The organism is Arenibacter troitsensis, assembly GCF_900177645.1.
GTDB lineage: Bacteria > Bacteroidota > Bacteroidia > Flavobacteriales > Flavobacteriaceae > Arenibacter > Arenibacter troitsensis.
In genome coordinates this window covers 433,560-491,230 of sequence record NZ_FXAO01000005.1, presented here as the reverse complement: position 1 = coordinate 491,230, position 57,671 = coordinate 433,560, and the positions used below count along the sequence as shown (strand labels likewise).

Genomic DNA, 57,671 nt, shown 5'->3' with positions numbered 1-57,671 from the left:
ATAATTTTCTTGTCACCCTAAAAACCTATAATACCAACTTATTAAAAAGAACCACAAATATACCTTATGCAAAAGTTGAAATCTGCTTTGATGAAAATTGAACAATCCGGTCAAATAGGATTGGATGCTCTGCAGGATCTTTCCCAGGATGAAAAGGAGATTGTCAACACACTTTTTAATGAGAATTTGGTGTCTGAGGCTTTGGTGTTTCTCGAAGAAATGGACACTGATTTGGAATGGCATGAATTTATGGAGAAGGTTAATGCATCTAAGAATCAAAAGATTATCTTTTGGCGGCCATTGCTAAAATATGCTGCAATTTTTGTTGGAATTATTTCCGTAGGATATATGGTGTTCAGGCAACATCATATTACACCTCCAAACCCCATTTCAGAAACTTCCATAAAGCTCAAAATCGGTGAAGATAATGTGAAGGTAATTCAGGAGGGGAGTAGTCAGCAGATTGTTTCTACTTCAGGTGAAATATTAGGGGTACAAAATGGCAATAGGATAACCTATAAGGTCGATTCTAAAATAGGGCAACTAGTTTATAATGAATTGGAGATTCCGTTTGGAAAAATTTTCGAAGTGGAACTATCGGATGGCACTTTGGTACATTTAAATTCTGGAACAAAAATAAAATATCCTGTCAGGTTCCTAAAAACCGGGAAGAGGGAAATATTTATAAAGGGTGAGGCATACTTCAAGGTGGCCAAGGATAATGAACACCCATTTGTTGTTCATTCAGACGAAGTGTCCGTGCAAGTGTTGGGAACGGAATTTAATTTTTCCTCCTACGATGAGGATGATGAAATTAAGACTGTATTGGTTGAGGGATCCGTTAGAATGACAAATGTATTGAGACCCGAAGATCATTTGGTGTTAGTTCCGGGAAGAAAGGGGACTTGGAACAGAATATCCCATGATACACATGAAGAGAAAGTAGATGTTGGCCTGTACACAGGATGGATCAAAGGAGAACTGGTTTTTAGAAATGTCAGCTTTTCGGATATGTCAAAAAAGCTGGAACGCAGTTATAATGTGATTATTGAAAATAATAATGAACCTCTAAGTGCAAAAATTTTAAACGCCAGGTTTAATGTCGACATTGAAAGTATAGAGGACGTAATGAAATCTATAGGGGAGGTGCATGCCTTTAAATATACTATTAAAGATAGAAGAATAACTATAAACTAATATGAACCTAATAAACAATTGATTATGCCATAACTTTTTGAATGCAGTACAGAAAGTTCAAAAAAAAATCGGAAAATGCTTGAGACCATTTCCCGATTTAAGAACTAATTATTAAACGACCTTTTCAAAATCATTTAATCAAACCAAAATTATGAAAAATAAATTTATGGGGATCTTGCTTTATGGCCTTTTCCCTAAATTAGACTTGAAGATGAAACTTACCACCTTTTTGCTTATAGTTTCGTTGTTTGAGATTCAGGCAAATACCTATGCCCAGGGCACGAAATTAACCTTAGAATTCGATAATGTTCCAGTGGAACAGGTTTTTAGTGAAATAGAAGCGATTTCGGAGTTTCGGTTTTTATATGAGAGTGCGCAGATAGATCTTGATCGAAGAGTAACGATTCATATCAAAAAAAGAAAAATTTCGGAAGTGTTGGCCCTGCTTTTTGCCAATACCGATACCACTTACAAAACTGTCGACCGACAAGTTATACTTACCAAAAAAATAAGTACATCAATATCGCCCATGCTAGGGGGTGTTGATCCGATAAAGGAAGTTGGATCGGTACAGTTCCAGGTGTCAGGTGTAATTACAGATGCGGATAATGTCCCCTTGCCTGGGGCCAATATTGTAGAAAAAGGGACTTCTAATGGTGTTACTGCCGATTTTGATGGTAATTTTTCTATTGAAGTAGCCAATGAAAACACGACCCTTGTTGTTTCTTACATTGGATATGCAACCAAGGAGATCCTAATCAATGGACAATCGAATATTTCTGTTATTCTTGAGGAAGATGCTGCAGGTTTGGACGAAGTTGTGGTGGTGGGATATGGAACTGTTAGAAAGAAAGATTTAACAGGGTCGGTTTCTTCTGTTAAGGGTGTGGATTTAGAGAAAACTCCATCTAATACTTTTGTTCAGGCTTTACAAGGTAAGGCTTCTGGAGTGGATATTAGGGCTGCTTCAAATGCTCCAGGAGGGGGAATTCGAATCAGGGTAAGGGGCACAAATTCAATCAATGCCTCTAGTCAGCCGCTGTATGTAGTTGATGGTTTTCCAATAGATAATGAAAATACGACGCCGGAGGCTGGTGGTAATAGAGCTGCCGCAAGTGACCCATTAACAAGTATTAGTCCTGGTGAAATTGCCTCGATAGAAGTGCTTAAAGATGCTTCGGCTACCGCCATATATGGTGCAAGAGGAGCAAATGGTGTAGTTATAGTTACAACCAAAAGGGGAAGCGTTGGTAAAGCTAAAATAGATTTTGAATATTCTACAGGTATAAGTACGGTAAGAAAAAAATTAGATTTAGCGAACGCGGAGGAGCTGGCCATATTGACTAATGAATGGGCTATTAACAACAATCAACCACTTATTTATGATGGTGTAAATAAGCCATTACCCGAGGAACTTGGTGAAGGTACTGATTGGCAAGATCAGATATTTAGAACGGCAATCACAAATAATTACAATCTTACCGTATCTGGAGGTCGGGAGGGTACTCGCTATTTGGTTTCGGGAAATTATATGGATCAAGATGGTATAATTATCGAATCCAATTTTAAAAGGGCCGGATTAAAATTTAATCTAGATCAAGATTTAGGAGAAAGATTAAAATTTGGTATGAACACCAATATTACAAGAACCATTAATGATGCTGTAGATTCAGACGGTGGGGGTTATCAAAATGATACACCACTTTGGAATGCTTTGGCCACTACTCCGGTAATTCCTGTTACGGACAGTGAGGGGAATTATATTCATAATCACGATGAAACGGTAAAGGTATTGGAAAATCCTGTTTCAATAGCCAAAACACGGACAGACATTACATATAATACTCGTATACTGAGCAATGCTTTTATGCAATACGAACTTTTCAATGGATTTTCTTTTAAAGCCAATTTTGGGGCTGATCTTATTAATTCCAAAAGGAATGCCTATACTCCAACGACGGCAGAAACCCAGGCATTACCCAATAACGGCATAGCTTCTATAGGGAATGTGCAGAGAACCAATTTGTTGGCGGAATATACTTTTAATTACAACAAGAGCTTTGGAGATTTGCATCGCTTGGATGCAGTTATAGGATATACTTTTCAAAACAACAAGTTGGAAAGTGTATTTTCCCGGACGGACGATTTTTTTACGGACTTAGTGGAGTTTAATAACCTTGAGCTTGGTTCCGATCCACGCCCGTCAAAAAGTGGGGCAACTGAAACGGCTTTGCTGTCATACTTAGGACGGGTCAATTATGTCTTCAATAATAAGTATATAGCAACGGCTTCAATTCGTAGGGATGGATCTTCAAAATTTGGAAACGGTAGAAAATGGGGTGTTTTCCCATCAGGAGCGTTGGCTTGGCGATTGATAGAAGAAGATTTTATCAAAGATCTAAATGTGTTCAGCAAGTTAAAGCTAAGAGGTAGTTATGGTTTAACCGGAAACGAGTCCATCGGAGCTTATAATTCATTGGCATTGTACGCGGCAACTGCACAACCTATTATTGGTGGTGTTCCTGTTGTTGGTCTTGCTCCCAATCGTATTAATAACCCCGATCTAAAATGGGAGCGTACAAAACAAACCGATTTGGGCTTGGAAATGGGTTTGCTTGATGGTAGTTTGAATTTGGAAGCAGGGTATTATGTTAAAACTACAGAAGACCTTTTATTAAGTGTGGCCATACCTACACAGTCAGGTTATTCCACAAGCGTACAAAATATTGGAAAAGTGGAAAACAGGGGATTCGAGTTTGATCTTGGGTACACCCATAATTTTGGAAAACTATCGTGGAGTTCCAATTTCAATATTTCCTTTAATAGAAATAAATTATTGGAACTACCTGAAGGTACGGAAGAGCTTATCAATGGAATAGGTAGGGGCGAGACTGCCTATGGATATTCAATAGCAAGGGAAGGGGAACCATTAGGCCAGTTTTTTGGTTATCGTTTTTTGGGAATCTGGGAATCGGAAGAAGAAATTATATCTGCAGGCAATACTGTTGGTGGGGTTAATAGGGTGGGACTGCCCAAATATAAAGATTTGAATGGCGATGGATTTAAGACTAACTTGGATGATAGGGAAGTTGTTGGTGATCCCAATCCCGATTTTATATACGGATTTACCAATACTTTTTCATATAAAAATATTAACCTATCCATCTTTATTAACGGGAGTCAAGGGAACGACTTGGCCAACATGAATACTATAGGGTTATACGCCCAACCCCAAAAACACAATGTACTACAAAAGGCCTTTGATGAACGTTGGACTGGGCCAGGATCAAGCACTACTATTGAGGCACCACTTACCAATGCTGGGGAGTGGAAGAATTTTAGCGATAGAAATGTGGAGGATGGTTCCTATTTGAGATTTAAAACAATCAATCTTTCCTATGATTTGCCAATAGATGAATTAGGCTTGGACTGGTGTAGAAGTGCACAGCTTTTTGTTGCTGCCGATAACCTTATCACCATTACCAATTATTCTGGTTTTGATCCGGAAGTGGATTTGTACGCCACTAACAATGTTAGTTTCGGTGTTGATAATGGAGCCTATCCGTCATCAAGAACTATTAGGCTGGGAGTGAAATTGGGATTTTAATTTAAAGGGAAAAATATCATGAAAAATATAAAATATTTTATAAGTGCTTTGATGTCTATCTTGCTATTCATGACGTCTTGCGAAAGTTATCTTGAAGAGAATCCTGCGGGAAACATAAGTATAGCAAATTTTTATTCCTCGGAGGATGATGCCATCGCTGGACTGTACGGGGTATATAATTCTGTATATGGTTTATATGGCAACACGGCTATTAATTATGGAGAGGTAAATGCCGATAATGCCACTATCTCCCCAAATGTATCGGATTTGTTCGAGTGGGACGAATTTACCTACAATAATGGTACTACTGAAGGGTTTTGGAGAACTGCATATGATGGCATCAATTTGGCCAACGAGGTTGCACTTTATACGTCAGAAATTGATTTTGATGTTGAGAAGAGAGCTGATATTGTTTCAGAGGCAAAAGCGCTTAGAGCTTTGTTTTATTGGCATTTGGTCCGTGCCATGGGCGGAGTGCCCATTTATGAGACTCCAACAGTAGGTTTTGATGAGGTGAATTCACCGAGGGCTACCTCGGACGAGGTCTATAGTCTAATTCTGAGGGATTTGAAAGAAGCAGCATTGGAATTGCCTTCTACAAGTGCAGCCGGTAGGTTGAATGCCCATATAGCGGATGCTTTGCTGGCACGCATTTATCTTTATATAGGCGATTACCCGAATGCATATGCCCATGCCAAAAATGTAATCGATTCTAATCAATATGATCTCTTTCCCGACTACGCAAATGCTTTTAAAACGGAGCACAACAATGGTGTGGAACATGTGTATCAAATCCAATATCTAAGTGGTGAAAGGAATAACTCAATTCCCGGATCTTTTGGCCCTAGAGCCTTACCAGGACCATACGGAAACTCTTTTTGGGCCAATACAGTGGTTGGTGGTTCAATTGCTCCAAGTGCAGAATTTAATGCTAACAATCCAATATCATATCGCCGATCTGTAACTATTGCGGATAGCTATGAACATATTGATGGTGTAAGCGGTACAATTACCATGGAGGAGGCTTATGGTCCAGGAGTCTTTCCTTACTATGTAAGTAAATTTGATGATCGAGCCAATGAGTTGCAATCTGGGGTTAATTTTAATGTTATCAGGTATGCGGATATTTTGTTGATTGCGGCTGAGGCTCTTAATGAGGTGGATCCCGGTGATAACCAAAAATATATCTGGATCAACAAGGTGCGCGAAAGAGCCAGAAATGGTGTAGTGTCCGACCTTCCTGATTTGGAGGGCTTATCCCAAGATGATTTTAGAACTGCCGTTCTGGAGGAAAGGAGATACGAGTTGGCATTTGAAGGGCAAAGAGCATGGGATTTGAAAAGAAGGGGACAATTTCTGACGGTAATGAGAGCACAGGGAAAAAATGTTGAAGACCATATGCTACTGTTTCCAATTCCAGATAATCAGATTAGATTGAATCCCAACTTAACTCAGAATCCAGGTTGGTAGAAGCGCTGTTTGTATTATTCGAGTATAATATGGTTTGAGTAATATATGCTTTATCAGGAAGTTTAGGTTGGGGAGTGTACATTTCCCCAACCTAATATTTTTATGGGTTGAAAGGTAAAGAACAGGAGTTTTTTTTTGATCCTAGTCGTAATTTTAGAACTTCATAAATGTATTGTATAAATAATTTATAGGTTCCTTAGGTACTTTTATTTGGAATTTTCTTGCTTTAAAGACAAGTGTTGTGTTATGAAATTAGTTAAAATTTGGGTTGTAGGAATATTATTTTTAGTAGGTTGTTCGGAGGGTCCAAAAAAAAAGGAAATCAGTCCAACAGAAAACCCAACCCCTAACATCATACTGCTGATGGCCGATGACCAGGGTTGGGGAGATATGGCGTATAACGGCCATCCTCATCTTAAAACTCCTAATTTGGATGCCATGGCTGCCAATGGAGCTGTTTTTGAACGTTTCTATTCGGCGTCTGCTGTATGTTCCCCAACACGTGGAAGTGTAATGACGGGAAGACATCCGCTTCGCTATGGAATTTGCCATGCCAATTGTGGTCATATAAAAGCCGAGGAAATTACTTTGGGGGAAATGGTCAAAGATATGGGCTATACTACAGGGCATTTTGGTAAATGGCATTTGGGAACCCTGACACGCGATATTGTAGAGGCCAATAGGGGAGGAAGGGAAAAATTCGACGGGGATTATGCCCCTCCCTGGGATCATGGTTTTGATGTGAGTTTTGTAACGGAATCCAAGGTGCCTACCTGGGATCCCATGATCACCCCATCACAATCCTCTGGAGACGTCAATGGGGCTTTAAAAGAAGGGGAACCTTTCAATACCTCTTACTGGACCGGTCCGGGCCAAATTGCCAAAGAAAATTTGGAAGGGGACGACTCCAGGGTAATTATGGACAGGGCCATACCCTTTATTGAAAATGCAGTAAAAAGCAATAAACCATTTTTGAGTATTATTTGGTTTCATACCCCCCATTTGCCCGTATTGGCAGGGGATGAAGACAGAGCTTCCTATGCCCACCTTTCCGAGGACCAGCAACATTATTATGGTGTGTTAACCGCTTTGGACAAACAAGTGGGGAGACTACGGGATAAACTAAAGGAATTGGGCATTGAAGAAAATACCGTCCTTTTCTATACCAGTGACAATGGTCCCGAGGGAAAATCGGTGTCCGGACGCACCCAAGGCCTTACCAAAGGGCTCAAAGGGAGGAAAAGAAGTTTGAATGAAGGAGGAATCCGTGTACCTGGTATTATGGAGTGGCCAGGAATGATAAAACCGGGGACAACAGTGGAGGTTCCTTGTTTTACATCCGACTATTATCCCACAATAGCCAATATTTTGGGAGTAGACCTTAGTAAAAATAAAAGGCCTTATGATGGTGTGGATATGTGGCCCATAGTAAAAGGTGAATTAAAGCGCAGGACGGAACCCTTGGCCTTTCATTTTCAGGGACAGGCAGCCTTAATAGACAATGAGTACAAGATTTATAGCGATGATAACGGAGAGCATTTTGCACTTTATAATATAGAGAGTGATGTGGGAGAAAATAAAAATCTGGCAAATGAACAGCCTACAAAATTGAACGAAATGGTTGCTTATTGGAATCAATGGAAGGATTCTCAGGAGATGAGTGCTTCGGGCCGGGATTATTGATTATTTTAGCGACTGCGCCATTAAAAAAAAACTGAAATTTAATTTTTCATACCAAAAATAAACAAATATGAGATTACTTTTTTGCCTGCCCCTTCTTAGTATTTTACTACTTGGATCCTGTAAACCATCCGGATCTGAAAAGGTCTCCAAGGTTGGAGATAAGCCCAATATCGTTTTTCTATTTGCCGATGACCAGACCTTTGAAAGTATTAGGGCTCTGGGTTTTGATGAGGTACATACCCCAAATTTGGATCGTTTGGTAAATGGGGGTACTTCCTTTACCCATGCATACAATATGGGGGGCTGGAACGGTGCCATTTGTGTGGCATCACGGGCAATGATCATTTCCGGATCTTATATTTGGAACGCCAAAGAAAAAAGTGAACTGTGGTCCAAGGGAGACACTACGGCGCTGAACCAGACATGGAGCCGCTTGATGCAAAATCAAGGTTATGATACTTATATGACAGGGAAATGGCATGTACAGGCACCTGCAGGTACTATATTTAACGATGCCAGACATATACGTCCCGGTATGCCGAAAGATCATGCCAATAAATTGGGCACATCCATAAAAAAGTGGAAAGAGGAGTCCGGGGACATGAAGGATTGGAACGACTATATGCCGCTGGGCTATGGACGGCCAACGGGTCCGGACGATACGGAATGGCAACCTACAGACACCCTTCAGGGAGGTTTTTGGGAAGGTGGTAAACATTGGAGCGAAGTGGTCCGTGATGATGCTCTTGCATTTTTAGATTTGGCCACCAAGAAAGATGATCCCTTTTTTATGTACCTAGCTTTTAACGCAACCCATGATCCAAGACAGGCACCCCAACGCTTTTTGGATATGTACCCCTTGGAAAATATTAAGGTACCTGAAAACTTTTTACCGGAATATCCATATAAGGATGATATGGGCAATCAACCCGGTTTAAGGGATGAAGCCTTGGCCCCATTTCCAAGAACGGAATATGCGGTGAAAGTACACAGGCAGGAATATTATGCGCTATTGAGCCATATGGACGAGCAGATAGGGATTATTTTGGATTCCTTGGAGGCTTCTGGAAAAATGGATAATACCTATATCTTTTTCGGTGCGGACCATGGTCTGTCTGTAGGACATCATGGCCTGATCGGAAAGCAGAGTATGTTCGACCATAGTGTGCGTATTCCAATGATGGTAGTCGGTCCTGGCATTCCGAAGGGCAAAACTTTGGACCAGGATGTTTATCTACAGGACATCATGGCAACTTCCCTGGAATTGGCTGGTGTGGATAAACCGGACTATGTAGAGTTCAACAGCTTCATGGATATTATTAAGGGGGAAAGACAGGAAAGCCATTACAATGGAATTTACGGGGCCTATATAGATGTACAACGTATGTTACGAAAGGATGGGTTTAAACTTTTGATCTACCCAAAAATAGACAAGGTGCTTTTGTTCGACTTGAAAAATGATCCTAACGAAATGAACGACTTGGCCGAAAGTCCAGAGTACAAGGAGAAGGTCAAAACCCTTTTTAAAGACCTGTTGGAGCTTCAAAAAACAATGGATGATAAATTGGACCTTAGTGAACTTTATAATAAAATTTACAATTAAAGGAAATATATATTCATGTTGATACGAAGAATATTTTGTGCCAGTATACTTGTGTTTTTATTTGGTTGCGGCGATGCAGCTAAAACTAAGCCATCCGCGGACCAGCAGCCACCTAATATATTATTTATTTTGGTCGATGATCTTGGAAAGGAATGGATCAGCAGTTATGGTGCGGAGGATATAGAGACCCCAAATATAGATGCATTGGCCAAGTCTGGCATTAAATTCAACAATGTATATTCCATGCCCCAATGTACTCCTTCAAGGGTCACTTTGCTTACTGGTCAATATCCGTTTAGACATGGATGGGTAAACCATTGGGACGTTCCACGTTGGGGCGGGGGAGCCCATTTTGACGAGATAGAGAACCCTGCTTTGGTCAATGAATTGAGAAGGGCAGGTTACAAAACGTGTATAGCCGGTAAATGGCAGATCGACGATTTTCGGGTAGAACCGGATGCGTTGGAGAAAGTTGGATTTGATGAATATTGTATGTGGACGGGTTACGAGGCAGGTATCGAAGCCAGCGCTGAAAGATATTGGGACCCTTATGTTTATACCAAAGAAGGCTGTAAGACTTATCCTGGGGCGTTTGGTCCTGATATTTTCCGTGATTTTATCATAGACTTTTTGAAAGAAAATAAGGAAGATCCCATGTTTGTCTATTACCCTATGGTATTGACCCATACCCCCTTGGTGAATACCCCGGACGAATCTGCAAACGATAATTTGGGCAAACACAAGGCCATGGTTCGTTACACCGATAAGATTGTTGGGCAATTGGTAGCTGCTTTAAAACAAAATGGCCTGTTGGAAAATACGTTGATCGTCTTTACAACGGACAATGGCACCACTCAGTCCATTACCGGCACTTATAAAGGTGAACAAGTAAAGGGGGGTAAATCCACTACTTTGGAAGCGGGTATCTGTGAACCATTTTTGGTCAGTTGGCCAGGACAAATAAAGCCGGATCAGGAATCGAATGCGCTTATCGATTTTACGGATGTCCTTCCAACCTTTTTGGACTTGGCAGGGGTTGGCTCAAAGGATAAATGGAAAGATGTCAATGCCTCGCATATAATAGATGGCAAGTCTTTTGCGAAGGTTTTGTTGGAGGGTGACAAGGCCTCCCAGCGCAATTGGATTTTAGGCATGGGTGGTGGAAACTTCGCACGTCTCACGGAAGGTGGTGTGGAAAATCAATATAAATTTAGGGATCGGGTTCTTCGCGATCAAAAATTTAAATTATATATTGATTCCAAGGGTGAGCCGGAAAAGTTCTTTGATGTGGTCAACGATCCCTTTGAGCGTCATGACCTAAAGGACAGTCTTAATACTCCCGAAAGGAAAAATGGTTTTAACAATCTTTTGGAAGTGGTCCATTCTTTTCCAAAGGAGGATAGTGATCCAAAATACAAGAACAACCCACCGCAGGATTGGGATGTAAAGGTTACTGCAGAGAGTGGTATTTGGAAAAAGTAATTTAATGCCTATTGAGTAATATTGAAGTTGCTGTAATCTTGATGACCTCAATAAAAAAGGGCAATTAAACCTAGTTAGGACCTTGTTCATATAAGTGTATGTAATTGAGGTTGTGCTATCCGATGGTAAAATAAAAAAAATCCAACCCATTTAACGGGTTGGATTTTTTTATCTATGCTGGTCTACAGAAAATATGTTAAACCCTTGGCAGGTCTCCCTCTCCTTTTAATGGTAGGTATGAAGTTCCCATAAGATAGGTGTCTATATGGTGTGCTGCTTGTCTACCTTCAGAAATGGCCCAAACTATTAAGGATTGTCCTCTTCTTTGATCACCGGCTACAAATACCCCAGGAACGTTGGTCTTATAATCCGCCTCACTGGCTTTAATGTTTGTACGGGCATCGGCCTTGAGGCCCAACTGTTCGGCAATAGTCATTTCGGAACCTGTAAAACCCATGGCCAATAGAGCCAATTCGCACTTCCATTCTTTTTCGGTACCCGGAACCTCCTTAAGTATTGGTCGTTGGCCTGGTTGTGTAATCCACTCTACTTCAGAAGTAATAAGTCCTTTTAAATTACCATCTTTATCTCCAATGAATTTTTTAGTGGAAATACTAAAAAACCGCTCAACTCCTTCCTTATGGGATGAACTCGTTCTTAAACGCATGGGCCAAAATGGCCATGGTTGATCCTCTGGACGTCCTACGGGGGGTTTTCCCAATATTTCAAAGTTGGATACAGAAGTAGCTCCATGTCTAATGGAGGTTCCTATACAGTCAGATCCCGTATCTCCCCCGCCTATTACCACAACATTCTTACCTGTAGCTTTTATTTCCTCGCCGAGGTCTGTAATACCGTCTACTCGTTTATTGTTCTGTTTTAGGAAGTCCATGGCCTGAACAACTCCTTTAAGGTCGGCACCTTCAATTGGCAATCCCCTTCTAACGGTAGCACCACCGGAAAGTAATACGGCATCGAATTGGTTTTTGATTTCAGTGGCCAAAATATCAACCCCCACATGAACCCCGGTCTTAAATATGATACCTTCTTCCTCTAGAATTTTAACCCTTCTATCAATGATATTTTTTTCCATCTTGAAGTCAGGAATGCCATATCGTAAAAGACCCCCAACTTTTTCATCCCTTTCAAAAAGAGTTACCAGATGTCCAGCTCTGTTCAACTGTTGGGCCGCTGCAAGTCCGGCAGGCCCCGATCCAATAACGGCAACTGTTTTTCCGGTTCTCTTTGCAGGTGGTTCAGCTACTACCCAACCTTTTTTGAACGCTGTTTCAACAATGTTTTTCTCAATGTTCTCTATAGTTACCGGATCTTCATTTATTCCTAGTACACAGGCTTCCTCGCAAGGAGCGGGACAAAGCCTTCCGGTAAATTCAGGGAAATTGTTGGTGGAATGCAATATTTCTGCTGCCTTTTCCCATTTTCCAAGGTAAACTGCGTCGTTGAAATCGGGTATTAAATTCCCTAAAGGGCAACCACTATGACAAAATGGTATACCGCAGTCCATACATCTGGCACCTTGATCCTTTAGCTCCTTTTCTTTCATAGGGAGCGTAAACTCCTTATAGTTTTTTACCCTATCCTCTACCGGAGCGTATTCTTCTACTTTCCTATCGAATTCCAAAAATCCTGTTATCTTTCCCATATTTCGATTATATCGTTTCTAATTTTTCTTTTTCTAATCGTATCAATGCCTGTTTGTATTCTTCGGGGAAAACCCTAACAAATTTTGGAAGGCATTCTTCCCAATTTTCCAGGATTCTTTGGGCTATTGGGCTAAGTGTAGCATTATAGTGATTTTCTATAAGACCTTTCAATTCAGCAATATCATTATCGTCCTCTACTTTTAAAAGGTTTAAAGACTCGGTATTGCAATTTTTTCTAAAGGTATTTTTCTCATCAAAGATGTAGGCAATACCTCCACTCATTCCAGCACCAAAATTTCTTCCTACCTCGCCAAGGATAACCGCCGTGCCACCGGTCATATACTCACAACCGTGGTCTCCAATACCTTCTACTACAGCCTGTGCTCCCGAATTTCTAACGCAGAATCGTTCGCCCGCTTTACCGTTTATATAGGCTTCACCCGAGGTTGCACCATAAAGTGTAACGTTTCCGGTAATTACGTTTTCCTCTGGTTTTAAAGTGGACTTATAAGGTACTTTTATGATTAACTTGGCTCCAGAAAGCCCTTTTCCTAAATAATCGTTGGTGTTTCCATTAACGATCATGGTGAGGCCTTTGGTTGCAAATGCACCAAAACTTTGTCCTGCCGAACCGGTAAAATTAAGTTTCAAGGTATTTTCCGGTAAACCATCTACACCATAGATCTTTGAAATTTCATTACTGGTAATCGCTCCAACGGCCCTATCGGTATTGTGGATAGGGAAATCCAAAGAGATTTTTTCTTTTCTGAACAATGCAGGATGCGCTTTTTCCAAAATTTCAAACTCAATAGACTTGTCAATATCGTGTTGCTGCTTTTGGGTATTATAGAATTTGGTTCCCTTTGGCACATCAACCTGATATAAGATTGGCGTAAGATCTATACCTGCCGCCTTGTAATGTTCCAAAGCTTTTTTACGATCCAGTTTTTGTACTTGTCCAACCATTTCATTAATGGTCCTAAACCCTAATTGGGCCATTATTTCTCTAAGTTCTTGGGCTACAAAGTACATATAGTTTACAACGTGCTCCGGCTTGCCTTCAAATTTCTTGCGCAGTTCAGGATTTTGTGTCGCAATACCTACTGGGCAAGTGTTTAAATGACATACCCGCATCATGATACAGCCTGAGGCTACCAATGGTGCTGTGGCAAATCCAAACTCCTCTGCTCCCAACAAACACGCTATTGCTACATCCCTTCCTGTTTTTAACTGGCCGTCACATTCCAGGACTATCCTGTTCCTTAGGTCGTTAAGTACCAAGGTTTGTTGTGCCTCTGCAATTCCCAGTTCCCATGGAAGTCCCGCATGTTTTAAGGAAGTTAGTGGGGAAGCCCCGGTACCACCATCATGGCCAGAGATAAGGACAACGTCAGCCTTTGCCTTGGAAACACCTGCTGCTACTGTACCCACTCCTACTTCGGAAACTAATTTAACGTTGATCCTTGCCTCGCGATTTGCGGACTTTAAATCGAAAATCAATTGGGATAAATCCTCTATTGAATATATATCATGATGTGGGGGTGGAGAAATCAATCCCACATATGGGGTGGAATTTCTGGTTTTGGCAATGGACGGATTTACTTTTGGTCCCGGCAATTGTCCACCTTCACCTGGTTTGGCCCCTTGAGCCATTTTAATCTGTATTTCTTGAGCGTTGGTCAAATAATTGGAGGTAACCCCAAATCTACCGGAAGCAACTTGTTTGATGGCACTGTTTTTCCAATCCCCAGTTTGGTTCTTGTAAAAACGCTCTGCATCTTCCCCGCCTTCTCCAGAATTACTCTTTCCACCGATCCTGTTCATGGCGATAGCCAAATTTTCATGGGCTTCCTTGCTGATGGATCCATAAGACATGGCGCCTGTTTTAAAGCGTTTTACTATTTCTGTCCATGGTTCCACTTCATCCAAAGGAATAGGGTCGTAATTGGAGAATTCAAAAAGACCCCGTATGGTCATCAAGTCTTTGGATTGCTCGTTCACCATTTGGGCAAATTCCTTATAGGATTCCGGTTCGTTATTTCTAACCGATTTTTGTAGCATGGCAATACTTAAAGGATTGAAAAGGTGTTTTTCACCATCCCTTCTCCAGCGATATTGTCCGCCGATTTCCAAGTCTAAATTTGCTGCTATTTCCTTATCAAGGTAAGCTCTGTGATGACGCTTGGCAATTTCCTTCTCTATCTCATATAGTCCAATACCCTGTATTCTAGTTGGGGTATTAGGGAAGTATTTATCTACGGTGGAGGTGTTTATTCCAATACATTCGAACAATTGGGACCCACGATATGAATTTAGAGTGGAGATTCCAATTTTGTTCATCACCTTAAGAATACCCTTGCCAACAGCTTTGTTGTAGTTGTTAATGGCTTCTTCAAAAGTATATTCCGTGATATCGTGCTCTTCAATTTGTTCCGCAATAATTTCGTTTACCAGATAAGGGTTGATGGCACTTGCCCCAAATCCAAATAATAAGGCAAAATGATGTACTTCCCTAGGTTCGGCAGATTCGATAATTACACTTAATTTGGAACGTTTTCCCAATCTTTGAAGTCCGCTGTTTACATATGAACATGCCAACAGGGCCGGAATGGGAGCTTTTTCCTTACTAACGTTTCTGTCCGATAAAATAATGATATTGGCACCTTCATCAATAGCCTGTTCTGCCTGAAATAAAAGCGACTCCAAAGCATCTTCAAGTCCATTGTGCCCCTTTTCAATATCATAAAGCATCGCAATGGAAACCACCTTGTAATCCGGACTTGCGTCATAATTCTTAATTTTATCCAGATCTTCCTTGGAAATGACCGGATTTTTAATTTTTAATTTTCGGCAATGAAGCTCCGAAAATTCAAAAATATTATGATCACTTCCCAGGGTTAGACTAATATCTGTAATTAGTTCCTCGCGAATACCGTCCAAGGGTGGGTTGGTAACCTGGGCGAACAATTGCTTAAAGTAATTGTAAATTAATTGTGGACGATCGGATAAAATAGCGATTGGGGTGTCCGACCCCATGGATCCCAAAGGCTCTTTGGCCGTTTTTCCCATGGGAAGTATAATGGTATTTATATCTTCCAAGGTATATCCAAATACCGCTTTTCTCTTTTGCACGGATGCCTCGTTTAGGAAAAGTGGACAGTCGTTGTACGGAATATCTTTAAGGTGAACTAAATTCTTGTTCAGCCATTCCTTGTAAGGATACCTTAATGCAATTTCTTCCTTAATTTCTTCGTCATTGACAATGCGCCCTTCTTCCATGTTTACCAAGAACATTTTACCTGGCTCCAGTCTTCCGTGCAGTTCAATGTTTTCGGGCTCAATTTCTACGACACCAACCTCAGACGACATAATAACATAGCCATCCTTGGTCACTGAATATCGCGATGGACGCAATCCATTTCTGTCCAATACGGCCCCAATATAGTTTCCGTCTGTAAAAGGAATGGATGCAGGTCCGTCCCAAGGTTCCATTAAACAGGAATGGTACTCATAAAATGCCTTTTTTGCTTCGGACATTTCATTGTTCTTTTCCCAGGCTTCAGGTACCAAGATCATCATAACTTCAGGGAGCGATCTTCCTGTCATTAACAATAGTTCAACAACCATGTCCATGGTGGCGGAGTCCGACTTTCCTGGGAGTATTATAGGGATGATGTTTTTTATTTCGTCCCCGAACCAATCACTTTTCATTAATTCTTCCCTGGAGCGCATTCTAGTAACATTGCCTCGAAGGGTGTTTATTTCCCCATTATGACACATATAGCGGAAAGGCTGGGCCAAATCCCAAGTTGGGAAGGTGTTGGTGGAAAAACGTTGATGAACAAGGGCCAATCGGGTAACCACTCTTGGGTCCATAAGGTCCTTATAATATAAGCTAATATCTTCTGGCATCAAAAGCCCTTTGAAGATGATAATTTTGGTAGAAAGACTTGGTACATAGAAAAACTTGCTTTCAGACAATTTGGAAGCGTTGACGGTATGTTCGGTAACCTTTCTGGCTATAAATAACTTTAAGTTAAAATGGAAGAAATCTTGTTCATCATTCTCTCGGGCAACAAATACTTGCTTTACGAAAGGCTCCGTTTCTGCAGCGATTCTTCCTGGTATGGATTTGTTTACAGGAACTTCTCTCCATCCCAATAATTTTAATCCTTGTTTTTTGATGTTGTTCTCAAAAACCTTGATACAGTAGTCGCGTTGGTTTTCTTTTTGGGGTAAAAAGACATTGCCCACAGCATAACTACCTGGCTCAGGAAGCTCAAAGCTGCAGACGTCCTGAAAAAAATCATGTGGAATATCTATTAGGATTCCTGCGCCATCTCCAGTTTTTCCATCCGAACTTACAGCTCCCCTGTGCTCCAGCCTCTCCAATATTTCCAAAGCCTTATGAATAATATCATTCGACTTTTTTCCTTTTAGACTACAAATAAATCCTGCGCCACAGTTATCATGTTCAAATTCCGGTAGGTACAATCCTTGTTTTCTCAGCTTCATAAAATTATCATATTTATTCAAAAATATCAAAATATTTACATTTAATGCAGTGCAATATTAAATAGTGCGAAAGAAATTCAACGTTTATAATTCAACGTTAAAAAAAATGCATATTATGATATTTGAGCCCATTAAATTGGGATATCCTCAATATTAAGGTTTATATATTGATTGTTTTCCTAATTATAGGGGGTTAATAATGTGTAATTGGTTGTTTTTGGTTAATTGCCCCCATCGAGATTGGGGGGTTGTTATTTATATTTTAAGTTTATTTGGTATCTACCCTATAAAAATAAGGGGTAATTTGGTGTAATCAGTACTATTCTCTTAAAATACTTCGTGAAATTACAATTTTCTGAATTTCGGAAGTGCCTTCATAGATCTGGGTTATCTTGGCGTCCCGCATCATTCTTTCCACATGATAGTCCTTTACAAAACCATTACCGCCATGAATTTGCACTGCTTCAATAGTAGTGTCCATGGCTACTTGGGAAGCGTAAAGTTTTGCCATGGCACTTGAAAGGTCATAGCTGTTTCCTTGGTCCTTGTCCCATGCTGCTTTATAGACCAAATGTCTTGCTGCTTCAATCTGGGTGTGCATATCTGCAAGTTTAAAGGCTATGGCCTGATGGTTGCTGATTTCCGTGCCAAAGGCCTTTCTTTCCTTAGAATATTTTTTGGCCAGTTCGTAAGCCCCGGCAGCAATTCCCAATGCCTGAGCCGCTATTCCTATTCGTCCTCCGGCTAGTGTCTTCATGGCAAATTTAAAACCAAATCCATCTTCGCCAATTCTGTTTTCCTTGGGAACTTTTACATCATTAAAGATTAGTGAATGTGTATCACTTCCCCTTATGCCCAATTTATTTTCCTTGGGGCCTATTTCGAAACCTGGCATGCCTTTTTCTACAATTAGGGCATTTATTCCTTTATGTCCTTTTTCAATATCGGTCTGGGCAATTACCAAATATATTTCAGCTGAATTTCCGTTGGTGATCCAGTTTTTGGTACCATTTAATATATAGTGGTCACCATGGTCAACAGCAGTGGTTTTTTGGGATGTGGCGTCACTGCCAGCTTCAGGTTCTGAAAGGCAGAATGCCCCAATACATTGTCCTGTGGACAAGCGGGTTAAATATTTTTCTTTCTGTGCTTCACTTCCAAAAGTTTCCAGTCCCCAGCAAACCAAAGAATTGTTGACCGATACAATTACCGAAGCCGAGGCGTCAACCTTGGAAAGTTCTTCCATGACCAAGGCGTAAGATATGGTATCCAGGCCACTTCCTCCGTACTTGGGGTCTACCATCATTCCCATAAAGCCCAGTTCACTCATTTTCTTTACCTGCTCTGCAGGGAATTTCTGGGCGTCATCCCTTTCTATGACTCCGGGTAGCAATTCGTTCTGGGCAAAATCCCTTGCTGCCTTCTGTATCATCAACTGTTCTTCCGAAAGTGTAAAATCCATTTGTGTAGAAAAAAATATGAGAATGATACAAATATACGAGTATAGAATGGAATAATAATGGGGATTAAAAACATTAAAACCTAATCTATATTTTTATATTTGTTCGGTTGTATACTTTTTGCTGAAAAAGAACTTAACAATTATGAGACAACATTAGCTAGTCTGGGAAATTAAACCAAAGCATGGGAAATGTTCCCTTGTTAGCGAATGAAATCAATGAATTAATTGTAAAGTGCAATGAAAGAGTTATTAAAAATATACGAAAATAAGTCGCCTGAAATTGTTTTTAACTGGAAAGATCCGGAAACGGAAGCAGAAGGGTGGACGGTGATAAATTCCCTTCGTGGAGGGGCCGCTGGTGGCGGTACCAGAATGAGGGACGGATTGGATATGAACGAGGTATTGTCCTTGGCTAAAACGATGGAGGTGAAATTTACGGTTTCAGGGCCTCCGATTGGAGGAGCAAAATCCGGAATTAATTTTGATCCAAACGATCCTAGAAAATCCGGGGTACTTAAAAGGTGGTACCATGCCGTTGCGCCATTGTTGAAAAGTTATTATGGTACGGGAGGGGATTTAAATGTTGATGAGATTCATGAGGTTATCCCTATTACGGAAGACGCTGGGGTTTGGCACCCGCAAGAGGGTGTATTTAATGGTCATTTTAAGCCAACCGAAGCGGACAAAATTAATAGGATTGGTCAATTAAGATTGGGAGTTGTTAAGGTTTTGGAAGGGGAAGACTACTCGCCGTCGGTGGCCCGAAAATTTACGGTTGCGGATATGATAACCGGTTTTGGAGTAGCGGAAGCGGTTAAGCATTATTATGATATACACGGTGGTTCGGTTAAGGACAAAAGGGCCATTGTGCAGGGTTTTGGAAATGTAGGTTCGGCAGCTGCCTTTTATTTGGCCAAAATGGGCGCTAAAGTGGTGGGGATAATAGATAGGGCCGGAGGGGTAATTAATGAGGACGGCTATTCTTTGGAAGAGATTAGAACATTCTTTCTGAATAAAAAGGGAAATGAGCTTTTTGCGGATAATATTATTCCATTTGCTGAAATGAACGATAGAATATGGAACCTGTCCGCCGAAATTTTTGTTCCCTGTGCGGCATCCAGATTGGTGACCAAGGAGCAGATATCCAAAATGATCCATGCCGGGTTGCAAGTGATTAGCTGTGGAGCCAATGTGCCTTTTGCCGATAAGGAAATATTTTTTGGCCCAATAATGGAATATACGGACGAACGTATAAGTCTAATTCCCGATTTTATATCCAATTGTGGAATGGCGCGGGTCTTTGCCTATTTTATGGAGGGCAGGGTGGCAATGGATGACGAACTTATTTTTAATGACACATCTAATACCATTAGAAACGCAATTTTAAATATATTTGACCAAAATAAATCGAAAGTCAATCTCAGTAAAACCGGATTTGAGATTGCGTTAAAACAATTAATCTAAACCAATAATAGCATGGAGACCATTATTATTATTTTATTCGTTGCCGGTTACTTGGCAATAACATTGGAGCATAACCTAAAAATAGACAAATTAATCCCCGCTTTGGCTATGATGGCGCTGTTGTGGGCGGTTATTGCTTTGGCGCATATGCCGGTTTTTGAGGTGAATGCCGAGCTCCGGGAGTTGGAGGCAACCCATATAGATGAGATTTTGCTACACCATCTAGGAAAAACGGCAGAAATATTGGTCTTCCTCTTGGGTGCAATGACCATTGTGGAAATAATAGATTATTTCGATGGCTTTGCAACTATAAAAGGTTTTATTAAAACCAGGAGTAAAAGGAAATTATTATGGTTGTTTTCCATTTTGGCCTTTATACTTTCGGCCATTATTGACAACCTAACCGCTACCATTGTTTTGATTACCATTCTACAGAAGGTGATCAATGATAGGGAAACAAGGCTGTGGTTTGCCGGTATGATAATTATTGCGGCCAATGCTGGTGGTGCCTGGTCTCCAATTGGGGATGTTACTACTACCATGTTATGGATTGCCAATAAGGTATCCGCGGCCCAATTGATAGAACACGTTCTTTTGCCTTCTATAATTTGTATGGTAGTTCCAACTTTTATTGCTAGTAGATACAAGGCGTTCTCTGGGAATATTGATACTGATATGGATGATGGGGAGCCAACGAAGTCCAAATACGGGGCAACCATGCTTTATTTAGGATTAGGGGCTATTATATTTGTTCCTTTTTTCAAAACCATAACCCATTTGCCACCTTATGTGGGTATGATGCTTTCGTTGGCTTTGGTAGCTACATTTGCAGAAGTATATAGTAGTTCCAAATTTAGTATTTCCAACATAGATGGCGAGAGTGAAGCGGAATCGCATCATAGCCCTGTACATAAATCGCTTTCCAAAATTGAATTGCCAAGTATCCTTTTCTTTTTGGGTATTTTAATGGCTGTGGCAGCTTTGGAATCTTTAGGGATGTTGTTTCATTTTGCTGGGACTCTGGATGAGGTGATGCCGATGTTGGGAACAGAATCTAGTGGTGAATTGGTGTCGGATTTGGTGGTGCTTTTCCTAGGTATTGGGTCGGCGGTCATTGATAATGTGCCGCTTGTGGCAGCCAGTATTGGAATGTTCTCCGTAGGAATGGATGATCCCGTTTGGCATTTTATTGCATACTCTGCGGGAACAGGTGGTAGTATGTTGATTATTGGTTCTGCAGCAGGTGTTGTGGCCATGGGAATGGAAAAAATAGACTTCTTCTGGTATTTGAAGAAAATAGCATGGTTGGCATTCTTGGGTTTTGCTGCCGGTGCCATAGGATTTATTTTAATTAGAAATTTAGTGTTGAACGGATAATTTAATCGATAAAAGACCGTTATTAAGGCAACTTAAATAAAGAAAATATATGTTATTGATACAAGACCTGGCTCAAGAGGCGGGATTAGAGGGAGTTGTGTCCGAGGAAAAGACACTTTCTGTTATAGATTTAATAGTAAATGGAGGAACGGGAAGTATCTTGATCATAAGTGTTTTGTTTGTAATGCTCTTTGTGGCATTGTATATTTATTTTGAACGGATTTTTGCAATAAAGGCTGCTTCAAAAATAGACAGCAATTTTATGAACCAGATACGGGACCATGTTACCAATGGCAAATTGGATGCGGCCAAAATATTGTGTGCACAGACAGATTCGCCTGTAGCTAGGTTAACTGAAAAGGGAATATCCAGAATTGGAAAGCCATTGGACGATATCAATACGGCTATAGAAAATGCCGGTACCCTGGAGGTGTATAAATTGGAAAAAAATGTAAGTGTATTGGCCACCGTTGCAGGGGCAGCACCCATGATAGGGTTTTTAGGAACCGTAATTGGTATGATTTTGGCATTCCATCAAATGGCAACCAGTGGCGGACAGGCAGAAATGGGGTCCTTGGCCTCTGGTATTTATACGGCAATGACCACTACTGTGGCCGGACTTATTGTGGGTATTATAGCATATATAGGATATAACCATTTGGTAAACAGGACCGATAAGGTAGTGCATAAAATGGAAGCCAATGCGGTGGAATTTTTGGATTTATTGAACGAACCTCTTTAGAACATAACCAATGAAACTAAAAGGTAGAAATAAGGTTAGTCCAGATTTTAGCATGTCCTCTATGACGGACATAGTGTTCCTATTGCTTATATTCTTTATGCTAACTGCAAATTCACCCAATGCATTGGATCTGTTATTGCCCAAAGCAAAGGGGAAATCTACAAATACCCAAAATGTATCGGTAAGCATTAATAAGAATTTGGAATATTTTGTAAACAACGAGAAGATTAACGGACAGTATATAGAAATTGAATTAAAAAAGGCACTAAAAGGGCAGGAGAAACCTACAATTATTCTTAGGGCAGAAGAGAGCGTTGCCATCAAAGAGGCGGTGAACGTAATGGATATTGCCAATAGAAATAATTACAAGGTTATTTTGGCAGTGCGACCAAATTAATGTCATTACTTAACACGAGACACGAGAAAAAATCATTTACACTTACCACAATTCTGTTGAGTGTACTATTGTTATTGCTTTTTTATATTGGACTCACTTATATGGATCCTCCAATAGAAAACGGTATATCGGTAAACTTCGGAACAACCGATTTTGGTAGCGGCAGGGTACAGCCAAAAGAAAAGATTAAATCCGAACCGCTCAATACTCCCATTAAAGAACCCAAGGTTGTTGAGGAAAAGGTAGAGGAAGTGGTGGAACAGGTTCCCGAGGAAAAGGTGGCCAAGGAAAAACCGGCAGAAAAATTACTTACCCAGGAAAGCGAAGAATCCATAAAAATAAAACAACAGCAAGAAGCCAAACGCAAGGCAGACGAAGCGGCCAAAAAGGCACAGGCCGAGGCGGAGCGTATTGCTCGGGAAAAGAAAGAGGCCGAAGAAAAGGTTAGGAGGGAGCAACAGGCCAAAAAGAATAAATTGGATGAGCTGATCGGAGGCATCAATAAGTCTGAAGGAACCGCTTCCGGGGGCGAAGGCGATGATAATAAGGCCGGCGATAAAGGTCAGCCATACGGTGATCCGTATGCAACTAGTTATTACGGAAGTCCAGGGTCGGGCAGTGGCACTGGCGGTTATGGTCTCAATGGAAGGTCTTTGGTAAACAAGGGTAAGGTACAACAGGAATGCAATGAAGAAGGAAGGGTCGTAGTGAAAATTGTCGTAGACCGTAATGGCAAAGTGATTAGTGCCACGCCCGGAGTAAGAGGGACTACCAATACCCATCCCTGCTTGCTGGAACCTGCTAAAAAAACAGCCTTCATGCATCAATGGAACCTGGATTCCAATGCTCCTAGCCAACAAGTTGGTTTTGTGGTGGTGAATTTTAAATTGGGGGAGTAAAGTTTTCCTTCATTGCCCAAATGCAATTTCCCTGCAGTAATTTTACATTTTCATTTTCTTTTTTAAGTAGATTATTTGAAGGAATGGCAAGGCATTATGTTCTAACTTCAATAGACGATTATATATGACCTATCCGGAAACTTTGGAATGGATGTTTGCACAGCTTCCCATGTACCAGCAAAAGGGGGTTTCTGCTTTTAAGGGTAAATTGGATAATATACTGGCACTCTCGGCATATTTAGGCCATCCCGAACGTAAATTTAAAAGCATTCATGTGGCGGGGACCAACGGAAAAGGGTCCAGTAGTCATATGTTGGCCTCTATTTTGCAAGAGGCCGGTTATAAAGTGGGTTTGTACACTTCACCCCATTTAAAGGATTTTCGGGAGCGGATCAGGATAAATGGAAAACCGGTCGGTAAAAAATTCGTGGTCGATTTTATAAAGAATAATAAATTATTTTTTGAGGCACACGACCTTTCGTTTTTCGAAATGACAGTGGGAATGGCCTTTCAGTACTTTGAAGAGGAAAAAATTGATATAGCCATTGTGGAGGTAGGACTGGGAGGCCGATTGGATTCTACCAATATAATTATCCCCGAGGTGTCATTGATCACCAATATTGGCTATGACCATGTGGAGATGTTAGGCGATACCATTGCCAAAATAGCGTTTGAGAAGGCAGGTATCATTAAGCCGGGAGTGCCAGTAGTCATAAGTGAGCTTCAGGAAGAGACCGCAACGGTTTTTAACAATATAGCAAGGGAAAGAGGCTCTAAGATAATCTTTGCAGGGGAGGTAATCCCTGGAATATATAGCACCTCCTTGTTAGGGAGTTATCAGGCCTTAAACGTTAAGGGGGTTGTTGCTGCCATTAAGGAATTAAAGGGGTTTAACATAGGGGAGAAGCATATTTTGGATGGCTTAATGAATGTTACTGATAATACGGGATTACTGGGTAGGTGGCAAACTATTGGAGAAAATCCGACAGTTGTTTGTGATACGGCCCATAATACTGAAGGATTATCCATTGTTTTAAATCAATTAAAGCAACAAGAGTACACCACTCTTCATTTGGTCATTGGATTTGTAAAAGACAAGAATTTGGAACAGATTTTACCTCTTTTTCCAAAAAACGCCCATTATTATTTTTGTAGGCCTAACATTCAGAGAGGTTTGGATGAGGTGGTCCTTAAAACTCGGGCAATGGAATTTGGTTTGGAGGGGGAGTCTTATCCATCTGTAAATGAAGCGCTTAAAACTGCAATAAGGGTTGCAAAAAAATCTGATTTGGTGTTTGTGGGAGGGAGTACTTTCGTTGTGGCGGAAATTGTATAAATTTTTCTATTTTTTCCTTTGGGGAAATTAAAAACTATTCTATATTTGCACCCGCCTACCGTTAGGCGGGCTAGCTTCGGGAGAAATCGAGAAGCAAATTACATACTGATTAATTAGGGCTCTTAGCTCAGCTGGTTCAGAGCACCTGCCTTACAAGCAGGGGGTCACTGGTTCGAACCCAGTAGGGCCCACAGTAACAAAAACAAGGCTTCCAAGAAATTGGGGGCCTTTTTGTTTTTTTTCAATGATATTTTTACGTCCAAATAACGGATCAAGAATAAACTTCGGATTATCTTTTTTGTGCCCCCAACGTATTTCTTAGGTATGAAGACCTAGCCATTTTAGCTGCATAAATTTAAAATTGACTTTTTGGGCCATCGCTAATATTTCTTTTTTCCAAATTGTGAATGGAATCCATATCCAGTGCGCGGGTTTTTTTTGAAATATACATTCCATGAAGGATTACCAAAATGGTGCCCCCTGCAAAACAGAGGTTTAAGACGAGTATAATGCTTATGATTTGTGACATGATATAGATTTTTTGGGTGTTATGCAAATGTCGAAAATAGGGGAAGCAATATGTTATAAAATTATTTCAATAGGTTATATAATTATTCTAAAAAAAATTGGTCTAAGTTCTGAATCGGTAATCCGGTTTGGTTCAAAAATTATATGAATATAAAGCTTTGACTATTGTATCAATTTAATTTTCAGTAAAGATAGGGAGTATAAACTCTGGTAGAAACTGGAAATGTATAAATGGTAGGATTTTCTGCACAATCGGTTTTATGGAAATAGCCTTTTCCAAAGTTTTACCATCAGTCCTGTGGTAGTCCAATTTAATAATATACAATGGACGAATCTATTCGCTTAACAACCAAGTATTGGAAGAATTGTGCTTTCCTTCTATGACAATTTTATAATAATCGGAAGGATATTTGCTTACATCGATTTTGGTACTATGACTGTTTCCCTTCACTTTTTTAACCAATATATAGTGGTCGTATATTCCATTTTTAAAACCATTCTCCGTACTTAGGTAAATTTTAAGCCTTTTGTCCTGATTGTAGGTCTTCCAGTTAAGATATAAATTTTTGCCTTGAATCTTTGCTTTTAAACTGCTCACTGAAAGTGGCCCTGTAATAGGAGCCCCGTCAATTTCAAACCTCCTATTACGCTCTGGGGAAATTTCCAGACTTCTAAGCATTGTTGGTAAGATATCGATTATGCCCGGGGTTTCGATCTTAAAATAGTCATTTAAATCATTGGCATCGGTTACGATCCAAGTCAGGCGTTCCCGGTCTGATTGTCCTCCATGTCCTTTGCCAGTTTCACTATCCCTGCCATGATCTGTAGTGATAAATATCTGCCAATTTTCGTCATGTGTCTTTCTTCTATACTCCATGGCTTTATATATGTGCCCAATTTGATTATCCATTATGGCAATGGCATTGTGAAATTCCTGGCTATCGCCATATTTATGGCCCATATCATCGGTATATTCAAGGTACACCCACGAAAGGTCCGGACTTTCATCCTTTATATACTTGCAAGCTTCCTCTACTACCAATTCATCTATTTTATGTATGTAAAGTCGGTCTTCATCATGTGGGTAATTTATGGTATCCAATTCAAGGCCGTCAAAATGATAATTTAATTTTAAGTAATTGGTTTGGGGAAGACCCTCCCCAACTAATTTTGTCCTATTGTCCAGCCAAGTCGAGAAAACCGCTGTTTTCAATTCCGGCCTATTTTCTTTGGCGTATCTGAAAACTGTCCAATAGTTGTAATTGGGATCTTCGATACTGTTGTCCCACACATTGTGTTTATTGGCCCAAGTACCGGTTAACAAACTGTTGTATCCAACTGCAGAAATGGTAGGAGTTTCTGAATAGCCATCTTTTTCACCTCCAACATAGGCGCGGGTATAACCACCATTTATAGCTATGGCATCGAGCTGGGGTGTTTCCAATTTTTCCAAGACGTCGGCAGAGATGCCATCAACAATAACAAACACTACTTTGATATTTTGTTTCTGGGAAAAGAGGTTGTGGTAATTGATAAGACTGATTAAAATGAGGATATAAAATTTCAAAAGGACAACTATTTATTGATGTTTCTTAAGATGTGATAGTGATAAATTTACTTTAAATTTCACTGATTTCTAATTTGAATTGAAATTATATTGAAGATGGTATATTCGAAGGATTAAATGTAAGGACATAATCCTCATTATCGTAACTTGGGTAGTATCGGCAACAATAAAATCCATATTTATAAAATATAAAATAGAACTAAAAAATTGGAGACCATTGGTGAATTGTTCAATTCCTGGCGTATTGACAATTATGTGGAGCTGTTGGAGATTATGGCTTTTGGGGATACGGCCACTATTGCGTTTTCATGATGAAAGGAATGGTGTATATTCACCTTAACGGATTTTAAGCATCTATCATTAGACTTTTAATAGCAGGTATGCCCAAGAACACTTTATTGAATAGGTTGTTTTTGGTACAATTGGAAGGCCAGGATTTTCCGGATGCCAAGGATGTAATATGGCAGTATAAAGGGGAGCAGTTAGGAGGTAAACCCATGGTCATAGAGGTGATTTCCTCGGTAAATTGGTTTCATGATCCTAAATTTAACGTTCCTTTTAAGCCTGAACGAACGCCTACAAACTAAAAAGGATGTCAATGGGGATTGTGTCGATTGGTTTTTAATATTTCTACCCGTGATTTATTATAATTCTCCGTATGTTTATCATAAATAAATAGGTAATGGACTTTAAAGTTGTTTATGGGTTGATGATAATTGCTGTAATGGGATTGTCTTCATGTAAAATGGAAAAGAAATCTTCTGTTGGAGGTTCTGCGCAAGTTTCAAAAACAATTGTCCCGCCAAATATTATTTATATTCTTGCCGATGATTTGGGGTATGGGGATCTTAGTGTTTATGGTCAAAAAAAATTTCAAACTCCAAATATTGATAAATTGGCTGCACAGGGAATGCTTTTTACCCAACATTATTCCGGGAGTACTGTTTGTGCTCCGTCCAGATCTGCGCTTATGACGGGTATGCATACTGGGCATACGGTGGTTAGAGGAAATTATGGTATTAAGCCTGAAGGTCAATTTCCTATTCCAGATAGTACCCTTACCATTGCAGAAGTGTTAAAGAAAGCCGGTTATAGCACCGGTGCTTTTGGAAAATGGGGGTTGGGCTATCCAGGGTCGGAAGGTGATCCCAATAACCAAGGATTTGATACTTTTTATGGATACAATTGTCAAACTATAGGGCATAATTATTATCCCCTTCATTTGTGGTCCAATCAAGACTCTATAGTGCTACCGCAGAATTCCGGTACCAAAAAAGGTATTTATGCTCCTAGTCTTATTCATGAAAAGGCATTGCAGTTTATAGAGGAGAATAAGGATAGACCATTTTTTGCGTATGTACCATCAATAATTCCACATGCAGAGTTGGTGGCCCCAGAGGAGGTGCTGAACAGATTTAGAGGAAAGTATTTGCCAGAAAAAGTATATAAAGGAATAGATGAAGGCCCTAAGTATAAAATAGGGGGGTATGGTTCCCAAACAGAAAGCCATGCTGCCTTTGCGGCCATGGTGAGTATCTTGGACGAACAGGTAGGTGAAATTGTTCAGAAGGTAAGCGATTTGGGAATAGCGGACAATACCATCATAATTTTTACATCGGATAATGGTCCACATTTAGAGGGCGGGGCAGATCCGGATTATTTTGATAGCAATGGTTTGTTAAAGGGATATAAAAGGGATTTGTACGAAGGTGGTATTCGTGTACCTATGTTGATTAAATGGCCCAATAAGATTAAACCGGGAACCGTTACGGACCATGTTTCGGCATTTTGGGATGTCTTTCCCACTTTGGCGGAAATTGCGGGGGTAAAGGAAACCCCAGGTTTGGATGGGATTTCCCTATTGCCCACCTTGCTAGGTAATTCCACGGAACAAAAGGAACACGAGTATTTGTATTGGGAGTTTCATGAAAAAGGGGGGAGGCAAGCGGTTAGAATGGGGGACTGGAAGGCGGTGAAGTACAATGTTCTACAGAATCCGGATGCCAGGATAGAGCTATATGATTTGTCCCAGGACACGGGAGAGGCCAATAATGTGGCAGCCGATTTTCCAGAGGTTGTTTCTGAAATGGAAAGTATTTTGGAAAGGGCTAGAACGCCTTCTGAGGTATTCAGATTTGGGAAATCGAAATAAAGTAATGGATTCCATTCAAATTCATTGAGTATTGATTTATTCTTTAAGAAGGTGTTGCGGTATGGTTCTGAAGTGGAGGCCTATTGCCTTTGCTTCAATAGTTGAGAAAGGGATTTTGAATTCCAAAGGATCAAATTATTGAAAAAAACTTTCCAAGGTTGTTTTAAACTCTTAAAATTGGTGTAATTTTGGCGAACTATTTTTTCTGTTGTTACAGGGAATGGGGTATTAGCTCAGTTGGTTTAGAGCGCTGCCTTGACAGGGCAGAGGTCACTGGTTCGAATCCAGTATGTCCCACAAAAACCTAATTTTTACAGGTTATATTAAATCGAGTATTCTTTCCAATGCCATGCCCCGGGATCCTTTTATCAAGATTGTGGCGTTTTTCAAGGTTTTGTTATTAAGTGTTTCCCTAAGATGGTCAAATGACTTGAATTTCCTTAGGTCACTTTTTGTCTTGAAAAAGTTTTCCCCAATTAAAAACACTTGGTCAAATTTCATATTGGTGGCTATATTGGATATTTCCTGATGTTCTTTTTCCGCCGTTTTTCCCAATTCGAACATGTCTCCCAAGAATGCAATCTTATTATCGGCCTTTAATTGCTGAAAGTTTTCCAAGGCGGCCTTCATACTCGTTGGGTTGGCATTATAGGCATCCAGAATTATATGGTGGCCATTTTTTTTGATTATTTGTGATCGATTGTTTTGGGGAATGTAATTTTCAATACCTCTTTTTATTTCATCTAACTCAACATTAAAATATTTTCCAATTAATATTGCGGCACAGCAATTGGTAAAATTATAGCTGCCCACCAGTTGGGTTGTGATTTGGATATCATCTACAGCAATTTTAACAAATGGATCAGCGCCAATAAGCTTTATTCCAAAGAATTCACTTTTGTTTTGGCTATACCCAAATTTCTTGATGACCTTAGATAGTTTTTCTTTTTGAATGGGGTCGTCGGCATTAAAAAAAATAGATTTATCGTTGCTGGTTAAATAGTCGTAAAGCTCGCTTTTGCCTTTTATTACTCCTTCCTCACTTCCAAAACCCTCCAGATGTGCTTTGCCAAAATTGGTAATATATCCAAAATCGGGCATGGCCAACTTACAAAGGAACTCTATTTCCTTAAGGTGGTTGGCGCCCATCTCAACGATGGCCATTTCCGTATCCGGGGTAATGGAAAGTAGTGTTAATGGTACACCTATATGATTGTTTAAATTGCCCTTTGTAGCAATAGTTTTGTATTTTCTTGATAGAACAGCGGTAATAAGTTCTTTTGTAGTGGTTTTGCCATTACTTCCAGTAAGACCAATTACCTTTGCTTTGCAATAATTCCTGTGAAATTGGGAAAGTTCTTGGAGTGTATTCAGTACATTATTTACCAATATGGCCTTGTCGTGGCCTGCAAATTCCTCTTCATCTACTATGGCGTATGATGCGCCCTTTTCAAGAGCTTGTGCTGCATAGGTGTTGCCATTAAAATTATCTCCCTTTAAGGCAAAAAAAATGCAATTAGGACTTATTTTTCTAGTGTCTGTACAAACTAGGGGAAACTCTAAAAAGAGATGGTGCAAATGTTCTATTGTCATAAAACTAAGATATAAAAAAAGCCCTTTTTAAAAAGGGCTTCTTCATATATTTATTATGCCTATTTGGCTTTCTTGCCTCTAGGGGTCTTGTTTTTTGTTTTGGACTTGGAACCTACTCTAGACATGGCACATCTAAACCCAATGTAATCTGTTGACATATACTGTGGTAGATATCTTCTTTGTGCAGGGTCTAACCAATAGGCCCTATCTCTCCATGAACCTCCTTTGAAGACTCTTACCTCATCATTGATCAAGGAAGTTCTGTTATTGGATTTGTCATAAGCTCTTATGATATTTCCGGTAGAGTCTACCTGTACCTTGCTGACAGGTGAATCATACATTTTCTTTTTATTTGTTTCATCCTCGTCCTCGTCGCTAAACCTGTCATAAAATCTGGTAGATCCTGGTTCGCCGTCCCTGTATCCACGGTTGTCACTGGACGAGAAGTTGGTCCTTAAGAAGGTTTCTTCCTCATCTACCGGTACCATTTTTATCTCACCTGGTAAATTTACCGCCACTACTTTACCGTTTGGCAATGTGTCGTACACAATGGAATCGCGAATTACATTTACTTTTCCATCTTTTCCAATGGCTGTTTTCATATAAACGTTTCCTCGAAAATAGTTGAAGTCACTTACTTCATCGTCCACTATAGGTCTGTAGACATCTGCAACCCATTCGGCCACGTTTCCAGCCATGTCATATAATCCAAAATCATTGGGCTTGTAAGATTTAACTTCTGCGGTAATATCGGCGCCATCATCGGACCATCCTGCAATTCCGCCGTAATCTCCTTTTCCTTGTTTAAAGTTGGCCAATTGATCTCCTCTACCAACCCTTTGTCCATTTCTGGTATAATCTCCTTCCCAAGGATATTTTTTTCTACCTCTGTAGTTGTTGTATTCCCTGCTTCCAATCTGTGCCTGGGCTGCATATTCCCATTCCGTCTCAGTAGGTAATCTATATTCCGGTAAAATAACCCCGGAGCTTCTTTTGGCAAAGACGGAAACTGAATCTCTTTTCTTTTTACCTTGTAAGGAGTCTATCTGTCCGTTGTATACGGATTCCGGTCTGTTTAAATAGGCTTCCGTGCTAAAGCCACCTTCTGCCTCGCCATTAATTACTTTGTATTTGGCATCTTCTGAAAGATAGCCTTCTCTTTCCAGCATTACTTCATTCACACGGTCGGTCCTCCATTCTGCAAATTGGGTCGCTTGGATCCAGTTTACACCAACTACGGGATATTCAGCATAAGCCGGGTGGCGTAGATAGTTATTGGTCATAGTTTCGTTGAATCCCAACCTGTTTCTCCATACCAGGGTATCTGGTAATGCACCAGTGTATATGTGTACATATTTAGGATTTTCTGGAGGGTATACACTTTTTAGGTAATCCAAATATTCCAAATACATAACATTGGTAACTTCGGTCTCATCCATATAGAAAGATTGCACGTGCTGTGAGGTAGGGGTGTTGTTCCATTCGTGCATCACATCATCCTGAACCTGACCTTTTGTAAAGGTTCCTCCCTCTACAAACACTAAACCTGGTGCAGTTTCCTGCTCTTTAAAGTCTGAATTGTACTGAAATCCACCTTCCTTGGCGTTAATATTCCAGCCCGTAGCCCTTGAGACGTTTTTAGAGGATGATGAGTTTTTACAACTTGAAAAACCACCCGCTACAATAGCGCAAGAGAGTACAACTTTGATGAATTGTTTTTTCATAATTAGGACTTGAGTTCAAAGGACAAACTTCTATTTAAAGGAGTTTGCGATTCATATTTTATTAATATTTTGTGTCGCTTTCGGCATTTAGAACGATGATTAAGGCATAATATTTTGTTAAACGAAAAAAAATGATAATTTATTTAACATGCAAAGAGCATCGCTTAACATGAATAACGACTTAAAATTTAATATAGTATGGATAAATAATAATTCTTTTATAAAAAACAATAACTCAGTAGAGCGCAACCAGATTAGATTGATAGTCGTATATTTATATTTTAATGGTAAATTATCCTATTTATTGCACCGTTCACATAAGATATTTTTAAAATGGTCGTTAATTAATGTATATGAACTATAATTGTCTTTATAATTCAGTTAAATTTAAGAGTTTTACGACCAAATTTTATAGACTATTAGAAATGAGAAAAATTTCAATATTATTCCTGTTCGTTATTTTGGGTAAAGTTTCAGCGCAAGAGGACAGGGTTATTACAACGGCAGTTCCATTTTTGACAATAGCAGCAGATGCCAGGGCTTCGGGAATGGGAGATATGGGGGTGGCGACATCTACCGATGCTTTCTCGCAACAGTGGAATCCGGCAAAATTTGCATTTGCGGAAAGGAAAATGGGAATAGGGTTAAGTTATACGCCTTATTTGGAAAGTATAATTACCGACATAGCTTTGTTGAGTGCAAACTTTCATAATAAAATTAATGAGCGAAGTGCCTTTGCCTTAAGTATCAGATACTTTACCTTGGGAGAAATTGAACTCAGGCAATTCGCGGGGGACCAGGCCAGATTGGCCAAACCCAACGAGTTGGCTTTTGATGGTTCCTATTCCTTAAAGTTAAGTGAAACCTTTTCTATGGCCGTTGGAGGTAGATTTATTAGTTCAAATCTAAAATTGCCTGATAACGGCAGCGAGGATTCAAAGGCCGCTAGTACTTTTTCTGTTGATGTGGCGGGCTATTATCGCTCTAGGGAAATTGCATACAATAGTTTTGATGGTCGCTGGAGGGCTGGTTTCAACATTTCAAATTTAGGAGGTAAAATAAAGTATGATGATGCGGGACAAGAGAATTTTCTTCCTACCAATTTGAAAGCGGGTTTAGGTTTTGATTTTATTTTGGATCAGGATAATGTACTTGGGCTTACTACTGAATTTAATAAACTAATGGTGCCAACGCCTCAAGATTATAATGATGACGGGGTTATTGACGGGACGGATAATGACGAATATCAACAAACTACATTTTTTGAAGGCGTTTTTAAATCATTTGGCGATGCACCCGATGGCTTTAGCGAGGAGTTGAAAGAATTTACATGGGCACTTGGTGCTGAATATACTTACCAAAATGCATTTATGTTAAGAACTGGATATTTTAATGAGAGCGATTTGAAAGGTTCTAGAAAATTTTTCACTTTGGGTGCAGGTTTTAGGTTTAAATCCGCTCAAGTAGATCTGTCTTATTTGTTCTCCACTTCCCAGGTCAGAAACCCTTTGGAGAATACACTTAGGTTTTCCCTGACATTCAATATGGGAGAAGAATTTTTTAACGATTAATGTTCCATAAAAATATATAGCATAATAACAAAACCTGCCAACAAGCAGGTTTTGTTTATTTTTAGGTACTTGTTTAACATCAATTGGTTATGAAACTACGTAGGGTGGTATTTGATCTAATGGTCTATGAATCCGTGGATGAACTGGAACAGGAGGACCAAGTTTTATTGCGTGAAGCGGTAAAGGCTAGGCAGAATGCTTATTCCCCTTATTCAAAATTTAATGTTGGAGCTGCGGTATTGTTGGATAATGATGAAATTGTAATTGGCAACAATCAGGAAAATGCCTCATATCCTTCTGGTCTGTGCGCGGAGAGAGTGGCTATTTATTACGCATCCGCAAAATTTCCTGGTGTAGGTGTCAAAGCCATTGCCATAAGCGCCACTTCTAAGAATTTTGTAGTAAATAAACCTGCCGCCCCTTGTGGTAATTGTAGGCAGTCCATTTCGGAATACGAAATAAGACAAATGAGGCCTATATCGATACTGATGTCTGGGGAAACAGGGGAGATTTTAAAATGTAATTCTGTGGCCGATATACTTCCTTTAGCTTTTAACGCTACATTTCTTGAATAGGAGGGAAGTATGACCCTTAATTTTAGGTATTTCTCAACTATTCCTTATTTTGTTTTATATAATAGCTTTATACGAAGCTTTTGATTTAATTTTTTTTCCTATTGATTTATATATGTATTTTTGTTTTCCGTTTTGGTCATAAACTTGTTTTTGATTAAAGCGAATTACTACATAAATTATCAATTAATGGAAAAAATAACCAAAGAGGTCTACCTTAAATGGTATGAGGACATGCTGTTCTGGAGAAAGTTTGAAGATAAACTTGCTGCAGTCTATATTCAACAAAAAGTTCGTGGATTTTTACATCTTTACAATGGGCAGGAAGCTGTTCTAGCAGGTGCATTGCATGCAATGGACCTTACCAAGGATAGAATGATTACCGCTTATAGGAATCACGTTCAGCCAATAGGTATGGGAGTTGATCCCAGAAAGGTGATGGCGGAACTTTATGGTAAAGTCACGGGAACCTCCAAAGGAATGGGTGGATCCATGCATATTTTTTCCAAAGAACATCGCTTTTATGGAGGCCATGGTATAGTTGGTGGTCAGATCCCATTAGGTGCTGGATTGGCATTTGCAGATAAGTATTTTAAAAGGGATGCCGTAACCTTGTGTTATATGGGAGATGGGGCCGTTAGACAAGGGTCGCTTCATGAAAGTTTTAACTTGGCAATGCTTTGGCAATTGCCAGTTGTTTTTGTTTGTGAGAACAATGGTTATGCCATGGGGACATCTGTAGCGAGAACGTCCCATTCAACGGAAATTTGGAAACTGGGATTAGGATACGAAATGCCATGTGGGCCAGTAGATGGAATGGATCCGGTGACCGTTGCCAAGGAAATGAGCAAGGCTATTGAGCGTGCCAGGTCTGGAGGCGGACCTACTTTTCTTGAAATGAAGACCTATAGGTACAGAGGACACTCTATGTCCGATGCCCAGCATTACAGAACCAAGGAAGAGGTGGAAGAGTACAAGAAAATAGATCCGATATCCCAAGTATTGGCTACTATAAAGGAAAACAAATATGCCACTGATGCCCAGATAAAGGAGATAGATACTAGGGTTAAAAAGCTGGTTTCGGACTGCGAAAAATTTGCGGAGGAATCGGATTATCCACCAATAAATCAATTATATGATATGGTATACGATCAAGAGGATTATCCATTTGTACAACATAAAATATAAGTAAATGGCAGAAGTAATAAATATGCCAAGACTTAGCGATACCATGGAAGAGGGGACCGTTGCTAAGTGGCTAAAGAAAGTAGGCGACAAGATTGAAGAAGGTGATATATTGGCAGAAATCGAAACCGACAAGGCTACCATGGAGTTCGAATCTTTCAATGAAGGAACTTTATTATATATAGGTATTAAAGAAGGTGATACCGCTCCAGTAGATTCACTTTTGGCCATAATTGGTGAAAAGGGCGAAGATGTATCCGGATTGATCAACAATGCATCTTCTGATGACAAAGAGGAAAAACAAACGGAAGCTGTAGCCGAAAAGGAGGAGAAGAAGGAAGCACCCAAAACTACGGCAACTGCTATTCCTGATGGCGTGGAAATTGTAAAAATGCCTCGCCTAAGTGATACTATGGAAGAAGGTACCGTGGCAACTTGGTTAAAAAAAGTTGGGGATGAAGTTGAAGAAGGGGACATTCTTGCAGAAATTGAGACCGATAAGGCTACAATGGAGTTTGAATCTTTCTATGCGGGCACCCTGTTGTACGTAGGAATCAATGAAGGGGAAACTGCACCTGTAGATTCTGTCCTGGCCGTTATAGGTCCCAAAGGGACGGATGTTGATGCCGTGTTGAGTGCGGGATCAGGTTCCGCTTCTGAAGATGAAAGTGCTCCTGCAGAAGCCAAGAAGGCTGAAGCTCCTTCCAGTAATGGTCAGGAATCTGCACCTATTGCTGCCAATGATGGTCAAAGAATTTTTGCATCGCCATTGGCCAAGAAAATTGCCCAGGATAGGGGAATAAATCTTGAGGATGTTAAAGGTAGTGGTGATCAAGGAAGGATTATAAAGAAAGATATCGAGGAATATCAGCCAAAACAAAAAGCTGCCGAGAAAACAATTCCTGCCCAGGAAAAGGCTTCCTCCCCACAAACGGCTGTTGCGGTACCAATCAATTTACCGGTAGGGCAAGAAGGGACTGAAGAAGTGAAGAATTCTCAAATGCGTAAGGTTATTGCCAAGCGTTTGGGAGAATCAAAGTTTTCGGCTCCGCATTACTATTTAACCATAGAGGTCGATATGGATTATGCCAAGACCTCAAGAGAGCAGATCAATGGTTTGCCAGATACCAAGGTGTCCTTTAATGATATGGTGGTTAAGGCTTGTGCGATGGCGTTAAAAAAGCATCCACAGGTTAATACCTCATGGAACAATGAGACTACGCGTTATAATCAACATGTACATATTGGGGTTGCGGTTGCAGTTGAAGACGGACTTTTGGTTCCTGTTCTTAAATTTGCTGACCAGATGACACTTACCCAAATTGGCGCTTCAGTGAAGGATCTGGCAGGAAAGGCAAGAAATAAGAAAATTAGTCCTGCGGAAATGGAAGGCAGTACTTTTACCGTTTCCAATTTAGGGATGTTTGGTATTACCGAATTTACCTCTATCATAAACCAGCCCAATTCTGCAATATTATCTGTAGGAGCCATAGTCCAAAAGCCAGTGGTTAAAAATGGCCAGATCGTGGTTGGTAATACCATGAAGGTAACATTGGCTTGTGATCACCGAACGGTTGATGGTGCTACTGGAGCTCAATTTTTGCAAACACTTAGAGCGTATTTGGAGAATCCGGTTACCATGTTGGCTTAAATCGAATTCTTTAAACAATTATATAAAAAGCATCCTGATTTTCAGGATGCTTTTTTAACTTTAAGCCCAATCTGGTTCGCTAACATAATTTGAATGGCATTGACCGATTCATGATTAATCTTGAACTTAATTTAACCATAGTATATAAAATTCAATTCCTTATAGATGACAAGTAAGAATCAATTTATGAAAAACATTATTGGTGTTGCCATATTATCCATTGCCTTGGGCTGTGGTGGCGCTAAATTAAATGAGTCGGTTGGTCAGGCAAAAGGAACCAATGATTCAGGTGTACTGGTCAAGGATGCCTCTATGGCTCAGAACAGCGCGGAAGTTTCTTCGGTACGTTCTAATTTTTCTACGGAAAAAAAGGTTGGGGAAGTAATCTCTTATTTGGCGTCGGATGAACTACAGGGTCGTGAAACAGGTAGTCAGGGAATAGAATTGGCTGCAGAATATATAGAAACGATTTTTAAAGGTAATGGGGTTGGTCCCTACTTTAAAAGTTATAGGGATACCTTGACTAATTTTGAAAAGCCTGCTTACAATTTAGTTGGCTACATAGAAGGAAGGGACGAGCAGTTAAAAAACGAATTCATTATAATCGGTGCCCATTATGACCATATTGGTAATGCGGATCCGGTGGCCGATGATAATATTGCCAATGGAGCCAATGATAATGCCTCGGGCACTACCACGGTCCTAGAGATTGCCCGTTATTTTGGGAAATATAAAAATAATAAGCGAAGTATCATTTTTGCTTTGTTTAGTGCCGAGGAAAAGGGTCTCTTGGGTTCGAAGCATCTAGCTAAAAGGCTGAAGGATCAGAATTTGAATCTGTATGCCATGCTAAATTTTGAAATGGTTGGAGTTCCCTTGGTTGGGAAAGATTATTTCATGTATGTAACGGGTTATGAGGAATCCAATTTAGCGGATGTTTTCAATACTTATGCCGAAGAAAAATTGGTCGGATTTCTCCCAACGGCAAAGGAGTACAACCTGTTTAAAAGATCTGATAATTATCCATTTCATTTGGAGTTTGGGGTACCTTCCCAAACCTTTTGTACCTTCGACTTTACCAATTTTGATCACTACCACCAGGTAGGCGATGAGGTTGCCTTAATGGATTTTGAGCATATGGCCTTATTGGTAAATAAAACCATTCCGGTTTTGGAAGATATTGTTAACGCCCCAATGAGGGAGATAGAATATAAGTAATGGCGAATATTGTAATTACGGGAAGTAGTAGGGGGATTGGCTTTCAAATGGCACAGTTATTTGCCAACGAAGGACATAATGTGTTGGCCCTATCCAGAAATAATACCCCGATTGCCGCATTGAACCATCCCAATATATCCAGTTTTTCGTTTGATCTGGCCAATGAATCAGATTATGTGCAATTGGACGAGTTCATAAAAAATAATTGGAAACAGGTCGATATTCTTATAAACAATGCAGGTAAATTGCTGAACAAACCTTTTTTGGAAACTTCTATGCAGGCTTTTGAGGAGGTGTACAAAGTGAATGTATTTGGAGTGGCCAACATCACAAAAAGAATAATTCCGTTAATGCCCAAAACTGGTCATGTGGTAACCATTAGTTCCATGGGTGGTGTTCAGGGCAGTATGAAATTTGCCGGATTATCTGCCTATAGCTCCAGTAAAGGAGCAGTAATTACCATGACAGAATTGTGGGCAGAAGAATTTAAGGAATCTGGACCGTCATTTAATGTATTGGCGCTTGGCGCAGTGCAGACGGAAATGTTGGAGGAGGCCTTTCCTGATTATAAGGCACCTACCACAGCTTTGGAAATGGCAACATATATCAAGGATTTTGCACTTACGGGCCATAAACTTTACAATGGAAAATTGCTACAGGTGTCCAATTCAACACCTTAATTTTTAATTAGGCAATGAAGGATTATAAATGTATTATTTTCGACTGCGATGGGGTACTGGTAGATAGTGAGGTGCTTGGTAATCAGGTATTTGTGGATATGGCCAATGAACATGGAGCTGGGATAGATATTTCCTATGCAATGAAACATTTTAAGGGAGGTTTTTTAAATGACAGTATTAGGCAGGTAGAGGCCATCATTGAAAAGCAATTGCCCCAGGATTTTGAAAGTGAATATCGCCAAAGATCTTACGAAATGTTTGCTACCCATCTGAAACCGGTAGACGGTGTTGAACAGGTCTTGAATAAATTAAGAGTGCCATTTTGTGTTGCATCCAGTGGGCCACAGGAAAAAATTAAAAGAAATTTGCAAACGGCCGGTCTGTCCTCATTTTTTAAAAACAATATCTTTAGTTGTTATGATATTGAAAAATGGAAACCTGACCCTGCCATTTACTTGCATGCTTCCAAAACCATGGGGTTTACTCCCAACGAATGTTTGGTGATAGAGGATTCTTTGAAAGGGGCAAGGGCGGCCATCTCCGGAGGATTTGATGTTTATGGATACACTCTGTTAAATGAGGATCCTGATTTCGAAAGAGAGGTTACCAAATCCTTTGAACCAATGATAGAGTTGATCTCCATGCTTAAATTATAACCAACTTCCTTTCTTTGGAGGGTTATTTTTTAAAGGCTGGTTGCCTGAAATTAGACTGGCTATTATTTTTGTTTGTGGGAATTGTTCCAAAATAATCTTGATAAATACGGTAATCGGTATTGCCATTATCAATCCAGGTACCCCCCAAATATATCCCCATAGCATCAACATAACCAATACGGTAATGATGTTAATGGAAAAGGATTTGCCCATAAATACAGGTTCCAATATCGATCCGAACAACACCTGTACTCCTGTAATGGACAGGATAAAAAATAAGAGCGTGCTTGTAGGTTCCAACTCCACAAATGCAAATAGCGCCAATAATACCACGGAAATAATGGAGCCAACCATTTGTACAAAATTTATGGCAAAAGCGAACAATCCCCAGAAAATAGGAAAGCTTACGTCAAAAAAAACACAGGCCAGCCCAATTCCTATTCCGGTAAAAAGGCTCACTAGAAATTTGACCTTTATAAATTTAATAAGGTCTTTTTCAACCTTTACAAAAGTCTTGACCGAGGTGTGCTTCTGTTTTAGAATGGTATTGTTCATTAATTTCTGAACATTTATTGATTCTGCAAGCCAAAGCACAACGAAAAATACCGTCATTAATATCATGGTGACCGTATTGCCTATAAAATCCAAGGTCGTCCCAAAGTTTTTCATCATACTTTCTTTGGGAATAAAATTGTTAATGATGTTTTCCTCCTTGGAATAGGGTATTCCTAGGTAATCTTCCATGCCAATTAGTAAGGCTTCCAATTTGGTCTCCGCTTTTTGAAAAAAGGAGTTGTCCGCAGAAAGTATTTCCTTGCTGGTAAGTTGTATAAGTTCTCCACCTATTTTTAAGGCTCCAATGAAAATGAGTATAACAATAAAAATACTGATGGGTTTGGAAACATTCTTTTTATTGAGCCATCTCATAATGGGAAGGAACAATAAAGCTATGAACATGGAGAAAATGAGGGGTATAAATATAAACGATAAAAGTTTTAATAAGTAAAACACTAAGGGGATTACTATGATAAGCAATAACTTATTGGTGGTTCTTAACTCGTTCATAATTATTGTAATAGTTTGTTTTCGCTGCGTGCAACGGGAATGCAAAGTTAATGGAAAGAAATTGTCTTTAATCGTTAATAAAAATGTAAATATTCTTACTTATATTTTTTTTTTGGTATCGTTAATTGTTTTTTGGATAAAATTTTTACTTAAAACAATATGGAATCTTAAAATTTCTAATTTTGTTACTATGCAGGACACTTTGGAAAGGTATCTTCCTGAAAGGGCGGTAAGTTTAAGTATGGAGCTTATAAAGGAAAATAGTGTACATCTTAAGATTGTGAATCAACGGGTTACCCGTCATGGAGATTATAGGAGGATGCCCAACGGATCCCATCAGATTACCGTGAACGCCACCTTAAATAAATATAGATTCTTGATCACTTTGGTTCACGAAATAGCACATTTGGTTGCTTTTGAAAAATATGGACGTAAAATAAAACCGCACGGATTGGAGTGGAAAAGGACATTTCAATATTTGATGTTGCCCTTTTTAAGGCCGGAAGTCTTTCCAACCAATCTATTGCCGATGTTGGCCAGGCATTTTAGAAATCCCAAGGCTAGTAGCGATACAGACGCTGGATTGTCCTTGGCCCTAAAACAATTTGATGTACAGGATAGCGGAAAGTCCTATGTTTTCGAATTGCCGCATGGCAGCGTTTTTAGGATATATAACGGAAAATTATTTCAAAAAAAGAATAAAAGGGTAAAGCGGTACGAATGTGTCGAAGTAGCTACGGGCAGGGTTTATCTTTTTCAGCCAAATGCCGAAGTAGAATTAATAAAAGATTAAAAAAAAACACTATGAATAAAAATTACTATGCGGTTTTAATGGCAGGTGGTGTAGGGTCCAGATTTTGGCCAATAAGCACAACGGCTTATCCAAAGCAGTTTCATGATATGTTGGGTACTGGCGATACCTTGATTCAGAAGACATTTAAGAGATTGTCCAAGTTTATTCCGGTGGAGAATATTTTGATCTTGACCAACGAAAGATATAATGAATTGGTCTTGGAGCAATTGCCTGGGATAACACAAGAACAGGTAGTCTTGGAGCCTGCCATGCGCAATACTGCTCCATGTATACTGTATGCGGCCTTAAAAATACAGAAGAAGAATCCGGATGCCGTTATGATAGTTGCCCCAAGTGATCATTGGATAGAGGATGAAGAAGCATTTGCAAAGGACGTTATAACCTGCTTTGATAAGTGCGAAAAGGAAAATGTTCTATGCACCTTGGGTATCAAGCCTACTTTTCCCAATACCGGTTTTGGATATATAGAATTTGAAAGGAAAGACGGGGAACCACTCAAAAGTGTCCACCAGTTTAGGGAAAAACCTGATTATGAAACGGCCAGGGATTTCATAAAACAGGGAAATTTTTTGTGGAATGCCGGCATATTTATGTGGAGTGTAAAAACTATTGTGGATGCTTTTAAGAAATTTCAACCAGAACAATATGACTTATTTCTTAGTGGATTGAAATTCTATAATACTGTTCAGGAAAGAGCATTTATAAATGAAAATTACCCAAAGGCGGAGAATGTTTCCATTGACTATGCCATTTTGGAACCGTCCAGTAATATTTTTGTATTGCCGGCCACTTTTGATTGGAACGATCTTGGAACTTGGGGTTCTTTGTACGATAAATTGGACAAGGACGATAACGGGAATGCTTTGGTGAATTGTCAGGTTTTAGCTGAGGATTCCCATGGAAATATGATTCGTTCCCCAAAAGGAAAAATTATCGTTATTGATGGATTAAAAGACTATATTGTGGTAGACAAGGAGGAGGTTTTGCTTATATATCCCAAATCCAAGGAACAGGAAATAAAAAAAGTACTTGCAAAGGTTAAAGATAATTTTGGAGATCAGCTGGCTTAATTATGGAGGAAAATTTAAATAAAGACCAGAACCAGGAATTCCCTGAGGGTAGCGGGCAAGATATAAAGCGAGATTTTAGGGGTCTTTTGGAAGGAGTTAAAGTATTTCTCGCCGATCTATTGGATATACGCAAAAACACGGATCAGGAGGCTACAAAGGAATCCATTGTAGCGGATATTCCTTTTAAGGGCCATACTTCCTGGATTTTAATATGTTCTATATTTATTGCATCTGTAGGTCTTAATGCCAATTCTACCGCGGTAGTCATTGGTGCCATGTTAATATCACCTTTAATGGGCCCCATTTTGGGTATGGGACTATCCTTGGCCATCAATGATATAGATACCTTGAGGCGATCACTCAAGAATTTTGCGGTCATGGTTGCCTTAAGCGTTATTACAGCCTTTTTGTTCTTTTATTTATTTCCACTAAGGGATGAATCATCGGAGCTTCTGGCAAGGACGGCGCCAGATATTAGAGATGTGCTTATCGCCTTTTTTGGTGGATTGGCATTGGTTATTGCCCGTGCAAAAAAAGGGACCATTGCCAGCGTTATATATGGGGTAGCCATTGCAACAGCCTTAATGCCGCCATTGTGTACGGTGGGTTTTGGTTTGGCCATTGGTAATTTTGGCTATGCCTCTGGTGCCATGTATCTTTTTACTATAAATACTATTTTTATTGCCTTGGCCACGTTCTTGGTTATAAAATTATTGCGGTTTCCAATGGTGCGCTATGCCAATTCGCAAAGAAGAAGGTTTATTGCAAGAATGGCATCAATAGTGGCTATTTTGGTCATGATTCCTGCCGGATTTACCTTTTACGATGTGTTTCAGGAGTCCTTGTTCAAAAAGGAGGCCAAGCAATTTGTGACCAATAATATTGTACCTTATGAATTACCTGGAGAGGGAAGATATTTGGAGAATTTGACCGATATTCAATACAATCATGGGGAAGATGGGTTTATAGAATTAGTGTTTATGGGGAACGAAACCATTCCGGACAATGTGATTGCAACTTGGAATACACAAAAAAATACCTATGACAAGCTTAAAAATGTAGAATTGAAGATTGTACAGGGATCTAAAAACCAGGAGTTGGATCAAATGCGATATGTCAGCGAATTATATGAATCCAAAAAAGCGGAATTACTAAGCAAGGAACAGCAGATTCAGGTTTTAAAGGAGGAAGTTGGAAAAATGAGCAAGCTTGTTGAGCATCAGATTCCTTTTCAGGAAATTAGTGCGGAGGCCAAGACCAATTATGAGAATTTGACCGGTTTGGGCTTTTCCTATACCATTACAACCGATTTTAATAAATTGGATACCATTCCTGTGTTTAATGTGCAATGGAAAAAGGGATTGCCTGCCCAGCAAGTAAAGACCGATTCACAGAAACTAACGGATTGGTTGCGACTAAGGCTAAAGAATTCCAAGATTCAAGTGAGGGAAGAACAAAATTAATTACGCTCCTCTATATACATTTGGCGCACCTTTTTAAATAATTCGGAGGAATAAACGAAGTCGGTTACGGCTTCATTATCCGTTTTAAAAATTTCTTTATTGCTGCCTTCCCATTCCTTTAATCCATTTTTTAGGAAAATTATCTTTTCACCGATTTCCATAACAGAATTCATGTCATGGGTGTTGATTACCGTGGTAATATCATATTCTTGTGTAATTTCATGAATAAGATTGTCGATGAGGATGGCGGTTTTAGGATCAAGTCCAGAATTGGGTTCATCACAAAACAGGTATTTTGGATTCATTACAATGGCCCTGGCAATGGCAACCCGTTTTTGCATTCCTCCCGATATTTCCGATGGAAATTTGTTATGGGCATCAACAAGGTTGACCCGTTTTAGCACAAAATCTACCCGATCCTGCATTTCAGATTTCGATTGTTTGGTAAACATTCCCAAGGGAAACATAACATTTCCTTGTACGGTCATGGAATCGAACAGGGCGCTACCTTGAAAGACCATTCCCATTTCCTGCCTTAAATTACGTTGTTCACTTGCGGAAAGTTCAGAATATATTTTTCCATCATAACTAATGGAGCCCTCATCAGGTGCAAAGAGTCCCAACAGACATTTCAAAAAAACCGTTTTACCGGAACCACTTTGCCCTATTATCAGATTGGTCTTGCCCTTTTCAAAATTGGAACTAATGCCTTTTAGAACATGGCTTTCCCCGAAGGATTTGTGTAAGTTGTCTACTTCTATCATTAGCCCAAAAGTAATTGTGTTAAGATGTAATTTACAATGATGATCACAACACTTGTCCATACAAAGGCAGTAGTGCTGGCCTTGCCAACTTCCAATGCCCCACCTTTCATGTAGTACCCGTGAAAGGAAGGAATGGTAGCAATAATCAGAGCAAAAACTATCGATTTTATAAAGGAATAGGTAACGTGAAACGGAATAAAATCCAATTGCAAGCCTTCAACGAAGTCCGCACTGGAACTAAATCCTCCAAAAACACCGGCTGTCCAGCCTCCAAAGATACCTACATACATCGCTATCGCAATTACAAAAGGATAAAACAACATTGCTATTATTTTTGGGAAAACGAGATAGTTCAAAGAATTGACCCCCATGATTTCTAGGGCATCAATTTGTTCCGTTACCCTCATGGTGCCAATGCTGGATGTGATATAGGAACCTACCTTTCCAGCCATAATTATGGAGGTGAATGTTGGTGCAAATTCGAGGATTACAGATTGTCTGGTGGCAAATCCGATAAGATTTCGTGGAATGAGCGGATTGGTAATGTTCAGGGCGGTCTGTATGGAAACTACTCCTCCGATAAAAAAGGAAATAAAAATAATAATACCCATGGAACCATAAACCAGTTCGTCTATTTCCTTTAATATAAGGGTTTTCATAATGGACCATTTGGTGGGTTTTTTAAATACCTCCTTGATCATGATGAAATAGCTGCCTATTGATGCTATATAATTCATTCAATATAAAATATTGCTTAGAATGTAAAAATAACAATATTAAGAATCATTTAACTTCCAATTAAAATTTAAAGGTTTTATTTCTATATTTTTGTTTCCTTAAAAATAAAAATAATGCAAAATAAGAGTCTGCTGCTATTGCTTTTACTGCTTATAATAGGATTTAATCCTGTTGAGGTAAATGCCCAGAGAAAATCAAAAAAAAATAAGGTAGAAGACATATCCAAATCCGAAACTGTCACTGTTCAGAGTATTGCTACCACCCCTAAGTTGGTAGTGGGTATTGTAGTGGATCAGATGCGGTACGATTATTTGACCCGTTTTTGGAACCAATATGGAGAAGGTGGTTTTAAGCGCTTGGTAAATGATGGGTTTAATTGTAAAAACAATCATTTTAATTACGCACCAACGGTAACAGGTGCCGGACATGCCTCAGTTTATACGGGTACAACCCCTTCCGTACATGGTATAATAAGCAATGATTGGTATGATAAATATGCGGATGAAAGTGTTTACTGCGCTGGGGATCCCAATTATAATTCTGTAGGAACGTCTTCCGATGCAGGAAAAATGTCCCCACATAGGATGCAAACAACGACCATTACGGACCAAGTAAGGTTGCACACCCAAATGCGGGGCAAAGTTATTGCTGTTGCAATTAAGGATAGGGGTGCCGTTCTGCCTGGTGGCCATACGGCCAATGCCGCCTATTGGTTTGATGGAGGGGCTGAGGGTAATTGGATTACTAGCTCATATTACATGAGTGAGTTGCCTAAATGGGTCGTGGATTTTAATGCACAAAAAAGTGTGGCCAAATACAAAAAGCCATGGACAACCCTTAGAGACATTAACGGTTATATGGAAAGTGGTCCCGATAACAATAATTACGAAGGGCTTTTTGAAGGTCAGTCCACCCCAACCTTTCCTCACGACTTAGTGGGTTTATGGGATAATAATGGTAAATACAGCATATTGAAAAGTACGCCTTATGGTAATAGCCTTACTGCAGATTTTGCTTTGGAGGCTGTGGATAAGGAGTTGCTTGGTGCTGATATTTATACCGACTTCCTGGCAATTAGCTTCTCAAGTACAGATTATGTGGGGCATAAATGGGGAGTCAATTCTAAGGAGATTGAGGACACCTATCTTCGTTTGGACCAGGATTTAAAACGTCTTTTTGAAGCTTTGGATAAAAAAGTGGGAGCAGGGGAGTACACCGTTTTTCTAACGGCAGATCATGCAGCTATTAATGTTCCGGCATTTTTAAGGGATCAGAAACTTCCCGCTAGTGTGGTGGATTCGAAAAAATTGGATGACCGACTTACTGAATATCTGAAGTATACCTATGGAACAACGGATATTGTAAAAAAAATGTCCAATAATCAGTTGTTCTTGGATTATAGGGTCATCAAGAGTTTGGACCTGGATATTGCTGACGTAGAAGAAGAGTTGGCTTTGGAGTTGATTCAATATGATGGTATTTATAAGGTGTTTACAGCCAATCAAATGTGGCAAAATCAGTATGCCACGGGAATTCCCCATATTGTACAGAACGGATTTAATCAAAAACGTTCAGGGGATGTACTGATGGTGTTCGATCCTGGAAGTGGAAAATATGGAAATACAGGTTCAACACATGGCTCGCCATGGAATTACGATACACATGCCCCCTTGTTGTTTTATGGTAAAGGCATTAAGAAGGGGAGTACGGTCAACAGAACGGAGATTCCGGACATAGCTCCAACAATAGCTGCCTTAATGGGAATGAACGCTCCTTCGGGAACTACGGGAGAGCCAATTGATGAGGTGATAGATTAATACTAAGACTTGTTGTAATATTAAAAAGCCAAACTTTTCTTATTGGAAGAGTTTGGCTTTTATTTTTCTCCATCGCAGCTGGCGAATAAACTTACCCTCCGCGAGGCTTACAATAAAATCTGTTTTTTCTTTCCGAGCCAAAAGATAACCTTGAAGATTATCTAAAAATGCTCTTGGCTTTTTTTGTTTCAAGGCCATTTTTATCGAAGCAATCAGAGTAATCAGAAATCCGTACCTCATAGTGAACATGGCCTTTCCTTGTAGTAATTTGGCTTTTTTGTTATAAGCATTTCCCAGTGGGCGTAAGTGTATAACGTGCAAGTCACTATCTGTATAGATGCTAAAACCGTTGTATTGGGCAAGTAGCTCGTCTACGGTATCCCAACCCATGGCGGTTTTAAGCCCCCCAATAGCCTTAAAACATCTTTTGCTATACGCCTTAAAAGCACCGCGCACATGGTCTTTGTCCATAGGGTGATTTAGTTTCCAATCCCCATTTTTGTCCTGTTCATAGGCAAATCCACCTGCTATCCCAATTTTTGCGTCATCAGAAAAAATCTTGGCTACTTTTTCAAAATAGAAATCGGGAAGAATTATATCGGCATCTAATTTTACTATAAAGTCATAGTCTTCATCCAATTGTTCCAAGCCTTTATTAAAGGCATTGACAACTTTACTGCCAGGCAAATGGACAGTGGACGATTTAGCATTGATCTTTGATATATAGCTGTGTTTGGCGGTGAAGCTATCTATTATTTGCTCGGTATTGTCCGATGAATTATCATTTACCACAACAACTCTTTTGGGAGGCAAGGTTTGTATAGCCACAGATTGCAAGGCGTCCGTTAAGAACTGGCCTTCGTTGTGTGCAGGGATAATGATATAATACTTCACCGTTAATTATATATTTGTTTTAGTGGTTGACTGGGTCCGTTTTCTGTCTGCTGTAGTCCAAGTGAAAATTCAAGGCTGTATTTTTCTTTCGGCATACACCATGTAATATCTGGGAGTAAAACTGCGCAGCAGTGGTCTAATCCCAATTTTTTTCACGGGGTTGGTCCATTTTGCCCGATCCTTTATTTCCCATCCCGCCTTTTCCAATAACCAATCAAACTGCCAGTCTTCAAACTCATGAAAGTGCCTGTCCCAGGGATCGGTCTTACTTTTGTAGGCCGATGAAAACCACAATCTTAGTGGAATACTGGCCACCAATTTATCGCTTTTGATCTGGCTAAGAACATTGAAAGGGGCCAAAAGATGCTCAAAGATTTCAAAAGCAGTGACAACTTCCGCCTCGGTGGTGAGGACAGCGGAAAAATCCAGATCCAAATCCTCACCTTGTGTGTTTTCTACTTGATAACCATTTTCCTTCATAATCTTGGAAAATGGATTTTCCACCCCTAGATCCAAAATGGATTGGTCGGTTGATATGTGTTTTTGTAGAAATTCCAGGGTATGTTTAAAACGTTTGTTCGGGAAGGTTCTTTCGTACATCGGTAGGTATCTGGTTTGTTTTATAACATGTTTTTGCGGTTTTAAAGAGAATAGGTCCCAAAACCAGAAACAATGATATTTGAAATAGTGTTAAGTGGTCTATGGATTATACCCTATAGACAATGGCGTTTATGTTCATGCCTGCACCAACACTGGCAAATATAACAACATCTCCTTTTTTTATCGACTGATTTTCCATTTTTCCATTTTTCACCATATCATATAGGGTGGGTATGGTAGCTACTGAACTATTTCCCAATTTTTCTATACTCATGGGCATAATTCCATCGGGCATATCCATATCGAAAAGTTTGTAGAAACGTTTTACTATGGCCTCGTCCATTTTTTCATTGGCCTGGTGAATGAATATTTTTTTTACCTCGGTTATTGGCACCCCACTTTTGTCCAAACAATCTTTCATGGCTTGGGGCACATAGGTTACTGCAAATTCATATATTTTTCGGCCATACATTTTTATGTATAGTGTGCCGTCTTGGGCCGTTTTGGAATAGGACTCGCCGAAGAAGAGAAAAAAAGCTTCCTCATTGGCATAGGTTGCACTATTGTGTGATAGGATTTGGCCAGCATTTTCACTAGCTTCTACAATGGTGGCCCCGGCACCGTCAGAATAGATCATGGAGTCCCGATCATGCTTGTCCACAATTCTGGATAGGGTTTCTGCGCCAATTACAAGACACTTTTTGGCAATCCCACTTTTGATAAATGCATGTGCTTGGATTATTCCTTCTATCCAGCCTGGGCAACCAAATAAGAGGTCATAGGCAACACATTTGGGATTCTTGATCTGTAATTGATGTTTTACACGTGTAGCTAAACTTGGTAAGGCATCTCCCTGGGACTGGCTAATGGATACGTCACCAAAATTATGGGCAAAAATTATGTAGTCCAGTTCCTCTTTGTCAATTTTTGCATCGGTTATTGCCTTTTCTGCTGCAAAAAATGCCAGTTTGGAGGTGTTTAAATTATCTGCGGCGTAGCGCCTTTCACTGATTCCGGTAATGCCTTGGAATTTTTGAATGATTACCTCATTAGGATGTTTAAAAGGGGTGCCATCCTCATTTAAAAAATCATGATTTTCAAAATCTGAATTTTTTGTTACGATGGATGGTAGGTAAGAACCAGTGCCAGTAATGCCAATGTTCATAATGATATGCAAATTTAATAGTATAAATATAAACCAATTGGGCCGCGGTACTTTTTGTCCTTTGGATTTGATATGATGTTCAAGATAATTGCGCTTTTGCAATTGTCAATAAAAAAGCCTTTCACAATTGGGTGAAAGGCTTTAAATTGCTTGGTTTTGTTGAGGTTTTTATGCTTCCGCATATGCCTCGATAGGAGCGCAGGTACATATTAAATTACGGTCTCCATATGTGTCGTCTACACGTCTTACGCTAGGCCAAAACTTGTTTTCCAATATATATGGCAAAGGGAAGGCGGCCTGTTGTCTAGTGTATGGAAACTCCCATTTGTCATTGGTCACCATTTCCAAAGTATGGGGTGCATTTTTTAGCGCATTGTTGTTGTCTTCAGCAGATGCTGCATCAATTTCTTCACGAATGGATAGCATGGCACTACAGAATCGGTCCAATTCGGCCAAGCTTTCGCTCTCTGTTGGCTCTATCATAAGTGTTCCGGCAACTGGGAAAGAAACGGTAGGTGCATGGAATCCATAATCCATTAATCTTTTGGCGATATCCGTAACTTCTATGCCATTTTCTTTAAATGGCCTACAGTCTATGATCATTTCGTGGGCAGCCCTACCTCTTTCCCCGGTATAGAGCACATCGAATTTTCCGCTTAGCTTATTTTTAATGTAGTTTGCATTAAGGATAGCAGTTTTAGTAGACTGGGTCAAACCATTTTCCCCTAACATTTTTATATATCCATAAGAAATCAAACATACCAAAGAACTTCCCCAAGGAGCAGCCGAAATAGCTGTAATAGCTTTGTCTCCACCAGTTTTAATTACAGGGTTTCCAGGTAAAAACGGCACTAATTGTTCCGCTACACAGATGGGTCCCACTCCCGGGCCACCACCACCGTGCGGAATAGCGAAAGTCTTGTGCAGGTTTAAGTGGCAGACATCTGCACCAATGGTGGCAGGGTTGGTCAACCCTACCTGTGCATTCATATTGGCTCCGTCCATATAGACTTGACCTCCGTTATCATGAATCAATTTTGTGATTTCCTTAATGGAGGATTCAAATACGCCGTGGGTAGACGGATAGGTTACCATTAAGGCGGACAGATTATCTTTGTGCAGCTCGGCCTTTTCTGCTAGGTCGGCCACATCTATGTTTCCGTTTTCGTCGGTTTTTGTAACTACTACCTTCATGCCCGCCATTACTGCCGAAGCTGGGTTGGTGCCATGCGCAGAGGCAGGTATCAAGCAAATATTTCTATGGCCTTCCCCTCTGGACTCATGATAAGCCCTTATGACCATTAGGCCGGCGAATTCACCTTGTGCTCCGGAATTTGGCTGTAAAGAAGTGCCTGCAAACCCGGTGATGATATTCAGATCTCTTTCCAATTCCTTCAGGATGATCTGATAGCCTTCGGCTTGTTCCACAGGAACAAAAGGGTGGATATTTCCCCAACGTGCCATACTCAAAGGAAGCATTTCGGAGGCAGCGTTCAATTTCATGGTACAGGAACCCAAGGAAATCATGGAGTGGTTCAAGGCCAGATCCTTTCGTTCCAATTTTTTGATATAACGCATCAATTCCGTTTCCGAGTGATAGGAATTGAACACGCTGTTCTCCAAAAAGGTTGAGGTACGCACAAGCTTGTTTTCAAGCAGGGATTGTGATAAAAGGCCATTGATTGTAATAGCTTCTTTGCCGATAGCTTCGGCGAAGATATTCACTATTAATTGTAGGTCTTTTATGGAAGTGGCTTCGTTCAATGCAATAGATATGGTGTCTGCATCAACGTATAGGAAATTAACCTCATATTTTTCGGCAATGGGCCTTACTTTGGAGGAATCCGCCTTTATACTTATGGTGTCAAAATACGAAGTGTTGGTTTGGTACAACCCTAATTTTTCAAGACTATCCGCCAGGGTAACGGCTGTGGAATGCACCTTGTTTGCGATATATTTTAATCCTTTTGGACCGTGATAAACCGCGTACATCCCGGCCATTACAGCCAATAGGACCTGAGCTGTGCAGATGTTGGAGGTAGCCTTGTCCCGTTTTATGTGCTGCTCCCTTGTCTGTAAAGCCATCCTTAATGCCGGCTTGCCATCGGTGTCCTTTGTAACTCCGATTATTCTACCAGGGATACTTCGTTTGTACTCTTCCTTTGTGGCAAAAAAAGCGGCATGTGGTCCGCCATAACCTAAGGGAATTCCAAACCGTTGAGTGGTTCCTACCACCACATCGGCTCCAAATTCACCCGGAGGGGTCAATAAAGCCAAACTTAAGATATCTGCGGCAACGGCAACTTTTATATTTTTTTCTACGGCCTTGGCCACGAAGGAAGCATAATCATGTACTTGGCCATGCTTTCCTGGGTATTGCAACAAGGCGCCAAAATAATCGTCACCGAATTCGAAGCTTTCGTGGTTACCAACAATCAGTTCTATGTCGAGTGGCGTGGACCTTGTTTTTAACAAGGACAATGTCTGGGGCAATATCTCTTCGGAAACAAAGAATTTTAAAACGTTGTTTTTCTTTTGATCCCTGCTTCGTACATCAAAGAGCATGGTCATGGCTTCTGCGGCGGCAGTACTCTCGTCCAAAAGGGAGGCATTGGCCAATTCCATTCCTGTAAGTTCGGCTATTACGGTTTGGAAATTCAATAAGGCCTCCAAGCGCCCTTGGGCAATTTCAGCTTGGTAAGGCGTGTAGGCCGTATACCATCCTGCATTTTCCAAAATATTTCTTTTTATCACCGAAGGAGTTATACTTTCATGATAACCTAGCCCTATATATGATTTAAAAACTTTGTTTTTCTCGGACAAGACTTGAATATGGGACAAATACTCGTGTTCACTCAATGGGGTGTCCAAAGCCAAGGGCTTAGCAAGACGAATATCATCCGGAATGGTTTCTGAAATCAACTGGTCTACCGAGTTGACCCTGATGGTTCTTAGCATCTGTGGAAGGTCTTCTTCTCTAATGCCGATATGGCGCAAGGCAAATAAGTCTGTCCTCATAAATTCAAGCAATTATAATCTAAAATATAAGTGAGCAAAAATACTCATTATTTATGTTTATTTTGCGGCTTTTACTTCCAACTATTTCAAAGTTTTTAACTAAAATAAGAGGTTATGAACACTTTGATTATTTTTGATTTATGAACTGGCGTAACTACTTATTTCATTTTTATCTGGATGCCAGTATACATGTAGCACTAGCGGTTTTTGCATTTATTGAAATCACCTGCGTTTTTTTTGGATTGTCCAGGGACAACCATATATCATATTTGGTGTTTTTCGGAACTATTGCGTGCTACAATTTTGTGAAATATGGGGTGGAGGCAAAAAAGTATTTTCTAGTAGCCAATACTTATCACAAGAATATTCAAGTGGTCAGTTTTATTGCAGGGGCCTTTGCTCTTTATCATTCCTTTTTTATGTCTTTTGAAGCTTGGATCGGCCTTGCAGTATTGTTGGTTCTCACCAGTTTATATGCCGTTCCGCTTTTGCCCAACGCAAAAAATCTTAGAAGTTTGGGGGGTCTCAAAATTTTTATAGTGGCTTTGGTGTGGGCAGGTACAACGGTAGTTTTGCCCATTGTAGCGGCATATAGGGTTTTGGATTGGGATGTTGCCGTGGAGTTGGTACAGCGATTTTTAATGGTCCTGATCCTAATGTTGCCTTTCGAAATTAGGGATTTGGATTATGATGATCCGGAACTAAGAACTTTGCCCCAAAGATATGGTTACCTAAAAACAAAGGTTTTTGGAGCAGTAGGAGCGGTGGTTTTTTTCTTTTTGACTTTCTTGAAAGATTACCTTACGTATTTTGAAGTATTGGGCAAGGGGCTGGCATTTCTTGGTCTAGGAGTATTGATGCTGTCCACCCGAAGAAATCAATCCCAATTTTTTTCTTCATTTTGGGTAGAGGCCATTCCAATTTTTTGGTGGGTCTGTATTTTGGTGTTGGATGTCTTTTTAAATCCTTGACTTTAATTCCGTTTTCATTTTTTCCTTTTCCTCTATACAAAGCGTCTTAATATTTGCTTTGGAGCAGAGAGAAGTTAGTTCGGTGTTTTTTTTGGAAAAAGATTTACAGGTTCTGCAAAACAATAGGTGCAGTTTGATTTTGATTTTCTCTAAGAAAGAGGCTTCCTTATATTGAACTTTAGTACAAATTATTTCAACGTCCTTACAGCTTTTCATATCTTGAACCAATTGTTGTTTAGGCAATCCATAAGAACAGTTCTTGCTCTATGGAGGATAACCCAAAGATTAGACGGATTGATGTCCAGCTCCTTACATACCTCTTCGGTACTGAGTCCGTTTATAGTTTTTAGGGTAAATGCCAAAGCGTGTTTTTGGGGAAGCTTGGCTATACAATCCTGAATGGCCATACCCAATTCTTCGTTTTCTATTTGGCTGTTTTCCAATAAACTCATTGGGTCCGCTACTTGTTCTTCCAAAAAGTTGCTATCGGCCTCACTATTTTGATTTTGGGTAATACGGACCATGGATTTCGCCTTTTTTGAATTTATTTTGCGATAATGATCAATGACTTTTCTTTTTAGGATAGAGATTAGCCACGTGCGTTCGGCTGCCTCCCCTTTAAAATTTTTTGCAGATTTTAATCCGGCAAAAAAAGTTTCCTGTACCAAGTCTTTGGCAATTTCAGAATCGCTTACCCGGCTTACCGCATAATTGAAAAGGTAATCGGAATAACTATCGACCCATATGTCCGGATTTAATTCTTGTTTTGTCATACCTGTTTGTCCTTTCAAAAATAAGTGATTTTTTTCTGAAGTAGAATTCTTATTTTTGATTAAGCATATAAGTTATGAGAACAATATTTCTTTTTTTGGTGGTATTAATACTGCAAACGGGCTGTTCACAAGAAAATAAGACCAAAATGCCGATAGTCGACTTTAAACAGGAAATGTTGAATAACGCTATTTTGGTAGATGTTAGGACCCCTGAGGAATTTAGTGCAGGGCACTTGGATAATGCCGAGAATATTAATTGGTATGACGCCGATTTTTCGGATCGATTTAATACCGTGGACAAAAACAAAACTATTTACCTCTATTGCAAGATGGGGGGGCGCAGTGCGAAGGCACAGGAAAAGTTGAAATCTTTGGGTTTTACCAATGTTGTTAACCTGGAGGGGGGATATGATGCCGTTAAGGCAAACAATTAATTCTAGGGCAACGGCCGGGCTATAACGGTTGACTTGGGTGCCCTAAATGGTTCTTGGGAATTTAGAAGCTATGGTAAGATATAAGTCAAAAATAGGTTGGATTATGGTAGTTGCAGTCCTGCTTTTACTTTTGGCGCCTATTGTTCAGTTGCTGAAATATTCTTTAAGTATTGGCCCTATCTTATTGCTGCTCCCTTCAATTTTTATTGGGTACCACTTTGTTTCTACCTATTATGAAATTGGTAATGGAGTCTTAAGGGTTAAAAGTGGATTTTTGGTAAATCGTTCCATTCCCATAAGCTCTATAACAAAACTGGAGGCTACCAAAAATCCTATAAGTGCACCGGCCACTTCCTTCGACAGGTTGGAGGTTTTTTACAACAAATATGAAAGCGTTATCATTTCCCCTAAAGGGAAACGTGCGTTTATAGGCCATTTAAAACAGCTAAATCCCCAGATTCAGGACAATACGGGATTGTAAACTGTTATTGTAATGTGATATGCTGTGTGAGGTTGTTGATGAAGAGCCAACCAAACACAGAAGCGAACAGAATAAATAATACATTCATAAAATAACTTCCAATTTTGAAAAGTGTCTTCTGTGGGATTTGGTACATTGGGTAGTATGCAATTTGGGTGGCAACTTTGCCAATCCAATAGGCGGCAATCAAACCGGTCATTGCAAGTGCTAACCGTGAACCATTCTGCAAATCTTCGGTTAAAAGGATTGCGATTAGTCCAAACGAAAAATTAAGACCTTGAATGTATCTGCCATAGGTTTTTGCTATTTCTTGGTTTAATGGCTTTAATTGTTTTACATCATTGTACCAATCAAATACATTGTGGCGTATGTATGGATAGATTAATGCAGTGAAAATCTGACCTATACCTCCAAGAATAATTAACCAATCTGGGACATCTATTTTCATAAGTTATTACTTTTGTCAGTGCTATAAATCGATTTCAATATAATTAGCCTACAACTGCTTTCTGCCAATGCCCATTTATTACTGTCTATATCATTTAATTCACCGTTTCAGACAACAAACCTGCCCTTTTTAACAAGGCCTCTATCTTAGGTTCGCTACCTCTAAAACGTTTGTACAATTCCATAGGCTTTTCAGTTCCGCCTTTAGACAGAACATTGTCCTTAAATTTTGTGGCCACTTCTTGATTGAAAATACCTTTCTCCTTAAAGTAGGCAAAGGCATCCGCGTCCAATACTTCTGCCCACTTGTAGCTGTAATATCCAGAGGAGTATCCGCCTTGAAATATGTGGGAAAATGAAGTGCTCATGCAGGTTTCAGGACATTCTGGGTATAGATCCGTTGGTTCAAAAGCCTTTACTTCCTGTTCTTTTACGTTGCTGATTCCAGATAGGTCTGTGCCGTGCCACGACATGTCCAACAGGCCAAAACTAATTTGTCTTAAGGTGGCCATTCCTTCTTGGAAGGTGGCCGAGTCTTTTATTTTTTCTACCAATTCCATCGGTATTACTTCTCCCGTTTGGTAATGTGTGGCAAACAACTCCAATGCTTCCTTTTCATAGCACCAGTTTTCCATTATTTGGCTAGGAAGTTCCACAAAATCCCAATATACAGAAGTTCCGGACAGGCCTGGGTAAACAGTATTTGCCAACATGCCATGCAATCCGTGCCCAAACTCGTGGAACAAGGTAGTAACCTCATTAAAAGTAAGTAAGGAGGGTTTGCTAGCGGTAGGTTTGGTGAAATTGCAGACATTGGAAATATGTGGACGTACATTGATTCCGTTTTGAACGTATTGCGCTTTGTAGGATGTCATCCAAGCGCCTCCACGTTTTCCCGGTCTAGGATGGAAATCGGCGTAAAATAGGGATACTAGATTCTTGTCCTTGTCGTAAATGCGATATGTCTTTACATCCGGATGATATTTGTCGATATCAAAAACTTCTTCAAATTGCAGGCCGAATAATTTTGTCGCTACTTTAAATACTCCGGCAATTACATTTTCCAATTTAAAATAGGGCTTGAGTTTTTCATCGTCCAGATCGAACAGTTTTTGCTTTAATTTTTCAGAATAATAGGCTCCGTCCCATTTTTCCAATCGGT

At 39.9% G+C, this 57,671-nt stretch carries 45 protein-coding genes and 2 tRNA genes (1 of these 47 only partly in view); 30 read left to right on the top strand and 17 right to left on the bottom strand.

Annotated features, from left to right (window positions below; genetic code table 11):
- Positions 1-66: 66 nt before the first annotated feature.
- The 6 genes from B9Y87_RS14040 (at position 67) to B9Y87_RS14015 (ending at position 11,042) form a co-directional block, all read left to right on the top strand.
- Complete coding sequence (locus B9Y87_RS14040) at positions 67-1,197, top strand: FecR family protein (RefSeq protein ID WP_085499584.1); 1,131 nt, start codon at positions 67-69, stop codon at positions 1,195-1,197.
- Positions 1,198-1,348: 151 nt separating this feature from the next.
- Complete coding sequence (locus B9Y87_RS14035) at positions 1,349-4,804, top strand: TonB-dependent receptor (RefSeq protein WP_085499583.1); 3,456 nt, start codon at positions 1,349-1,351, stop codon at positions 4,802-4,804.
- Positions 4,805-4,822: 18 nt separating this feature from the next.
- Entirely contained in the window at positions 4,823-6,274 is a 1,452-nt protein-coding gene (locus B9Y87_RS14030) for a RagB/SusD family nutrient uptake outer membrane protein (RefSeq protein ID WP_085499582.1), read from the top strand.
- Between the two features lie 246 nt (positions 6,275-6,520).
- Positions 6,521-7,957: a sulfatase family protein gene (locus B9Y87_RS14025; RefSeq protein WP_085499581.1), complete on the top strand. Its 1,437-nt coding sequence runs from the start codon at positions 6,521-6,523 to the stop codon at positions 7,955-7,957.
- Between the two features lie 67 nt (positions 7,958-8,024).
- Entirely contained in the window at positions 8,025-9,560 is a 1,536-nt protein-coding gene (locus tag B9Y87_RS14020; RefSeq protein WP_085499580.1) for a sulfatase family protein, read from the top strand.
- 15 nt (positions 9,561-9,575) lie between these two features.
- On the top strand, positions 9,576-11,042 hold the full coding sequence (locus B9Y87_RS14015; protein ID WP_085499579.1) for a sulfatase family protein: 1,467 nt from the start codon (positions 9,576-9,578) through the stop codon (positions 11,040-11,042).
- Positions 11,043-11,238: 196 nt separating this feature from the next.
- Here the strand turns inward: B9Y87_RS14015 and B9Y87_RS14010 are convergent, their stop codons facing one another.
- The 3 genes from B9Y87_RS14010 to B9Y87_RS14000 all read right to left on the bottom strand — a co-directional run bounded on the left by B9Y87_RS14010 (position 11,239) and on the right by B9Y87_RS14000 (position 18,683).
- On the bottom strand, positions 11,239-12,705 hold the full coding sequence (locus B9Y87_RS14010; RefSeq protein ID WP_085499578.1) for a glutamate synthase subunit beta: 1,467 nt from the start codon (positions 12,703-12,705) through the stop codon (positions 11,239-11,241).
- 7 nt (positions 12,706-12,712) lie between these two features.
- Complete coding sequence (gltB, locus tag B9Y87_RS14005; RefSeq protein ID WP_085499577.1) at positions 12,713-17,221, bottom strand: glutamate synthase large subunit; 4,509 nt, start codon at positions 17,219-17,221, stop codon at positions 12,713-12,715.
- 319 nt (positions 17,222-17,540) lie between these two features.
- Complete coding sequence (locus tag B9Y87_RS14000; RefSeq protein ID WP_085499576.1) at positions 17,541-18,683, bottom strand: acyl-CoA dehydrogenase; 1,143 nt, start codon at positions 18,681-18,683, stop codon at positions 17,541-17,543.
- Positions 18,684-18,920: 237 nt separating this feature from the next.
- Between B9Y87_RS14000 and B9Y87_RS13995 the strand changes: the two genes are divergently transcribed.
- From B9Y87_RS13995 to B9Y87_RS13965, 7 genes are all read left to right on the top strand, one after another.
- Positions 18,921-20,147 (top strand): Glu/Leu/Phe/Val dehydrogenase dimerization domain-containing protein, encoded by a 1,227-nt coding sequence (locus B9Y87_RS13995; protein ID WP_085499575.1) that lies wholly within the window; start codon positions 18,921-18,923, stop codon positions 20,145-20,147.
- A 12-nt stretch (positions 20,148-20,159) separates the two neighbouring features.
- Positions 20,160-21,524: a sodium:proton antiporter NhaD gene (gene nhaD, locus B9Y87_RS13990; RefSeq protein WP_085499574.1), complete on the top strand. Its 1,365-nt coding sequence runs from the start codon at positions 20,160-20,162 to the stop codon at positions 21,522-21,524.
- A gap of 49 nt (positions 21,525-21,573) precedes the next feature.
- On the top strand, positions 21,574-22,266 hold the full coding sequence (locus B9Y87_RS13985) for a MotA/TolQ/ExbB proton channel family protein (RefSeq protein WP_072865676.1): 693 nt from the start codon (positions 21,574-21,576) through the stop codon (positions 22,264-22,266).
- 10 nt (positions 22,267-22,276) lie between these two features.
- Entirely contained in the window at positions 22,277-22,663 is a 387-nt protein-coding gene (locus tag B9Y87_RS13980) for an ExbD/TolR family protein (protein WP_031445231.1), read from the top strand.
- On the top strand, positions 22,663-23,562 hold the full coding sequence (locus tag B9Y87_RS13975) for an energy transducer TonB (protein WP_085499573.1): 900 nt from the start codon (positions 22,663-22,665) through the stop codon (positions 23,560-23,562). The genes B9Y87_RS13980 and B9Y87_RS13975 overlap by 1 nt, the downstream gene beginning before the upstream one ends.
- 124 nt (positions 23,563-23,686) lie before the next feature.
- The gene (locus tag B9Y87_RS13970) at positions 23,687-24,898 is read left to right on the top strand and encodes a bifunctional folylpolyglutamate synthase/dihydrofolate synthase (protein ID WP_085499572.1); all 1,212 of its coding nucleotides are present in this window, start codon (positions 23,687-23,689) and stop codon (positions 24,896-24,898) included.
- A gap of 116 nt (positions 24,899-25,014) precedes the next feature.
- Positions 25,015-25,089, top strand: a tRNA-Val gene (locus B9Y87_RS13965).
- A gap of 164 nt (positions 25,090-25,253) precedes the next feature.
- Here B9Y87_RS13965 and B9Y87_RS21955 read toward each other — a convergent pair.
- Both B9Y87_RS21955 and B9Y87_RS13960 read right to left on the bottom strand, forming a co-directional pair.
- A complete protein-coding gene (locus tag B9Y87_RS21955; protein WP_176225632.1) occupies positions 25,254-25,427 on the bottom strand; it encodes a hypothetical protein in 174 nt (57 codons plus the stop codon).
- Positions 25,428-25,760: 333 nt separating this feature from the next.
- The gene (locus B9Y87_RS13960; protein ID WP_085499571.1) at positions 25,761-26,993 is read right to left on the bottom strand and encodes an alkaline phosphatase family protein; all 1,233 of its coding nucleotides are present in this window, start codon (positions 26,991-26,993) and stop codon (positions 25,761-25,763) included.
- A gap of 380 nt (positions 26,994-27,373) precedes the next feature.
- Here B9Y87_RS13960 and B9Y87_RS13955 point away from each other — a divergent pair, with 380 nt between their 5' ends.
- The 3 genes from B9Y87_RS13955 (at position 27,374) to B9Y87_RS13945 (ending at position 29,442) form a co-directional block, all read left to right on the top strand.
- Positions 27,374-27,580: a hypothetical protein gene (locus B9Y87_RS13955; RefSeq protein ID WP_085499570.1), complete on the top strand. Its 207-nt coding sequence runs from the start codon at positions 27,374-27,376 to the stop codon at positions 27,578-27,580.
- A 95-nt stretch (positions 27,581-27,675) separates the two neighbouring features.
- On the top strand, positions 27,676-29,145 hold the full coding sequence (locus B9Y87_RS13950; protein WP_085499569.1) for an arylsulfatase: 1,470 nt from the start codon (positions 27,676-27,678) through the stop codon (positions 29,143-29,145).
- 222 nt (positions 29,146-29,367) lie between these two features.
- Positions 29,368-29,442 (top strand) — tRNA-Val (locus B9Y87_RS13945).
- Positions 29,443-29,463: 21 nt separating this feature from the next.
- On the opposite strand, the gene B9Y87_RS13940 is transcribed toward B9Y87_RS13945, so the two are convergent.
- Positions 29,464-30,738: a UDP-N-acetylmuramoyl-tripeptide--D-alanyl-D-alanine ligase gene (locus tag B9Y87_RS13940; protein WP_085499568.1), complete on the bottom strand. Its 1,275-nt coding sequence runs from the start codon at positions 30,736-30,738 to the stop codon at positions 29,464-29,466.
- A gap of 59 nt (positions 30,739-30,797) precedes the next feature.
- The gene (gene gldJ / locus B9Y87_RS13935) at positions 30,798-32,462 is read right to left on the bottom strand and encodes a gliding motility lipoprotein GldJ (RefSeq protein WP_085499567.1); all 1,665 of its coding nucleotides are present in this window, start codon (positions 32,460-32,462) and stop codon (positions 30,798-30,800) included.
- 425 nt (positions 32,463-32,887) lie between these two features.
- Between gldJ and porV the strand changes: the two genes are divergently transcribed.
- The 7 genes from porV to B9Y87_RS13900 all read left to right on the top strand — a co-directional run bounded on the left by porV (position 32,888) and on the right by B9Y87_RS13900 (position 39,995).
- Positions 32,888-34,033, top strand: a complete 1,146-nt coding sequence (porV, locus tag B9Y87_RS13930; protein WP_085499566.1) for a type IX secretion system outer membrane channel protein PorV — start codon at positions 32,888-32,890, stop codon at positions 34,031-34,033.
- Between the two features lie 89 nt (positions 34,034-34,122).
- Positions 34,123-34,608, top strand: a complete 486-nt coding sequence (gene cdd, locus B9Y87_RS13925; RefSeq protein ID WP_085499565.1) for a cytidine deaminase — start codon at positions 34,123-34,125, stop codon at positions 34,606-34,608.
- A gap of 186 nt (positions 34,609-34,794) precedes the next feature.
- The gene (gene pdhA / locus B9Y87_RS13920) at positions 34,795-35,793 is read left to right on the top strand and encodes a pyruvate dehydrogenase (acetyl-transferring) E1 component subunit alpha (RefSeq protein WP_085499564.1); all 999 of its coding nucleotides are present in this window, start codon (positions 34,795-34,797) and stop codon (positions 35,791-35,793) included.
- 4 nt (positions 35,794-35,797) lie between these two features.
- Positions 35,798-37,441, top strand: a complete 1,644-nt coding sequence (locus tag B9Y87_RS13915) for a pyruvate dehydrogenase complex dihydrolipoamide acetyltransferase (RefSeq protein ID WP_085499563.1) — start codon at positions 35,798-35,800, stop codon at positions 37,439-37,441.
- A 186-nt stretch (positions 37,442-37,627) separates the two neighbouring features.
- Positions 37,628-38,659, top strand: a complete 1,032-nt coding sequence (locus B9Y87_RS13910) for a M28 family metallopeptidase (RefSeq protein ID WP_085499623.1) — start codon at positions 37,628-37,630, stop codon at positions 38,657-38,659.
- The gene (locus B9Y87_RS13905) at positions 38,659-39,339 is read left to right on the top strand and encodes an SDR family NAD(P)-dependent oxidoreductase (RefSeq protein WP_085499562.1); all 681 of its coding nucleotides are present in this window, start codon (positions 38,659-38,661) and stop codon (positions 39,337-39,339) included. Before B9Y87_RS13910 ends, B9Y87_RS13905 begins: the two co-directional genes overlap by 1 nt.
- Positions 39,340-39,353: 14 nt before the next feature.
- A complete protein-coding gene (locus B9Y87_RS13900; RefSeq protein WP_085499561.1) occupies positions 39,354-39,995 on the top strand; it encodes an HAD family hydrolase in 642 nt (213 codons plus the stop codon).
- On the opposite strand, the gene B9Y87_RS13895 is transcribed toward B9Y87_RS13900, so the two are convergent.
- Positions 39,990-41,060, bottom strand: coding sequence for an AI-2E family transporter (locus tag B9Y87_RS13895; protein WP_085499560.1), 1,071 nt, complete (start codon positions 41,058-41,060; stop codon positions 39,990-39,992). The genes B9Y87_RS13900 and B9Y87_RS13895 overlap by 6 nt on opposite strands.
- Before the next feature lie 190 nt (positions 41,061-41,250).
- On the opposite strand from B9Y87_RS13895, the gene B9Y87_RS13890 reads away from it, so the two are divergent.
- Genes B9Y87_RS13890 through B9Y87_RS13880 form a run of 3 tightly spaced genes read left to right on the top strand, consistent with a single transcriptional unit; the run spans position 41,251 to position 44,407 of the window.
- Entirely contained in the window at positions 41,251-41,853 is a 603-nt protein-coding gene (locus tag B9Y87_RS13890; protein ID WP_085499622.1) for a SprT-like domain-containing protein, read from the top strand.
- 11 nt (positions 41,854-41,864) lie between these two features.
- Positions 41,865-42,944 (top strand): mannose-1-phosphate guanylyltransferase, encoded by a 1,080-nt coding sequence (locus B9Y87_RS13885; RefSeq protein WP_085499559.1) that lies wholly within the window; start codon positions 41,865-41,867, stop codon positions 42,942-42,944.
- Positions 42,945-42,946: 2 nt separating this feature from the next.
- Positions 42,947-44,407, top strand: coding sequence for a DUF389 domain-containing protein (locus tag B9Y87_RS13880; protein WP_085499558.1), 1,461 nt, complete (start codon positions 42,947-42,949; stop codon positions 44,405-44,407).
- Here B9Y87_RS13880 and B9Y87_RS13875 read toward each other — a convergent pair.
- Entirely contained in the window at positions 44,404-45,171 is a 768-nt protein-coding gene (locus tag B9Y87_RS13875; RefSeq protein WP_085499557.1) for an ABC transporter ATP-binding protein, read from the bottom strand. The genes B9Y87_RS13880 and B9Y87_RS13875 overlap by 4 nt on opposite strands.
- Positions 45,171-45,908: an MlaE family ABC transporter permease gene (locus tag B9Y87_RS13870; RefSeq protein ID WP_031445201.1), complete on the bottom strand. Its 738-nt coding sequence runs from the start codon at positions 45,906-45,908 to the stop codon at positions 45,171-45,173. Before B9Y87_RS13870 ends, B9Y87_RS13875 begins: the two co-directional genes overlap by 1 nt.
- A gap of 114 nt (positions 45,909-46,022) precedes the next feature.
- On the opposite strand from B9Y87_RS13870, the gene pafA reads away from it, so the two are divergent.
- On the top strand, positions 46,023-47,726 hold the full coding sequence (pafA, locus tag B9Y87_RS13865) for an alkaline phosphatase PafA (RefSeq protein ID WP_085499556.1): 1,704 nt from the start codon (positions 46,023-46,025) through the stop codon (positions 47,724-47,726).
- 39 nt (positions 47,727-47,765) lie between these two features.
- On the opposite strand, the gene B9Y87_RS13860 is transcribed toward pafA, so the two are convergent.
- The 4 genes from B9Y87_RS13860 to gcvP all read right to left on the bottom strand — a co-directional run bounded on the left by B9Y87_RS13860 (position 47,766) and on the right by gcvP (position 53,403).
- A complete protein-coding gene (locus tag B9Y87_RS13860) occupies positions 47,766-48,620 on the bottom strand; it encodes a glycosyltransferase family 2 protein (RefSeq protein WP_085499555.1) in 855 nt (284 codons plus the stop codon).
- 69 nt (positions 48,621-48,689) lie between these two features.
- The gene (locus B9Y87_RS13855; RefSeq protein ID WP_085499554.1) at positions 48,690-49,220 is read right to left on the bottom strand and encodes a class I SAM-dependent methyltransferase; all 531 of its coding nucleotides are present in this window, start codon (positions 49,218-49,220) and stop codon (positions 48,690-48,692) included.
- 106 nt (positions 49,221-49,326) lie between these two features.
- The gene (locus tag B9Y87_RS13850; RefSeq protein ID WP_085499553.1) at positions 49,327-50,385 is read right to left on the bottom strand and encodes a 3-oxoacyl-ACP synthase III family protein; all 1,059 of its coding nucleotides are present in this window, start codon (positions 50,383-50,385) and stop codon (positions 49,327-49,329) included.
- Positions 50,386-50,553: 168 nt separating this feature from the next.
- Positions 50,554-53,403, bottom strand: coding sequence for an aminomethyl-transferring glycine dehydrogenase (gcvP, locus tag B9Y87_RS13845; RefSeq protein WP_085499552.1), 2,850 nt, complete (start codon positions 53,401-53,403; stop codon positions 50,554-50,556).
- A 140-nt stretch (positions 53,404-53,543) separates the two neighbouring features.
- Between gcvP and B9Y87_RS13840 the strand changes: the two genes are divergently transcribed.
- Complete coding sequence (locus B9Y87_RS13840; RefSeq protein ID WP_085499551.1) at positions 53,544-54,374, top strand: UbiA prenyltransferase family protein; 831 nt, start codon at positions 53,544-53,546, stop codon at positions 54,372-54,374.
- 212 nt (positions 54,375-54,586) lie between these two features.
- Here B9Y87_RS13840 and B9Y87_RS13830 read toward each other — a convergent pair whose 3' ends face one another.
- Entirely contained in the window at positions 54,587-55,147 is a 561-nt protein-coding gene (locus B9Y87_RS13830; protein ID WP_085499549.1) for a sigma-70 family RNA polymerase sigma factor, read from the bottom strand.
- A 74-nt stretch (positions 55,148-55,221) separates the two neighbouring features.
- Between B9Y87_RS13830 and B9Y87_RS13825 the strand changes: the two genes are divergently transcribed.
- Both B9Y87_RS13825 and B9Y87_RS13820 read left to right on the top strand, forming a co-directional pair.
- Positions 55,222-55,581 carry a rhodanese-like domain-containing protein gene (locus tag B9Y87_RS13825; protein WP_085499548.1) on the top strand — a complete coding sequence of 120 codons (360 nt, stop codon included), beginning with the start codon at positions 55,222-55,224 and terminating at the stop codon, positions 55,579-55,581.
- A gap of 103 nt (positions 55,582-55,684) precedes the next feature.
- Entirely contained in the window at positions 55,685-56,062 is a 378-nt protein-coding gene (locus B9Y87_RS13820; RefSeq protein ID WP_176225631.1) for a PH domain-containing protein, read from the top strand.
- Positions 56,063-56,066: 4 nt separating this feature from the next.
- On the opposite strand, the gene B9Y87_RS13815 is transcribed toward B9Y87_RS13820, so the two are convergent.
- The gene (locus tag B9Y87_RS13815; protein ID WP_085499546.1) at positions 56,067-56,510 is read right to left on the bottom strand and encodes a hypothetical protein; all 444 of its coding nucleotides are present in this window, start codon (positions 56,508-56,510) and stop codon (positions 56,067-56,069) included.
- 94 nt (positions 56,511-56,604) lie between these two features.
- Positions 56,605-57,671, bottom strand: partial view of a M3 family metallopeptidase gene (locus B9Y87_RS13810; protein ID WP_085499545.1) — the 3' portion only. 964 nt of this gene lie beyond the right edge of the window; 1,067 of the gene's 2,031 nt are visible here — the last part of the coding sequence; the start codon falls outside the window, past its right edge; it ends in the stop codon at positions 56,605-56,607.

Excerpts from the sequence above, each read along its gene's own strand:
- B9Y87_RS13815 (WP_085499546.1), bottom strand. The coding sequence starts at position 56,510 with ATGAAAATAGATGTCCCAGATTGGTTAATTATTCTTGGAGGTATAGGT.
- B9Y87_RS13870 (WP_031445201.1), bottom strand. The coding sequence starts at position 45,908 with ATGAATTATATAGCATCAATAGGCAGCTATTTCATCATGATCAAGGAG.
- B9Y87_RS14035 (WP_085499583.1), top strand. The coding sequence starts at position 1,349 with ATGAAAAATAAATTTATGGGGATCTTGCTTTATGGCCTTTTCCCTAAA.
- B9Y87_RS13825 (WP_085499548.1), top strand. The coding sequence starts at position 55,222 with ATGAGAACAATATTTCTTTTTTTGGTGGTATTAATACTGCAAACGGGC.
- B9Y87_RS13890 (WP_085499622.1), top strand. The coding sequence starts at position 41,251 with ATGCAGGACACTTTGGAAAGGTATCTTCCTGAAAGGGCGGTAAGTTTA.
- B9Y87_RS13980 (WP_031445231.1), top strand. The coding sequence starts at position 22,277 with ATGAAACTAAAAGGTAGAAATAAGGTTAGTCCAGATTTTAGCATGTCC.
- gltB (WP_085499577.1), bottom strand. The coding sequence starts at position 17,221 with ATGAAGCTGAGAAAACAAGGATTGTACCTACCGGAATTTGAACATGAT.
- B9Y87_RS13915 (WP_085499563.1), top strand. The coding sequence starts at position 35,798 with ATGGCAGAAGTAATAAATATGCCAAGACTTAGCGATACCATGGAAGAG.
- B9Y87_RS13905 (WP_085499562.1), top strand. The coding sequence starts at position 38,659 with ATGGCGAATATTGTAATTACGGGAAGTAGTAGGGGGATTGGCTTTCAA.
- pdhA (WP_085499564.1), top strand. The coding sequence starts at position 34,795 with ATGGAAAAAATAACCAAAGAGGTCTACCTTAAATGGTATGAGGACATG.
- B9Y87_RS14030 (WP_085499582.1), top strand. The coding sequence starts at position 4,823 with ATGAAAAATATAAAATATTTTATAAGTGCTTTGATGTCTATCTTGCTA.
- B9Y87_RS13940 (WP_085499568.1), bottom strand. The coding sequence starts at position 30,738 with ATGACAATAGAACATTTGCACCATCTCTTTTTAGAGTTTCCCCTAGTT.
- pafA (WP_085499556.1), top strand. The coding sequence starts at position 46,023 with ATGCAAAATAAGAGTCTGCTGCTATTGCTTTTACTGCTTATAATAGGA.
- B9Y87_RS14020 (WP_085499580.1), top strand. The coding sequence starts at position 8,025 with ATGAGATTACTTTTTTGCCTGCCCCTTCTTAGTATTTTACTACTTGGA.
- B9Y87_RS13985 (WP_072865676.1), top strand. The coding sequence starts at position 21,574 with ATGTTATTGATACAAGACCTGGCTCAAGAGGCGGGATTAGAGGGAGTT.
- B9Y87_RS14015 (WP_085499579.1), top strand. The coding sequence starts at position 9,576 with ATGTTGATACGAAGAATATTTTGTGCCAGTATACTTGTGTTTTTATTT.
- gcvP (WP_085499552.1), bottom strand. The coding sequence starts at position 53,403 with ATGAGGACAGACTTATTTGCCTTGCGCCATATCGGCATTAGAGAAGAA.
- B9Y87_RS13885 (WP_085499559.1), top strand. The coding sequence starts at position 41,865 with ATGAATAAAAATTACTATGCGGTTTTAATGGCAGGTGGTGTAGGGTCC.
- B9Y87_RS13880 (WP_085499558.1), top strand. The coding sequence starts at position 42,947 with ATGGAGGAAAATTTAAATAAAGACCAGAACCAGGAATTCCCTGAGGGT.
- B9Y87_RS13820 (WP_176225631.1), top strand. The coding sequence starts at position 55,685 with ATGGTAGTTGCAGTCCTGCTTTTACTTTTGGCGCCTATTGTTCAGTTG.
- porV (WP_085499566.1), top strand. The coding sequence starts at position 32,888 with ATGAGAAAAATTTCAATATTATTCCTGTTCGTTATTTTGGGTAAAGTT.
- B9Y87_RS13840 (WP_085499551.1), top strand. The coding sequence starts at position 53,544 with ATGAACTGGCGTAACTACTTATTTCATTTTTATCTGGATGCCAGTATA.
- B9Y87_RS13855 (WP_085499554.1), bottom strand. The coding sequence starts at position 49,220 with ATGTACGAAAGAACCTTCCCGAACAAACGTTTTAAACATACCCTGGAA.
- B9Y87_RS14025 (WP_085499581.1), top strand. The coding sequence starts at position 6,521 with ATGAAATTAGTTAAAATTTGGGTTGTAGGAATATTATTTTTAGTAGGT.
- cdd (WP_085499565.1), top strand. The coding sequence starts at position 34,123 with ATGAAACTACGTAGGGTGGTATTTGATCTAATGGTCTATGAATCCGTG.
- B9Y87_RS13970 (WP_085499572.1), top strand. The coding sequence starts at position 23,687 with ATGACCTATCCGGAAACTTTGGAATGGATGTTTGCACAGCTTCCCATG.
- B9Y87_RS13910 (WP_085499623.1), top strand. The coding sequence starts at position 37,628 with ATGAAAAACATTATTGGTGTTGCCATATTATCCATTGCCTTGGGCTGT.
- B9Y87_RS13895 (WP_085499560.1), bottom strand. The coding sequence starts at position 41,060 with ATGAACGAGTTAAGAACCACCAATAAGTTATTGCTTATCATAGTAATC.
- B9Y87_RS13830 (WP_085499549.1), bottom strand. The coding sequence starts at position 55,147 with ATGACAAAACAAGAATTAAATCCGGACATATGGGTCGATAGTTATTCC.
- B9Y87_RS13995 (WP_085499575.1), top strand. The coding sequence starts at position 18,921 with ATGAAAGAGTTATTAAAAATATACGAAAATAAGTCGCCTGAAATTGTT.
- B9Y87_RS14000 (WP_085499576.1), bottom strand. The coding sequence starts at position 18,683 with ATGGATTTTACACTTTCGGAAGAACAGTTGATGATACAGAAGGCAGCA.
- B9Y87_RS13950 (WP_085499569.1), top strand. The coding sequence starts at position 27,676 with ATGGACTTTAAAGTTGTTTATGGGTTGATGATAATTGCTGTAATGGGA.
- gldJ (WP_085499567.1), bottom strand. The coding sequence starts at position 32,462 with ATGAAAAAACAATTCATCAAAGTTGTACTCTCTTGCGCTATTGTAGCG.
- B9Y87_RS13875 (WP_085499557.1), bottom strand. The coding sequence starts at position 45,171 with ATGATAGAAGTAGACAACTTACACAAATCCTTCGGGGAAAGCCATGTT.
- B9Y87_RS13955 (WP_085499570.1), top strand. The coding sequence starts at position 27,374 with ATGCCCAAGAACACTTTATTGAATAGGTTGTTTTTGGTACAATTGGAA.
- B9Y87_RS13900 (WP_085499561.1), top strand. The coding sequence starts at position 39,354 with ATGAAGGATTATAAATGTATTATTTTCGACTGCGATGGGGTACTGGTA.
- B9Y87_RS13850 (WP_085499553.1), bottom strand. The coding sequence starts at position 50,385 with ATGAACATTGGCATTACTGGCACTGGTTCTTACCTACCATCCATCGTA.
- B9Y87_RS21955 (WP_176225632.1), bottom strand. The coding sequence starts at position 25,427 with ATGTCACAAATCATAAGCATTATACTCGTCTTAAACCTCTGTTTTGCA.
- nhaD (WP_085499574.1), top strand. The coding sequence starts at position 20,160 with ATGGAGACCATTATTATTATTTTATTCGTTGCCGGTTACTTGGCAATA.
- B9Y87_RS14010 (WP_085499578.1), bottom strand. The coding sequence starts at position 12,705 with ATGGGAAAGATAACAGGATTTTTGGAATTCGATAGGAAAGTAGAAGAA.
- B9Y87_RS13975 (WP_085499573.1), top strand. The coding sequence starts at position 22,663 with ATGTCATTACTTAACACGAGACACGAGAAAAAATCATTTACACTTACC.
- B9Y87_RS14040 (WP_085499584.1), top strand. The coding sequence starts at position 67 with ATGCAAAAGTTGAAATCTGCTTTGATGAAAATTGAACAATCCGGTCAA.